43 protein-coding genes and 1 pseudogene are annotated in these 57,671 nt (G+C 60.4%); 34 read left to right on the forward strand and 10 right to left on the reverse strand.

From position 1 onward, the window contains the following. Nucleotides 1-112: 112 nt before the first annotated feature. From recC to yfiB, 6 genes are all read left to right on the forward strand, one after another. A complete protein-coding gene (gene recC, locus F2P67_RS11245) occupies nt 113-3,565 on the forward strand; it encodes an exodeoxyribonuclease V subunit gamma (protein WP_166220309.1) in 3,453 nt (1,150 codons plus the stop codon). Further along, entirely contained in the window at nt 3,562-7,251 is a 3,690-nt protein-coding gene (recB, locus tag F2P67_RS11250; RefSeq protein ID WP_166220311.1) for an exodeoxyribonuclease V subunit beta, read from the forward strand. Before recC ends, recB begins: the two co-directional genes overlap by 4 nt. Continuing rightward, nucleotides 7,248-9,356, forward strand: coding sequence for an exodeoxyribonuclease V subunit alpha (gene recD / locus F2P67_RS11255; RefSeq protein ID WP_166220313.1), 2,109 nt, complete (start codon nt 7,248-7,250; stop codon nt 9,354-9,356). The genes recB and recD overlap by 4 nt, the downstream gene beginning before the upstream one ends. 119 nt (nt 9,357-9,475) lie before the next feature. Further along, nucleotides 9,476-10,051, forward strand: a complete 576-nt coding sequence (gene yfiR, locus F2P67_RS11260) for a regulatory sequestration protein YfiR (RefSeq protein ID WP_166220315.1) — start codon at nt 9,476-9,478, stop codon at nt 10,049-10,051. After that, nucleotides 10,048-11,316 (forward strand): diguanylate cyclase DgcN/YfiN, encoded by a 1,269-nt coding sequence (gene dgcN, locus F2P67_RS11265; protein WP_166220317.1) that lies wholly within the window; start codon nt 10,048-10,050, stop codon nt 11,314-11,316. The genes yfiR and dgcN overlap by 4 nt, the downstream gene beginning before the upstream one ends. Next, nucleotides 11,316-11,816: an outer membrane lipoprotein YfiB gene (gene yfiB / locus F2P67_RS11270; RefSeq protein WP_166220319.1), complete on the forward strand. Its 501-nt coding sequence runs from the start codon at nt 11,316-11,318 to the stop codon at nt 11,814-11,816. The genes dgcN and yfiB overlap by 1 nt, the downstream gene beginning before the upstream one ends. Here the strand turns inward: yfiB and F2P67_RS11275 are convergent. Continuing rightward, nucleotides 11,813-12,760: a LysR family transcriptional regulator gene (locus F2P67_RS11275; RefSeq protein WP_166220321.1), complete on the reverse strand. Its 948-nt coding sequence runs from the start codon at nt 12,758-12,760 to the stop codon at nt 11,813-11,815. The genes yfiB and F2P67_RS11275 overlap by 4 nt on opposite strands. Before the next feature lie 149 nt (nt 12,761-12,909). On the opposite strand from F2P67_RS11275, the gene F2P67_RS11280 reads away from it, so the two are divergent. Then, nucleotides 12,910-14,436: a CoA-acylating methylmalonate-semialdehyde dehydrogenase gene (locus F2P67_RS11280; protein ID WP_166220322.1), complete on the forward strand. Its 1,527-nt coding sequence runs from the start codon at nt 12,910-12,912 to the stop codon at nt 14,434-14,436. 10 nt (nt 14,437-14,446) lie between these two features. Further along, nucleotides 14,447-15,334, forward strand: coding sequence for a 3-hydroxyisobutyrate dehydrogenase (gene mmsB / locus F2P67_RS11285; RefSeq protein WP_166220324.1), 888 nt, complete (start codon nt 14,447-14,449; stop codon nt 15,332-15,334). A 247-nt stretch (nt 15,335-15,581) separates the two neighbouring features. Here mmsB and F2P67_RS11290 read toward each other — a convergent pair whose 3' ends face one another. Beyond that, nucleotides 15,582-15,926: a cupin domain-containing protein gene (locus tag F2P67_RS11290; protein WP_003177747.1), complete on the reverse strand. Its 345-nt coding sequence runs from the start codon at nt 15,924-15,926 to the stop codon at nt 15,582-15,584. 522 nt (nt 15,927-16,448) lie between these two features. Between F2P67_RS11290 and F2P67_RS11295 the strand changes: the two genes are divergently transcribed. Genes F2P67_RS11295 through F2P67_RS11345 form a run of 11 tightly spaced genes read left to right on the forward strand, consistent with a single transcriptional unit; the run spans nt 16,449 to nt 31,137 of the window. Beyond that, nucleotides 16,449-17,018, forward strand: a complete 570-nt coding sequence (locus tag F2P67_RS11295; RefSeq protein WP_166220326.1) for an acyl carrier protein — start codon at nt 16,449-16,451, stop codon at nt 17,016-17,018. A gap of 8 nt (nt 17,019-17,026) precedes the next feature. Next, the gene (locus F2P67_RS11300) at nt 17,027-18,301 is read left to right on the forward strand and encodes a beta-ketoacyl-[acyl-carrier-protein] synthase family protein (RefSeq protein ID WP_166220328.1); all 1,275 of its coding nucleotides are present in this window, start codon (nt 17,027-17,029) and stop codon (nt 18,299-18,301) included. Nucleotide 18,302: 1 nt separating this feature from the next. Beyond that, nucleotides 18,303-19,361 (forward strand): beta-ketoacyl-[acyl-carrier-protein] synthase family protein, encoded by a 1,059-nt coding sequence (locus tag F2P67_RS11305; protein ID WP_166220330.1) that lies wholly within the window; start codon nt 18,303-18,305, stop codon nt 19,359-19,361. Then, nucleotides 19,358-20,653, forward strand: coding sequence for a beta-ketoacyl-[acyl-carrier-protein] synthase family protein (locus tag F2P67_RS11310; protein ID WP_166220332.1), 1,296 nt, complete (start codon nt 19,358-19,360; stop codon nt 20,651-20,653). Before F2P67_RS11305 ends, F2P67_RS11310 begins: the two co-directional genes overlap by 4 nt. Next, entirely contained in the window at nt 20,650-21,858 is a 1,209-nt protein-coding gene (locus tag F2P67_RS11315) for a beta-ketoacyl synthase N-terminal-like domain-containing protein (RefSeq protein WP_166220334.1), read from the forward strand. Before F2P67_RS11310 ends, F2P67_RS11315 begins: the two co-directional genes overlap by 4 nt. A 54-nt stretch (nt 21,859-21,912) precedes the next feature. Next, nucleotides 21,913-24,783 carry an aminotransferase class III-fold pyridoxal phosphate-dependent enzyme gene (locus F2P67_RS11320; RefSeq protein WP_166220336.1) on the forward strand — a complete coding sequence of 957 codons (2,871 nt, stop codon included), beginning with the start codon at nt 21,913-21,915 and terminating at the stop codon, nt 24,781-24,783. Between the two features lie 9 nt (nt 24,784-24,792). Next, the gene (locus F2P67_RS11325; RefSeq protein ID WP_166220339.1) at nt 24,793-25,530 is read left to right on the forward strand and encodes a 3-oxoacyl-ACP reductase family protein; all 738 of its coding nucleotides are present in this window, start codon (nt 24,793-24,795) and stop codon (nt 25,528-25,530) included. Then, complete coding sequence (locus F2P67_RS11330; RefSeq protein WP_166220341.1) at nt 25,527-26,291, forward strand: SDR family NAD(P)-dependent oxidoreductase; 765 nt, start codon at nt 25,527-25,529, stop codon at nt 26,289-26,291. The genes F2P67_RS11325 and F2P67_RS11330 overlap by 4 nt, the downstream gene beginning before the upstream one ends. A gap of 2 nt (nt 26,292-26,293) precedes the next feature. Then, nucleotides 26,294-27,592 carry a DUF1302 family protein gene (locus F2P67_RS11335; protein WP_166220343.1) on the forward strand — a complete coding sequence of 433 codons (1,299 nt, stop codon included), beginning with the start codon at nt 26,294-26,296 and terminating at the stop codon, nt 27,590-27,592. A 59-nt stretch (nt 27,593-27,651) separates the two neighbouring features. Beyond that, a complete protein-coding gene (locus F2P67_RS11340) occupies nt 27,652-28,488 on the forward strand; it encodes an outer membrane lipoprotein-sorting protein (RefSeq protein ID WP_166220345.1) in 837 nt (278 codons plus the stop codon). 33 nt (nt 28,489-28,521) lie between these two features. Next, nucleotides 28,522-31,137, forward strand: coding sequence for an efflux RND transporter permease subunit (locus F2P67_RS11345; protein ID WP_166220347.1), 2,616 nt, complete (start codon nt 28,522-28,524; stop codon nt 31,135-31,137). Nucleotides 31,138-31,206: 69 nt separating this feature from the next. Here F2P67_RS11345 and F2P67_RS11350 read toward each other — a convergent pair whose 3' ends face one another. From F2P67_RS11350 to F2P67_RS11360, 3 genes are all read right to left on the reverse strand, one after another. Then, entirely contained in the window at nt 31,207-31,617 is a 411-nt protein-coding gene (locus tag F2P67_RS11350; RefSeq protein WP_166220349.1) for a MerR family transcriptional regulator, read from the reverse strand. A 200-nt stretch (nt 31,618-31,817) separates the two neighbouring features. Next, nucleotides 31,818-32,393, reverse strand: a complete 576-nt coding sequence (locus tag F2P67_RS11355; protein WP_166220351.1) for an NAD(P)H-dependent oxidoreductase — start codon at nt 32,391-32,393, stop codon at nt 31,818-31,820. 55 nt (nt 32,394-32,448) lie between these two features. Beyond that, nucleotides 32,449-33,330: a LysR substrate-binding domain-containing protein gene (locus F2P67_RS11360; RefSeq protein WP_166220353.1), complete on the reverse strand. Its 882-nt coding sequence runs from the start codon at nt 33,328-33,330 to the stop codon at nt 32,449-32,451. A 100-nt stretch (nt 33,331-33,430) separates the two neighbouring features. Between F2P67_RS11360 and F2P67_RS11365 the strand changes: the two genes are divergently transcribed. Further along, on the forward strand, nt 33,431-34,195 hold the full coding sequence (locus F2P67_RS11365) for a sulfite exporter TauE/SafE family protein (RefSeq protein ID WP_166220355.1): 765 nt from the start codon (nt 33,431-33,433) through the stop codon (nt 34,193-34,195). Here F2P67_RS11365 and F2P67_RS11370 read toward each other — a convergent pair. Then, nucleotides 34,185-34,499 (reverse strand): putative quinol monooxygenase, encoded by a 315-nt coding sequence (locus F2P67_RS11370; protein ID WP_166220357.1) that lies wholly within the window; start codon nt 34,497-34,499, stop codon nt 34,185-34,187. The two genes, F2P67_RS11365 and F2P67_RS11370, sit on opposite strands and share 11 nt — an antisense overlap. Before the next feature lie 184 nt (nt 34,500-34,683). Between F2P67_RS11370 and mdaB the strand changes: the two genes are divergently transcribed. From mdaB to F2P67_RS11410, 8 genes are all read left to right on the forward strand, one after another. After that, the gene (mdaB, locus tag F2P67_RS11375; RefSeq protein WP_166220359.1) at nt 34,684-35,274 is read left to right on the forward strand and encodes an NADPH:quinone oxidoreductase MdaB; all 591 of its coding nucleotides are present in this window, start codon (nt 34,684-34,686) and stop codon (nt 35,272-35,274) included. A 191-nt stretch (nt 35,275-35,465) separates the two neighbouring features. Then, complete coding sequence (locus F2P67_RS11380; RefSeq protein ID WP_166220361.1) at nt 35,466-36,377, forward strand: LysR substrate-binding domain-containing protein; 912 nt, start codon at nt 35,466-35,468, stop codon at nt 36,375-36,377. 103 nt (nt 36,378-36,480) lie between these two features. Further along, nucleotides 36,481-37,374 (forward strand): NAD-dependent epimerase/dehydratase family protein, encoded by an 894-nt coding sequence (locus F2P67_RS11385; protein WP_166220363.1) that lies wholly within the window; start codon nt 36,481-36,483, stop codon nt 37,372-37,374. Between the two features lie 338 nt (nt 37,375-37,712). After that, nucleotides 37,713-39,062: a GntP family permease gene (locus F2P67_RS11390; protein WP_166220365.1), complete on the forward strand. Its 1,350-nt coding sequence runs from the start codon at nt 37,713-37,715 to the stop codon at nt 39,060-39,062. Between the two features lie 15 nt (nt 39,063-39,077). Continuing rightward, entirely contained in the window at nt 39,078-39,938 is an 861-nt protein-coding gene (locus F2P67_RS11395) for a MurR/RpiR family transcriptional regulator (RefSeq protein ID WP_166220367.1), read from the forward strand. 1 nt (nt 39,939) lies between these two features. Further along, nucleotides 39,940-41,397 (forward strand): N-acyl-D-amino-acid deacylase family protein, encoded by a 1,458-nt coding sequence (locus tag F2P67_RS11400; protein WP_166220369.1) that lies wholly within the window; start codon nt 39,940-39,942, stop codon nt 41,395-41,397. A gap of 130 nt (nt 41,398-41,527) precedes the next feature. After that, nucleotides 41,528-42,940, forward strand: a complete 1,413-nt coding sequence (locus tag F2P67_RS11405) for a hypothetical protein (protein WP_166220371.1) — start codon at nt 41,528-41,530, stop codon at nt 42,938-42,940. Between the two features lie 54 nt (nt 42,941-42,994). Further along, nucleotides 42,995-43,363, forward strand: coding sequence for a glyoxalase superfamily protein (locus F2P67_RS11410; RefSeq protein WP_166220373.1), 369 nt, complete (start codon nt 42,995-42,997; stop codon nt 43,361-43,363). 252 nt (nt 43,364-43,615) lie between these two features. Here the strand turns inward: F2P67_RS11410 and F2P67_RS11415 are convergent, their stop codons facing one another. Together F2P67_RS11415 and gliR are read right to left on the reverse strand one after the other, a co-directional pair. Next, complete coding sequence (locus F2P67_RS11415; RefSeq protein WP_166220375.1) at nt 43,616-43,981, reverse strand: DUF6124 family protein; 366 nt, start codon at nt 43,979-43,981, stop codon at nt 43,616-43,618. A 485-nt stretch (nt 43,982-44,466) separates the two neighbouring features. Beyond that, nucleotides 44,467-45,483, reverse strand: a complete 1,017-nt coding sequence (gene gliR / locus F2P67_RS11420; protein WP_166220377.1) for an AraC family transcriptional regulator GliR — start codon at nt 45,481-45,483, stop codon at nt 44,467-44,469. Nucleotides 45,484-45,692: 209 nt separating this feature from the next. On the opposite strand from gliR, the gene F2P67_RS11425 reads away from it, so the two are divergent. The 6 genes from F2P67_RS11425 to F2P67_RS11450 all read left to right on the forward strand — a co-directional run bounded on the left by F2P67_RS11425 (nt 45,693) and on the right by F2P67_RS11450 (nt 55,464). Further along, nucleotides 45,693-47,288 carry an FAD-binding oxidoreductase gene (locus F2P67_RS11425; protein ID WP_166220379.1) on the forward strand — a complete coding sequence of 532 codons (1,596 nt, stop codon included), beginning with the start codon at nt 45,693-45,695 and terminating at the stop codon, nt 47,286-47,288. A gap of 5 nt (nt 47,289-47,293) precedes the next feature. Then, nucleotides 47,294-48,886 (forward strand): glycerol-3-phosphate dehydrogenase/oxidase, encoded by a 1,593-nt coding sequence (locus F2P67_RS11430; RefSeq protein ID WP_166220381.1) that lies wholly within the window; start codon nt 47,294-47,296, stop codon nt 48,884-48,886. A 20-nt stretch (nt 48,887-48,906) separates the two neighbouring features. After that, nucleotides 48,907-50,475, forward strand: coding sequence for an FGGY-family carbohydrate kinase (locus F2P67_RS11435; RefSeq protein WP_166220383.1), 1,569 nt, complete (start codon nt 48,907-48,909; stop codon nt 50,473-50,475). 159 nt (nt 50,476-50,634) lie between these two features. Next, nucleotides 50,635-51,924 carry a phospholipase C/P1 nuclease family protein gene (locus F2P67_RS11440; protein ID WP_166220385.1) on the forward strand — a complete coding sequence of 430 codons (1,290 nt, stop codon included), beginning with the start codon at nt 50,635-50,637 and terminating at the stop codon, nt 51,922-51,924. 50 nt (nt 51,925-51,974) lie between these two features. Continuing rightward, nucleotides 51,975-53,933, forward strand: a complete 1,959-nt coding sequence (locus F2P67_RS11445; RefSeq protein ID WP_166220387.1) for a DUF1302 domain-containing protein — start codon at nt 51,975-51,977, stop codon at nt 53,931-53,933. A 157-nt stretch (nt 53,934-54,090) separates the two neighbouring features. Beyond that, nucleotides 54,091-55,464 (forward strand): DUF1329 domain-containing protein, encoded by a 1,374-nt coding sequence (locus tag F2P67_RS11450; RefSeq protein ID WP_166220389.1) that lies wholly within the window; start codon nt 54,091-54,093, stop codon nt 55,462-55,464. A gap of 177 nt (nt 55,465-55,641) precedes the next feature. Here the strand turns inward: F2P67_RS11450 and F2P67_RS28090 are convergent, their stop codons facing one another. After that, nucleotides 55,642-56,505, reverse strand: coding sequence for a methyl-accepting chemotaxis protein (locus F2P67_RS28090; RefSeq protein ID WP_371748303.1), 864 nt, complete (start codon nt 56,503-56,505; stop codon nt 55,642-55,644). Then, nucleotides 56,500-57,561: pseudogene (locus F2P67_RS28095) on the reverse strand (methyl-accepting chemotaxis protein); the annotation flags it as partial. The pseudogene F2P67_RS28095 and the gene F2P67_RS28090, both read right to left, overlap by 6 nt. Between the last annotated feature and the right edge of the window lie 110 nt (nt 57,562-57,671).

Below are 57,671 nucleotides of genomic sequence, written 5' to 3' on the forward strand. Positions count from 1 at the left end.
GTTTTGCCCGCAGGAAAGTTCGTACAGCATTCTCGGACGCCGTCCGGCTGTCACAACCTGCCGACAATGCTAAGGTTCTGCCCTGGCTTTGTACTTTTCCAAGGAAGCTTTTATGCCGGACGCCCAGTCCCTCAACGCTGCATTCATGGTGGTTCAGAGCAATAGCCTGGACGAACTGCGCAGCCTGGTGATCAGCATAATGCGCCGCTACCCGCTCGCACCCTTGGAGAACGAGATTGCCCTTGTGCAGAGCAACGGCATTGCCCAGTGGCTCAAATTGGCATTGGCCGAAGATCCTGAGGATGACGATCTCGGTGGCTGCGGTATTGCCGCGGCCATTGATGTGCAACTACCAGGCAGTTTCATGTGGCAGCTCTACCGGATGGTCTTGGGACGAGACGAAATTCCAGCCAAATCCTTGCTCGATAAAGCCCCGCTGACCTGGCGTCTGATGCGCCTGCTGCCGCAGGTTATCGACCGTCCGCATTTCGAACCGTTGCAACGGTTTCTCACGCACGACACAGACTTGCGCAAACGCTACCAGTTGTCCGAGCGTCTGGCGGATCTCTTCGACCAGTATCAGGTGTATCGAGCAGACTGGCTTGAGGATTGGGCCGAAGGCCGGCATCAACTGCGTAACGTCAGAGGTGAAGTGAAGCCACTCGCCCCCACCAGTTGCTGGCAGGCCGAATTGTGGCGCGCACTTCTCGATGATGTCGGAGAGCAGGGCATGGCTCAAAGTCGCGCCGGCGTTCATCAGCGTTTCATCGAGCGCATCAATAATCTCCAAGCAGCCCCCGCAGGATTGCCTTCACGAGTGATCGTTTTCGGGATTTCGTCGTTGCCGGCCCAAGTACTTGAAGCGCTGGCCGGGCTTGCGCGGTTCAGTCAGGTTTTACTCTGCGTACACAACCCTTGCCGTCACCACTGGGCTGATATCGTCGCCGACAAGGATCTGTTGCGTCACCAATACAAGCGGCAATCGCGCAAGGGCGGCATGCCGGTCGTGCTGGATCCTGAAACGCTGCATCAACATGCTCACCCGTTACTGGCTGCCTGGGGTAAGCAAGGTCGCGACTACATCAATCTGCTCGACAGCTACGATGATCCCAACAGCTATCGCGCAGCCTTTCGCGACGGGCGAATCGACCTGTTCAGCGAATCCGAGCCCCACAATCTGCTCAACCAGCTACAGAACGACATCCTTGAACTGCGCCCGCTCAATGAGACCCGCGAGCACTGGCCCGCTGTCGATTTGAAGGAAGACCTGTCGATCCGCTTTCACGTTGCCCACAGTGCCCAGCGCGAAGTGGAGATTCTTCACGATCAGCTCCTTGCACGCTTCAGTGCCAATCCGGATCTGCGGCCCCGCGACGTGATCGTAATGGTGCCGGACATCGACAGCTACGCCCCGCACATCCGCGCGGTGTTTGGTCAGCTCGATCGATACGAATCGCGCTTTATTCCCTTCACCTTGGCAGACCAAGGGCAGCGTGGACGCGATCCTTTGCTGATTGCCGTCGAACATCTGCTCAAACTGCCGGACAGCCGTTTTCCTGTCAGTGAAATTCTCGACCTGCTCGACGTGCCCGCTTTACGTGCCCGCTTCGGAGTAGAAGAACGCGACTTGCCGACGCTGCACCGCTGGATCGAAGGCGCCGGTGTGCGTTGGGGAATGAGCGCCGAGCAACGTGCCGGGCTGGGCCTGCCGGACGAGCTTGAACAGAACAGTTGGCATTTCGGCCTTCGCCGGATGCTCCTCGGTTATGCCGTCGGTACCTCGACGAATTGTGCAGGCATCGAACCCTACGACGAGATCGGTGGCCTGGATGCAGCATTGATTGGCCCGCTGGTTGCGCTGCTCGATGCGCTTGAACTCGCCCATCAGGAACTCACTCAACCGGCTCCACCCAAAGAGTGGGGCCTGCGATTGCAGGGGCTCATGCAACTGTTCTTCAAAGCCAGCAACGAGCATGACGATTACTTGTTGACTCAACTTGAAGAGCTTCGCGAGACCTGGCTGGAAACCTGCGAGTCCGTCGGGCTGTTCGACGAACTGCCGTTGACGGTTGTGCGCGAAGCGTGGCTTGCCGGGCTGGATCAAGGACGTTTGTCACAACGCTTTCTGGCAGGCGCGGTGAATTTTTGTACGTTGATGCCGATGCGCGCCATCCCCTTCAAACTCGTCTGTTTGCTGGGGATGAACGACGGCGATTACCCCCGTGCACAACCGCCGCTGGACTTCGATCTGATGGGCAGCGACTACCGGCCGGGTGATCGTTCACGGCGCGAAGACGACCGCTATCTGTTGCTCGAAGCGCTTCTCTCGGCACGCGATCAGTTGTACATCAGCTGGGTGGGTCGCAGCATCCGTGACAACAGCGAACGGCCGGCGTCGGTGCTGATCGGACAATTGCGCGATCACCTCGCCAGCGGATGGCGATCAATCGACGACGGTGAGGAACTGTTGAGCGCGATGACCCAAGAACACCCGCTGCAACCGTTCAGCGCGCGCTATTTCCACGAAGGTAATCAGCTTTTCAGTTATGCCAGCGAATGGCAGGTTCTGCATCAAAACGACCCGCAGCCAAACGAGGCGCGGGTGCTCGCTCCCCATGTTCAGGAAGAGCCGCTGACGCTCGCCTTGCTGCAGGACTTTTTACGCAACCCGGTGCGCCACTTTTTCACCCAGCGGCTCAAGGTGTATTTCGAGGCGGCCGAAGCACCACTGGCTGACGAAGAGCCTTTTGTACTGGACGCACTGCAGCGCTATACGCTCAGCGACAGTCTGCTTGAAGCAGCACTCAGGCAGCCGGACAATGTCGATCAGGCACTCGAGTCTCACGCCCGGCGCCTGCAAAACAGCGGTCTGTTGCCAATGGCTGGTTTCGGCGAGTGTCTGCAACGCGAGCTGATCGAGCCGCTGCCAGACTTGCTGCACCGTTACCAACAACTGCTGACGCTTTGGCCGACACCGCTGACCAGTGCGATCCCGGTCAATCTCGAGCTTCACGGTTTACGTCTTGAAGGCTGGCTCGCAGGTTTGCATCAGCGCGCTGACGGTGGCGTGTTGTCCGTCACGACCATTCCCAACAGCATCGGCTCAGTCAAAAGCCGAAAATGGCATCGGTTGACCAAACCTTGGGTCAATCACCTTGTTGCCTGCGCCAGCGGGCTTTCCCTGACCACGGCATTGGTGGCCAGTGACGATACGCTGCTGCTGGAACCCATGGAGAAAGACCGAGCGGTTCGCTTCCTGAGTGATCTGCTTCTGGCCTGGCAGGCTGGCATGCGTCAACCACTGCCCATTGCAGTCAAGACGGCATTTGCCTGGCTGACTCAGACCGACCCACTCAAGGCAGAATTGGCTGCGCGCAAAGCCTACGAGGGTGACGGACAGACCAGCGAAGGCGAACGTCGTGAGAGCCCGGCGTTATCCAGGCAATACGCGAATTTCGACGCATTGCTCGCTGATGAAACCTTCTCCGGCTGGTGCGATGCCTTGTATCGACCTTTGTACGAAGCGCCCTGGGGTTCATTGTCCAGTGAAGGGGCGCGTTCATGACTACCAAGACACCACTCGCACTCGCGTTCCCGCTACGCGGTAGCCAGTTGATCGAAGCCAGTGCCGGCACCGGTAAAACTTTCACGATTTCTGCGCTCTACCTGCGCCTGATTCTCGGCCATGGTGGCGAGTCCAGCGGATTCAGTCGCGAGCTGTTGCCGCCGCAGATTCTCGTGGTGACGTTTACCGACGCGGCGACCAAGGAGCTGCGCGAGCGGATTCGCACACGTCTTGCCGAAGCCGCGCGTTTCTTCCGCGACGAGACGCCTGCCCCCGATGCACTGATCGCCGAACTGCGCGACCAGTTTGAGCCTCAGCAGTGGCCCGGGTGTGCCAATCGTCTGGATATCGCGGCACAGTGGATGGACGAGGCGGCGGTCTCCACCATCCATAGTTGGTGCCAGCGGATGCTGCGTGAGCACGCGTTCGACAGCGGCAGTTTGTTCACTCAATCGCTGGAAACCGATCACAGCGATTTGCTCGGCGAAGTGTTGCGCGATTACTGGCGGCTGTTCTGCTACCCGATGCAGGGCGATGCCTTGAACTGGGTTCGCAACAATTGGGGCGGGCCGGCGGCGTTGTTGCCACGGGTTCGCGGTCTGTTCGCCAGCGAGCGTGACAGCGATGAAAGCAAAGCCCCGGCAGAACTGATCGAAGAGTGTCTGCAAGAGCGCCGCGCAGCCTTGATTGAGTTAAAAATGCCGTGGAAGCAGTGGGCGGATGAGTTGCTCGCTATCTGTCACCAAGGTGTGGCCGATAAAAGCGTCGACGGTCGCAAGATGCAAGCACGCTACTTTGAGCCGTGGTTCGAAAAGCTCAAAACCTGGGCCGAAGACGAAACCCTGGAGCAGTTGGACATTGGCACCGGGTTCACCCGTTTGACCCCCGATGGCATGGCCGAAGCCTGGAAGGGCCAGGCCCCGAGTCATCCCGGGCTGGACGCCATGCCAGGGCTGAAATCGAGTCTCGATGCGTTGCCGACTCCCGATGCCGCTGTTCTGCAACACGCGGCCAGATGGGTCGGGGCGCGGTTTGAAGAAGAGAAACGTCGTCGCGCCGAAATGGGCTTTGACGACATGCTCTTGCGTCTGGATGCGGCACTGCAGTCCGACGGAAGTGAGCGCCTTGCAACGTTGATCCGCGAGCAGTTTCCGGTGGCGTTGATCGATGAATTTCAGGACACCGATCCGGTTCAGTACCGGATATTCGAGAGCATCTATCGCATCGAAGACGACAATCCGGACACGGGGCTGTTTCTGATCGGTGATCCGAAGCAGGCGATCTACGCGTTCCGCGGCGCCGACATTTACACCTACTTGCGCGCGCGTCAGGCCACCACCGGACGACTGCACACGCTGGGTACCAACTTCCGTTCGAGCCATGGCATGGTCACGGCGGTGAACCATGTATTTGCACGGGCCGAGTCCCGTGAACAGGGGCGCGGCGCGTTTTTGTTCCGGCAGAAAAACGGTGAAAACCCGGTGCCGTTTCAACCCGTCGAATCCCAGGGGCGCAAAGAGCAACTGATGATCGCCGGGCAAGGTGTTGCAGCGTTGAATGTCTGGCACTTGTCCACCGAACAACCACTGTCAGGCGCAGTTTATCGTCAGCAGTTGGCGGCGGCTTGCGCGAGTGAAATCACTTTGTTGCTCAACGGCGGGCAAACCGGCGAGGCGGGATTCGTACAAGACGGCAAGACCTTCAAGGGCCTGCGGCCTTCGGATATCGCCATCCTCGTGCGGGACGGTAAAGAGGCTCAGGCCGTGCGCGGTGAGCTCGCCGCTCGTGGCGTGCGCAGTGTGTATTTGTCCGACAAGGATTCGGTGTTCGCGGCACAAGAGGCCCACGACTTGCTGGCCTGGCTCAAGGCCTGTGCCGAGCCGGACGTCGAACGTTCGCTGAAAGCCGCGCTGGCCTGTATCACCTTGAACCTGCCGCTGGCTGAGCTTGAGCGCCTGAATCAGGACGAACTGGTCTGGGAAACCCGGGTCATGCAGTTCCGTGGCTATCGCGAACTCTGGCGCAAACAAGGTGTGCTGCCGATGTTGCGGCGCCTGCTCCACGACTTCCACTTGCCGCAGACGTTGATCGCACGCAGTGACGGCGAGCGGGTGCTGACCAATTTGTTGCACCTGTCCGAACTGATGCAGCAAGCCGCCGCCGAGCTGGATGGCGAGCAAGCGTTGATCCGTCATCTGGCGGAGTTGTTGGCGTTGTCTGGTCAGGCCGGCGAAGAACAGATTTTGCGTCTGGAAAGCGACGAGCAACTGGTCAAGGTCGTAACCATTCACAAGTCAAAAGGTCTCGAATATCCGTTGGTGTTTTTGCCCTTCATCTGTTCAGCAAAACCGGTGGACGGCAGTCGATTGCCGCTGCATTACCACGATGCTGCAGGTAAGGCTCACGTGAGCCTGAAACCGACCGCCGAGCTGATCGCCCAGGCAGACGATGAGCGTCTGGCCGAAGATCTGCGTTTGCTTTACGTTGCCTTGACCCGCGCGCAGCACGCTTGCTGGCTGGGGGTGACGGATCTGAAACGGGGCAATAACAACAGTTCGGTGCTGCACCTGTCTGCTTTGGGTTATTTGCTCGGCGGCGGGGCATCGCTGGGAGAGTCCGGTCAGCTGAGTCGCTGGCTGCAGGACCTGCAACAGGATTGCCCGGCCATCGGCATCGGTGAAATGCCGCTGGCCACCGAGGCGCACTACCAGCCGCCGCGCAATGAAGCAGTGCTCAGTGCGACGTTGTTGCCCAAGCGCAAGGCCAGCGAAAACTGGTGGATCGCGTCCTACAGTGCGTTGCGTATCAGCGACGTATTGAGCATTGGCAGCGATGAAGCGCCGGACAATCCACAGGCGCAAAAGCTGTTTGACGATGAGCGTCTCGACCCTGAAGCACCGCGAGAAATCATCACTGGCGGCGCCGACATTCATCGCTTTCCCCGTGGCCCCAATCCGGGCACGTTTCTCCACGGATTGCTGGAGTGGGCGGGGGATGAAGGTTTCGCGTTGTCTCGCGAAGCGCTGGAAGATTTGATTGCCCGGCGCTGTAACCTGCGTGGCTGGAAAGGCTGGATCAGCACCCTGACCGACTGGCTGCAACACCTGCTCAAATCTCCGCTGCCGGTCGGGAATACGCAGCCACCGGTCATTCTTGAGCAACTGAAACAGTACCGCGTCGAAATGGAGTTCTGGTTTGCCAGCCATAAAGTCGATGTGCTCAAGCTCGATGAGCTGGTGCGTCAGTACACGCACAATGGCTTGGCGCGAGTGGCGGCAGAACCGGTGCAACTCAATGGCATGTTCAAGGGCTTCATCGACCTGACGTTCGAGCAAGATGGCCGTTATTACGTGGCCGACTACAAATCCAACTGGCTGGGCGTCGATGATCAGGCCTACACCGCGCAGGCCATGGAGCAGTCGATCCTCGACAATCGCTACGACCTGCAATACGTGTTGTACCTGCTGGCTTTGCACCGCCAGCTCAAGGCACGGCTGCCTGACTACGATTACGACCGGCATGTCGGCGGCGCCTTGTACCTGTTCTTGCGCGGAACGCGTGCCGACAGTCGCGGCGTTTACTTTGCTCGCCCGCCCCGTGAGCTGATCGAACGCCTCGACCGGATGTTTCAGGGCAAACCCGAACCCAAAGTCGAACCCGCATGGGAACAGGGAGTCCTGTTATGAGCCGTACCTTCGCCGATCTGCTGCCGACGCCGCTGGCGGACGACAGCCTTTCCAGTCTTGCGCCGCTGACTCGCGCGGATGATCTGTTGCTGTTGCTCACCCGTTGGGTGGAACGCGGCTGGTTGCGTGCGCTGGACAAGGCCTTTGTCGCCTTCCTTCACGAACTCGAGCCTGATACCGATCCGCTGGTGCTGCTCGCCGCCGCACTGACCAGCCATCAACTCGGTCATGGCCACGTTTGTCTGGATCTTTTCGAGACCCTCAAAGCGCCGGATTTTGCTCTGTCGTTGCCGCCCGAAGGGGATGTGCAGGGCGGTGTCTTGTTACTGCCCTCGCAGTTGCTCGAAGCGCTCGATGGCGCACATTGGTGCAAGGCGTTGGCGAGCAGTTCGCTGATTGCGCTGGCAGCCGATACCCGCGACACGGCGCAGCAACGCCCGCTGGTGCTGGCGGGAAAACGCCTGTATTTGCGGCGCTACTGGGCTTACGAGCGGCGTATCGATTCGGCGTTGCGTCAACGTCTTGCCCACATCGAGGCAATGCCGACCGATCTGCCCCAGCGTTTGAATGAACTGTTCGGAGCGGCCAGACCCGGTGACGTGATCGACTGGCAGAAACTTGCCTGTGCACTCGCCACACGTGGTGCGTTCAGCATCGTCACGGGCGGCCCGGGCACCGGCAAGACCACGACGGTGGTGCGCTTGTTGGCATTGCTTCAAGCGCCTGCGGTCGAGTCCGGTCAACCGTTGCGAATTCGTCTGGCGGCACCCACTGGCAAAGCGGCTGCACGGTTGACCGAGTCCATCAGTCAACAGGTGCAATCGCTGAAAGTACCGGAAGAGGTGCGGGCGAAAATTCCCTGCGACGTGACCACCGTGCACCGTTTGCTCGGCAGCCGTCCGGGCACCCGACACTTTCGCCATCATGCCGGCAATCGCTTGCCGCTGGATGTGCTGGTGGTCGATGAAGCCTCGATGATCGATCTGGAAATGATGGCGAATCTGCTCGACGCCTTGCCCTCCCATGCTCGCCTGGTATTGCTTGGCGACAAGGATCAATTGGCCTCGGTGGAGGCGGGGGCGGTGCTGGGGGATTTATGTCGCGATGCCGAGAGTGGCTGGTACAGCCCGCAGACTCGCCAGTGGCTGGAGTCCGTCAGCGGCGAATCCTTGCAAGACAGTGGATTGCACGAAGACCTCGACGGCAGTCACCCGCTGGCGCAACAAGTGGTGATGTTGCGTCATTCGCGACGGTTCGGTGAAAGCAGCGGCATCGGCCAGCTCGCACGACGGGTCAATCAACAGTTGTCGGGTGAAGCGCGTCAGTTGCTGGTCGCCGGGCACTATGCCGATGTGTATTCGCTGCCGCTCAAGGGTGAGCACGATCATCAGCTCGAGCGGTTGCTGCTCGATGGTCATGGCGACGGCCCGCAGGGTTATCGGCATTATCTGAGTGTGCTGCGCAATCAGCGTCCGGCGCCGGGCAGGCCGCTCGAACATCCGGACTGGGTCAACTGGGCACGCGACGTCTTGCAGGCGTTCGACACTTTCCAGTTGCTGTGCGCCGTGCGAAAGGGGCCGTGGGGTGTTGAAGGCCTCAATCAGCGCATCACCGCCGCGTTGCTTAAGGCGCGTCTGATCGAACACGACCAGCAGTGGTACGAGGGCCGCCCGGTGCTGATGACTCGCAACGACTACGGTCTGGGGTTGATGAACGGCGACATCGGCATCGCCCTCAAGCTGCCCGAACGTGAGGGGCCGGATGCCGGCAAACCGGTGTTGCGCGTAGCGTTCCCGCGCAACGATGGTCAGGGCGGTGTGCGGTTTGTCCTGCCGAGCCGGCTCAATGACGTCGAAACCGTGTACGCCATGACCGTACACAAATCCCAGGGCTCGGAGTTCGCCCACACCGCGTTGATCCTGCCGGATGCCTTGAATCCTGTGCTGACCAAAGAGTTGATCTATACCGGCATCACCCGCGCCAAACACTGGTTCACCCTGATCGAGCCGCGTGCCGGGGTGTTCGAGGAGGCCGTGCTGCGCAAGGTCAAACGCCTGAGTGGCTTGATGCTGGAACTGGAAGAGGGGAACGAGCTGCAGGGATGAAAAAAAGCGTGGTGCACGACCGTAACTGACCAACCGGTCAGAGGTCGCTGTCTCGCTGGTGTGCCAGTGCTGTGCTATCGTTGCGGCATCATTTCGGTACGATCCAAGAGAATCCCTGCATGAAGGTGTCTGTCTGGGCGACAGAGCGCGTGGTTGGCTACAAGCACGCGTTGCTTGTCGGTCTGCTCTGGCTGCTGACGGGCGTGGCCATTGCGCAGCCGCAACCGCCGACAGGCATGGCCGAGCAACGGGCGAAAGCTGTCACCCAAGTGGTTCTCGGCATCCTCAGTTACGCACGCTGGCCGGTTGAACCGGCGCAATTGCGTCTGTGTATCGTCGGCCCGACCGAATACACCGATGACCTCGTCAAAGGCACCACGCAAGCGACCGGCCGCCCGGTGACGGTGCGTCGCCTGCTGGCCGACAACCCGGCCATCGTCAGCGAGTGCGACGCGGTGTACATCGGCAAACTCACCGCCGATGAACGCAGCCGGCTGTTCGCCGCATTGATCGGCCATCCGGTGCTGAGCATCAGTGAAGGCGGCGACCAGTGCACCGTTGGCAGCCTGTTCTGCCTGCGGGTCAGCGACGAACAGGTGTCATTCGAAGTCAATCTCGATTCCGTTGCCCGTAGCGGAGTGCGCATTCATCCAAGCGTCTTGCAGTTGTCGCGTCGCAAACCGGCGGCGCCATGAAACGGTTCAGATCGAATACTCGCCCGACGTTGGGCTCGGTTCTCGGCCGTGGACATTTGACAGTGGCGCTGGTGGCAGTGGCGATGGCGAGTATTTCGCTGACGCTGCTGGGAGTGCTGGCGCTGCGCGTGTATGCCGATCACAACTTGCATCTTATCGCTCGTTCGATCAGCTACACCGTGGAAGCTGCGGTGGTGTTCAACGACAAGACCGCTGCTACGGAAGCGCTGGCGCTGATCGCCTCCACTGAAGAGGTCGCGGATGCCCAGGTGCTCGATGCCCAGGGCCAGTTGCTCGCGCGCTGGCAGCGACCGGAGAACGGATTGTTTTCCGAGCTGGAAATGCAGATCACCCGCGCGCTTCTGGAAAAACCGATCAGCCTGCCGATACTGCACCAAGACCACGAAATCGGTCGCATCCTGCTGACGGGTCACGGCGGGAGTCTGATGCGTTTTCTGCTCAGTGGTCTGGCCGGGATCATTCTGTGTACTGCCATCAGCGCTTGCGTGGCGATCTATCTGGCGCGTCGGCAGTTGCGCGAAATCATCGGCCCGTTGCGCAGCCTTGCCAATGTCGCCCACGCGGCGCGCAGCGAACGTGCGCTGGATCGTCGGGTGCCGCCGGCGCAAATCGCTGAACTCGACAACCTCGGCAACGACTTCAATGCCCTGCTCGACGAGCTCGAGTCCTGGCAAACCCATCTGCAAAACGAAAACGAAACCCTGGCTCACCAGGCCACTCACGACAGCCTGACCGGGCTGCCTAACCGCGCCTTTTTCGAAGGCAGACTGATTCGCGCATTGCGTAACGCCGGCAAGCTCAACGAACGAGTGGCCGTGCTGTTCCTCGACAGCGACCGCTTCAAAGGCATTAACGACAACTTCGGCCATGCCGCTGGCGATGCTGTGCTGGTGGCGATCGCCAATCGGGTGCGCGCGCAGTTGCGTGAAGAGGATCTGGTGGCGCGACTGGGCGGCGACGAGTTTGCCGTGCTGCTGAGTCCATTGCACAAAATCGAAGACGCCGAGCGCATCGCCGAGAAGATTCTCGCCAGCATGGACATGCCCGTCGCTCTGCCGGACGACGGCCGGGTCGTGACGTCGCTCAGTATCGGCATTGCGGTTTACCCCGATCATGGCGCCACGCCAGGTGCTTTGCTCAATGCCGCCGATGCGGCGATGTATCAGGCCAAGCGCCTGTCGCGTGGCGCTCAATTCACGGCCGGGTCGGAGCACCCGGCCGATCCCGTTCAAACCAGGAGCTGATGCCCGTGTTTACATTGCCCGTTCGACTGTTTTCCGCTTTTCTGCTGATGGCCGCGTTGACCCTGACCGGTTGCCAAAGCGCCCCGCAAAAAGGCCTGACCCCGGAGCAGATTGCCGTGCTCAAACAACAAGGTTTCGAGTTGACTGACGAAGGCTGGGAGTTTGGCCTGTCGGGCAAAGTGTTGTTCGGCAGCGATGTCGAAAGCCTCAACAGCCAGAGCACCGAAATCGTCGAGCGTATCGGCAAGGCGTTACTCGGCGTGGGTATCGAGCGCGTACGAGTCGATGGCCATACGGACGCCTCGGGCAAGGAAACCTACAACCAGCAACTGTCCCTGCGTCGAGCCAAAAGCGTGGCGAAAGTACTGGGCACGGTCGGCATGAAGCCGGAAAACATTCAACTGCAAGGCCTGGGCAGCAGCGAACCGGTGGCGTCCAACAACACGGCGGCAGGCCGCACGGAAAACCGCCGCGTCGCGATTGTGGTCAGCGCCGACTAGTCGGCAAACAACATCTCCCGGGTCTGCCCCATCAGCAGCCCCTGATTGCGCTCGGTCACCTCACGGATGTAATCCCACAACAGGGTGATCCGTTTCAACTTGCGCAGATCCTCCCGGCAGTACATCCAGAATTGCCGGGTGATGTCGATTTCATCGGGCAGCACCGGCAACAGGCGTGGATCCTGCGCGGCGAGGAAGCACGGCAGGATCGCCAGTGAACGCCCTTGCTGCGCCGCAACGAACTGCGCAATCACGCTGGTGCTGCGCAAATGTGCGCTGGCGCCCGGCAGCACGTTTGCCAGGTAGAGCAGTTCCGAACTGAACGCCAGATCATCCACATAGCTGATGAATTGATGCTTGCTCAAATCAGCCGGGCGGCGGATCGGTGGGTGTTTGTCGAGGTAGTCCTGGGTAGCGTAGAGCTGCAAGCGGTAGTCGCAGAGTTTGCAGCACACATACGGCCCGTGTTCCGGGCGCTCCAGCGCGATGACGATGTCGGCTTCGCGCTTGGACAGGCTGATGAAGTGCGGCAGCGGCAGGATGTCCACCGAGATCGCCGGGTAGGCGTCGACAAAGTGGCTCAATTGCGGCGTGATGAAAAAACTGCCGAAGCCTTCAGTGCAACCCATGCGCACATGCCCCGACAACGCCACGCCGGAGCCGGACACCTGTTCGCAGGCCATGTGCAGTGTACTTTCGATCGACTCGGCATAACCGAGCAAGCGCTGGCCCTCGGCCGTCAGCACAAAACCGCTGGTGCGCGACTTCTCGAACAACAAAGTGCCTAACGCCGCTTCCAGCGAACTGATGCGCCGCGACACGGTGGTGTAGTCCACTGCGAGCCGTTTGGCGGCCGTGCTGGCCTTGCGGGTACGGGCGACTTCGAGGAAAAACTTGAGGTCGTCCCAGTTCAGCGAACCTAGAGAGGTGATGTTTTTTTGCATGATGGACGGGCTTATATGTGCGTTCTTATTAGAAGTTTGCACATCTATACTCCAAAAACAGTCCGACAACCAATTCGTGACACACGCCTCATCTCAAGGCGAACCATTCGCCTTGGCTCCTACGATAAAAACAAGTTTCGGAGACCAGCATGAACGCATCGCTTACGCCCAACGAAACCACGGTCCAGAAGGTCAAGCTGCTGATCGACGGCGAGTGGGTCGAGTCGCAGACCACCGAGTGGCACGACATCGTCAACCCGGCCACCCAGCAAGTGCTGGCGAAAGTGCCGTTTGCCACCGCCGCTGAAGTTGATGCCGCCATCAGTGCCGCACACCGTGCCTTCCAGACCTGGAAACTGACCCCGATCGGCGCACGCATGCGCATCATGCTCAAGCTTCAGGCGCTGATCCGTGAACACTCCAAACGCATCGCCGTGGTGCTCAGCGCCGAGCAGGGCAAAACCATTGCCGACGCCGAGGGCGATATTTTCCGTGGTCTGGAAGTGGTCGAGCACGCGTGCTCCATCGGTACGCTGCAAATGGGCGAGTTTGCCGAAAACGTTGCCGGCGGCGTCGATACCTACACCCTGCGTCAGCCAATCGGCGTGTGCGCCGGCATCACGCCGTTCAACTTCCCGGCGATGATTCCGCTGTGGATGTTCCCGATGGCCATCGCCTGCGGCAACACTTTTGTCCTGAAACCTTCGGAACAGGATCCACTGTCGACCATGCTGCTGGTGGAGCTGGCCATCGAGGCCGGCGTTCCGGCAGGCGTGCTCAACGTGGTTCACGGTGGCAAGGACGTGGTCGACGGCCTGTGCACGCACAAAGACATCAAAGCGGTATCGTTTGTCGGCTCGACGGCGGTCGGCACCCACGTCTATGACTTGGCCGGGAAGCACGGCAAACGCGTGCAATCGATGATGGGCGCGAAGAACCACGCCGTGGTGCTGCCGGACGCCAATCGCGAGCAAGCGTTGAACGCGCTGGTGGGCGCCGGTTTCGGTGCGGCCGGTCAGCGCTGCATGGCCACCTCGGTGGTGGTGCTGGTGGGCGCGGCCAAACAGTGGCTGCCGGATCTGAAAGCGCTGGCGCAGAAGCTCAAGGTGAATGCCGGCAGCGAGCCGGGCACCGATGTCGGCCCGGTCATTTCGAAAAAGGCCAAGGCGCGGATTCTCGATTTGATCGAAAGCGGCATCAAGGAAGGCGCCAAACTCGAACTGGACGGTCGCGAAATCAAGGTGCCGGGTTACGAGCAAGGCAACTTCGTCGGCCCGACCCTGTTCTCGGGCGTGACCACTGACATGCAGATTTACACTCAGGAAATCTTCGGCCCGGTGCTGGTGGTGCTGGAAGTCGACACACTCGATCAGGCCATTGCGCTGGTCAACGCCAACCCGTTCGGCAACGGCACGGGCCTGTTCACCCAGAGCGGTGCGGCGGCGCGTAAATTCCAGACTGAAATCGATGTTGGCCAGGTCGGTATCAACATTCCGATTCCAGTGCCGGTGCCGTTCTTCAGCTTCACCGGTTCGCGCGGTTCGAAACTCGGCGACCTCGGCCCGTACGGCAAGCAAGTGGTGCAGTTCTATACCCAGACCAAAACGGTCACGGCGCGCTGGTTCGACGACGACAGCGTCAACGACGGCGTGAACACCACCATCAACCTGCGCTGAGGAATCGACCATGAAAATCGCATTTATCGGTCTGGGCAACATGGGCGCGCCAATGGCGCGCAACCTGATCAAGGCTGGCCATTCACTGAATCTGGTCGACCTGAACAAAACCGTGCTGGCGGAACTTGAGCAACTGGGCGGCACCATTCGGTCGTCGGCGCGCGAAGCTGCCGAGGACGCCGAACTGGTGATCACCATGCTCCCGGCTGCGGTGCATGTACGCAGCGTCTGGTTCGGTGAGGACGGCGTCCTGGCCGGCATCGGCAAAGGCGTACCTGCTGTGGATTGCAGCACCATTGATCCGCAGACCGCTCGCGATGTCGCAGCAGCGGCGGCAAAACAGAACGTGGCCATGGCCGATGCGCCAGTCTCCGGCGGCACCGGTGGCGCGACGGCTGGCACGCTGACCTTCATGGTCGGCGCCACCGCGGAACTGTTTGCCACCCTGCAACCGGTGCTGGCGCAAATGGGCCGTAACATCGTCCATTGCGGCGAAGTTGGCACCGGGCAGATCGCCAAGATCTGCAACAACTTGCTGCTGGCGATTTCGATGGTCGGTGTCAGTGAAGCGATGGCGCTGGGTGATGCGCTGGGCATCGACACCTCGGTGCTGGCCGGGATCATCAACAGTTCGACCGGGCGTTGCTGGAGTTCGGAAATGTACAACCCGTGGCCGGGCATCGTCGAAACGGCGCCGGCCTCGCGCGGTTACACCGGCGGTTTTGGTGCGGAGCTGATGCTCAAGGATCTGGGGCTGGCGACGGAGGCGGCACGTCAGGCACACCAGCCGGTGATGCTTGGCGCGGTGGCGCAGCAGTTGTATCAGGCAATGAGCCAGCGCGGGGAAGGCGGCAAAGACTTCTCGGCGATTATCAACAGCTATCGCAAGCCGCAGTAACTTTCAAAGCCTGTGATGAAAGAGCTTTTTGTGGTGAGGGGATTTATCCCCGTTGGGCTGCGCAGCAGCCCCCTACATTGAGTCAGGTAAGCCGAGTGTTCAGGTTTTGCGACTGCTGCGCAGCCGAGCGGGGATAAATCCCCTCGCCACAGGTTCTCTATTCCCACAGATATCTCTGGGGAACTGAACAAAATTGCAGTAGGTGTTGCCGGGAAATCACGTCGGGTGATTTCCCGGCTTTTTTGCGTCAGGCGAACACGAAATATTTGCGCACGGTCTCGACCACTTCCCACGTGCCTTTCATCCCCGGCTCAACCACAAAGATATCACCGGCGCGCAGGTGGATCGGCGCCATGCCGTCCGGAGTGATCACGCAGTAGCCTTCCTGGAAATGGCAGTACTCCCACTTCACGTAATCCACGCGCCACTTGCCCGGCGTGCAGATCCACGTGCCCATGATCTTGCTGCCGTCTTCGCTGGTGTAGGCGTTGAGGTTGACGGTGTGCGGGTCGCCTTCGAGTTTTTCCCATTTGCAGGCGTCGAGTACCGGCAGTGGATGGGTGTCACGCAGAACGGTGATAGGGGCGGTCATGTGTCGGCTCCAGGCAGGGCGATCTAAGGAAGCTGCACCCTATAGCGCCGTGTCTTTGCCCGGATGTCTGTGTTCGACATTCAGATACTCATAAACGCTGCCAGGTTTTACGAATCGCAGAGTAAACCTTCCAGCAAAATCAATTAACGGCAGTACTGATCTGAAACAAAGGTTATGAAGTTATAACTATTTTACTTGTCCGGTTTTGGCTTTTTTGTACGTCTGTGCTGCCGTGTCTTAGTTGCGCTCGATATTCAACCTGTTCGATAGCACGGGCGCCACAGCATATCCCGTATTTGTTAAGTAAATAAGTCGAATCCTGTGATGCGCTGCACCAAGTGGGTGCAGTGTGTACAGGGGTTTTCCAGACTTTTTTCGAGTTGTAAAAAAACCTTGAATAGTTCGTTGACTCTCCCCTTAAGGGCAGAGTTTAGATTTCCGCCGCGTGAGAAGTTGCTGTGGGAAAAGTTACTTTTCATAAGCCGAATTGATGAAGTAGTCACGACATATAGGGAGATAGAAATGAACAATCCATTGGACTTGGAACATGTCGTTGCCAGCACTCGCGAAATCCTCGCACAGCTGTTAGTGATGGACGCAAATGACATCGAAGAAAACAGCAGCATCGTCGAAGACCTCGGCGCCGACTCACTGGACATCGTCGACCTGAGCTTCCAGTTGGGTCGCCAATATGGCTGCACACTGCCGAAAACCAGCGTGCTCGACCACGCGGTGGCGGTTTGCGGTGATGCCAGCGAGTTTCTCGCCAACGGTCGCATTACCGAAAACGGCAAGCAATTGCTTGAGCAAAGTCTGAGCGCCTATACCCCGGATCAATTGAAAGCAGGCATGCAACCGGCTCAAGTGTTCGCCGCGACCACCGTGCGTAACTGGGCCAATCAGTGCCGCAATCTCTTCAACTACCTGCCGGCAACGTGCCCTGATTGCAACGCCCACCAAGCGGTTGTGAACGAGCGTCAACAAGTGGTCTGCGGCGCGTGCAGTGCGCGGCTGGTGCCGGCGGATGGCGATGAAGTGTCCCGTCAATTGGTTGAGCAGTTTTTCACCACTCACGCCAAAGAAGCGGTGTAGGAGTTCTCATGCGGGCACGAGAAGTCTTTGTGAGCGGGTTCGGTCTGGTGGCGCCCATGGCGCTGGACGCTGCCACGTTGTTCGAGCGGATTTGCCGGAAGCAATCCTGTGTCCGCGAACATCCAGGGTTCAAGGCGCTGGGATTCAACAACAGCGCCGCCGGATTTATCGATGATACGCAGTGGCAGCGAATCGGGGCCGGTTTCGGTGGCAACGCGGCGCTGCACCCACGGCAATGTGTGCTGGCCGAATACGTTGCCCGGCAGGCGCTGGAGCACGCCGGTCTGACGGCGACGGACTTTGCCCACAGTCGCAGCGGGTTGTTTCTGGGCGCCAACAAATACTGTGCCGACAGCCACGATCTGCAGCAACTGAGCCGTTGCATGGATAAGGCCGGGCGCGTCGACCTCGACCGTCTGCTGGACAGTCCGGCCCCGTCCAGCGCGACGTTTATCCGGCGGGTCGATCAACAGACGCAACACCTGGCCGATCGGCTCGGCATTCGCGATCACATCTCGACCCATTCCGATGCCTGTGCCGCCGGCACCATGGCCATCGGCAGTGCTTACCGGGCCATCGAGCGCGGAGAGATCGACCTGGCTGTCTGCGGCGCCGTCGAACTGATGGCCAACGAACTGCCCTATTACATGTTCAACAGCCTCGGCGCGCTTTGTCAGGCCGACCTGCCGGCGAGCGAACAAAGCCGTCCGTTCATGCCTGACCGTAGCGGTTTTGTACTCAGCGAAGGCTCGGCGATGATCGTCCTCGAATCCGCTGAGCACGCCCAGCGGCGCAAGGCTGCGCCACTGGGCCGGGTGTTGGGTTACGCGAATGTTTGCGAGGCTCAGAAGATGACCTCCAGCAGCCGCGATGGCAGTAAATACGAGGAATGCATGGAAGCAGCAATCGAAGACGCCGGCCTGCTGCGCAGCGCCGTGCAACACGTCAACACCCACGGTACTTCCACGCAGGCCAATGACAGTTGTGAGGCGTTGGCGCTGCAGCGACTGTTCGGTGGCTGCCAGGACTTCATGACCTTCACCGCTAACAAGTCCGCCATCGGTCATTCCCTGGCAGGCAGTGGCGCGATCGAAGCGGTGCTGTCGCTGATGAGCTTGCGTGACGGTGTGCTGTTGCCGACCCTGAATTACGACCCTGAGCGTGCCGAATACCCTTCGCTGAGATTCTTGAGCGAGCCGGTACGACAGCCGATCAGCGTGGTGATGTCCAACTCGTTCGGCTTCGGCGGCATCAACAGCTCGCTGGTTCTGGGGAGGGCGTGACATGAACCGAGCCATCTATCTCAATGCCGCGGCGGTGCTGAATGTGGCGGGCAGTGAATGCGCTGACTTGCTCGGCACACCCTGCGCCGCGCAACCGCTGGCATTTGACGCACAGCGTCAGGCGTTTGCATTGCCGCCGCCGCGACTGGCCAGTGACCTGTTTGATCGCAAGATCCAGCGCAGCGTCGAGCCACAAGGCTTGCGCCTGTTGCATTGCGCCGCACGGCTGGCGCCAGCACTGGCGGCGCTGCAGTTGCCTGCATCACGCATTGCTCTGACAGCCGCTATTCCCGAAGTCGATGCGCCGAGTCCGTGCTGGGATGCGGTGCAGGCGATCATCGAACAGCCACACAAACAACTCAGCCAATTGTTGGCCAACACGCCGCCTCTGCATGCGCTGACCCTGCTCAACAGCAGCGTCATGGCTTATGTCGCCGAGTCATTGAACTGCCACGGGCCGATGGGCGGATTTTGTTCCCAGGACAACGCCGGGCTGGATGCACTGATCGAAGCCTGCCAGCAGATCGGCGAGCGGCATGCCGACGCCGCGTTGGTGGTCAGCAGCAGCCCGAACCTGACCCCGGCCCTGTACCTGCGCGAGCCTGATCAGGCGAGCGAACCGATTTTCGGTGAGGGCGCCGCCGCGCTGTTGCTGGCGTCGACACCACCGCCGGGCGCGGCACACGCCGTGCGCATTGCCGGGTTTGCCCGTGGTTACAGCACGGATCCGCAACGGTCTGCAGCGGTGGGCCGGCGTGTGATCGACCAGGTCCTGAGTGTCGAGAAACTGCGGGTCGGCGACGTCGAACATATCGTCGGCAATTGCGCTGACGGGCAAGTGATGACGTTGCTCGAAGCTTTCCCGCGCGAGATTCGCAGCACCCGCGCCATGACCGGGGAATTGGGCGCCAGCGCCTTGCTGACAGAGGTCGCACTGACCTTACACCTCAGCCGTGATGCGGCGGCGGCGCCGGGCTACACGCTGCTTGTCAGTCACACTCGCGCCGGTCACTGGGGCGCCTTGCTGTTGGCCAGTGAAACCATGGAGAAGCACGCATGAGTGCGACACGGATTGTGATCACCGGCATGGGCGCCGTCACCGGTTTCGGTTTCGAATGGCAGACCCTCTGGGAAAAAATGCTCGGCGCCGAACATTGCGTGCGGCCATGGCAGCCGGACGACTTGCAAGAGGCGTCGTTCGCGGTGCGTTATGCAGCGCCTGTCGATATGCGGCTGTTACCGGAAAAACTGCAAAGCCATCCGGCATGGACGATGCCGCTGGAAAAGCGCAGTCGGTTTGGCTGGGTTGCTGCCACTCAGGCAGTCGGTGACAGCGGCTTGCAGCCAGAACACTTACGGGGCGCGGCGGTGCTGTGTGCCTCGGGAGCACCGCAGCACATGCTCGCTGACATGCTGCTGACCGCAGCCCCAAATGGTGGCACCCCGGGCTGGTCATACCTGATGTCGCGGGCCGGGCAAGTGAATGCCGATGGTTCGCTGCGCCAGAGCAACGACCGTCTGGCACGGATCATCGCTGACGACATGGGTTGTGAAGGGCCGGTGATCAACATCAGCAGTGCCTGCGCCGGTGCTGCGCAGGCCATTGGCAATGCCTTTCAGATGATTCGTCGCGGTGAAGTCAGCGTCGCGCTGGCGGGGGGCGCCGACTCGGTGCTCAATCTCGACACCATGGCCGCGCTATATCTACTCGGCGCCGCGTCGGGCGAGCAGCGCTGGGGCGCTGATCTGTGCCGGCCGTTCGATCGTGATCGCAGCGGTCTGATTGCCGGTGAGGGCGGTGGTTTTGTTGTGCTGGAAAGTCTCGAACATGCCTTGGCCCGTGGCGCAACGCCGTATGCCGAAGTGTTGGGTTTCGGCAGCAGTCTGGACGCTTACAAAGTCACTGCACCGCAACCCGAGGGACGCGGCGCCGCACTGGCGATGCAGACCGCACTGGACGACGCCGGTTTGCGTGCGCAGCAGATTGATCTGATCAACGCGCATGGCACCTCGACGCCGCTCAACGACGTTGCCGAGACGCTTGCGATCAAAAGCGTGTTCGCCGAGCACAAGCATTATCGAACCCTGGCCGTCAGTGCCAACAAATCACAGTTCGGTCATCTGATCGCAGCCGCCGGTGCGCCGGAATGCATCGTCACCGCGTTGGCCTGTCTGAACGATCTGGTCACGCCGACGGTGAATCTGCACAACGCCGACGAACAGTGCGATCTGGATTATTGCGCCGGTCAGGCCGTCAGCCGCCGAGTGGATTACGCGTTGAGTAATTCCTTCGGTTTCGGGGGCCTTAATACCTCGCTCGCCCTTGGCAAATATCGGGAGCACGGACAATGACGGACGCCAGTGTACGTGTCGCTATCGCCGGCAGCGGCTGTGTGTTGCCCACAGGTTGGGGCGTTGAGGGTTTATGGTCAGCGGCCCGCGAAGGGCGCAGCGCGATCTCGCCCCTGAATTCGTCGCTGTTCCACAGCGAGCGTGTCGTTGCGTTCGGGCACATCGCTGATCGAGATCATCAACGTAGCCGTCAGGACGTTGCACAAAACCTGCAGCGTTACTGCCCGCCGGCAGTGATCTGGGGCGTCAGTGCGGTGCGCCAGGCGCTGGCAGAAGCCGGACTGGAGTCGACAACCGAAGGAGTGCGCTTCGGCCTCTATTGCTGTCAGGGGGGGTACACCCATCCGTCGCTGGCTTCCTACGGTGAACTGCTGCACGAATGTCAGACCGACAACGGTGCCGACATGCGCCGTCTCGCGCAACGGGTGTTGCAGGAGCGTGCACTCGACCCGTTCTTGGTGCTCAAGAGCCTGAGCAACGGGTTGCTCGGCGTCGTCAGTCTGGCCTTGAAGCTTGAGTGCGAGTGCAACGCCTACATGCAAGGCGTGGCCGGCAATCTGGCGGCTCTGCGTGAAGCCTGCGCGGCGCTGCACAGCGGCCGGATCGACGCGGCCATCGTGGTGGGCGCGGGCAGTGAACTTGATCCGCTGGCGCTCGCTGCACTGGCCGAGGCGGGGGTGATCAGCACCGACGGTTCGCCAAGCCTGCGTGCCTTTGATCGCCAGGGCCGTGGCGGCATTGCCGGTGAAGGTGCGGCGGCGCTGGTACTGCGCCGTGTCGATGACCTGCCGGCAGGGCCGCAAACCAGCCTGACAGCACTGTTCGCACATCCTCGTCTGGACTCGCTGAGCCTGCCGGACAAACAGGTGAATCTGCTGATCAGCAGCGCGACGGGCGATCCGCAAAAGGATGCCGATCTGTCCCGCACGCTGGCGCGAACCGGCGCTGCGCACATCACCAGCAGTACACCGCTGACCGGCCTGCTCAGTGGTGCACCGAGCCTGGTTGACCTGATCTTTGCCCGGCAGGCCTTGCAGGCGCAAAGCATCCCGCCGGTCAGTGGCCTGGAGCGGCCGGTGGATGGGCATCTGCCGTTTGTGATCGGCGGCCCGCGCGATGCCGTGCTGCACGATTGCCTGGTCATCAACCGCGACGACAACGGCTTCAGCGCCGGTTACCAGCTCGAATTTCACGCGGCCGACTGACCGTCCGCACGCAACGAAACGCATCTGATTTTTTACTCAAGGGAAAGAACTGTCATGGATTACCGCGATTACGTACGGCCGAAATTCGTTGAATTGATGCAGGCTCTGGGTCTGGAGTGCCAGTTCCACAGAGCGCTGGGCAGCAAACTGTTTTACCGCGACCGGCAGGGCAGCGAAGTGACCGTCACCGACTTCCTCGGCGGCTACGGCGCAGCGTTGTATGGCCACAACGATCCGCAATTTGTTGATCAACTCGTCGACCTGTTGCGGGCCGATGTGCCGTTCAACGCGCAGATGTCGGTGCGCGGTGCGGCCGGTCAGTTGGGGCGTGAACTCAGTGAAGCGTTCAACCGTGAACTGAACAACAGCGAACGCTACATTTCGACCTTCTCCAACAGTGGCGCCGAGTCGGTGGAAATCGCCGTCAAACACGCCGAGTACCGTCGTCAGAAAAATCTGCAGAAGCAATTCGACGAGCGCGATTTCGCCCTCGCCAATCTGGTCGCCAGCGACAAGGCGTATGTCGAACTGGACATCGACGACCTCGATTTGCCCGCCGGTCTTCTGCCGCAGAATCTGTCCTGCGTCACCGTACGCCAAGTGGCCGAAGCGGTGCGTCAGCACAACCTGGCGCAGCTGCATGTCGAGCCAGTGTTCCTGGCGGTACGCGGCAGCTTCCACGGCAAACTGGTGAACACCGTGCAACTGACGTACGGCAAGCAGTACCGCAAACCTTTCGCCCGTTTCGGCCTCAACGTCGAGTTCATCGACCCGCAGCAACCCCTGCAATTGCAGGAGCTACCGGCGCGTCATGTTCGTCACTGGCTGAGCCTGGAATGGAGCGGCGAAACCCTGCAGGTGCGCCGCGAGGCGTTCAGTGCAATCACTGCCGTATTGCTTGAGCCGATTCAGGGCGAAGGCGGCATCAACGAGTTCGCCGGTGAGTTCTACCTGGGGCTGCGGCGCCTGTGCAACGAGCAGCAATGCCCGTTGATCATCGACGAAGTGCAATCGGGTTTCGGACGCACCGGCACCTTGCTCGGCGCCAGCCATTTCAACTTGCAGGGTGATTACTACTGCCTGTCGAAAGCCTTGGGCGGTGGTTTGATGAAGATTGCCGCGACGGTGATTCGTGCCAGCCACTACGAAAACGATTTCAGCTACATCCACAGTTCGACCTTTGCCGAAGATGATGCTTCTTGCCATATCGCCCTGTCGGCCTTGCGCCGTCTGTTCGAGAACGACAGCGCAATGCTCAAGGACGTGAACAGAAAGGGCGAGTACCTCAAGTCTTCGCTCCTGGAACTCAAGGCTGCCTATCCGGATGTCATCGCCGATGTACGGGGGCGCGGTTTGCTGCTGGGCTTCGAGCTGCACGACCTGACCGGCACCAGTTCGCTGGTTCAGGCCTCGGCGCAGTACAACGATGCGCTGGGCTACATCATTGCCGGCTACCTGTTGCAATTCGAATCGCTGCGCGTGGCACCGTCGGGCAGCAACGCCAATGTCATTCGTCTGGAACCGCCGGTGTGCATCACATTCGAAGAAATCGACGGACTGATCGGCTCCTTGCAGAAAGTCTGCGACATGCTGCGCCGCCGCGATGCCTTCCCGCTGGCCGCCGGTGTGTGTGCAGATAGCATCGCTGACGTGCCAGCGCGCGAGGTCAGCTTCAAGGAGACTGAAACCCGCCCAAAGTCTGACGAGAACGTACGCGTCGTGGCTCGCGTGGCGTTCATTAACCATCTGATTGATTCGGACATGCTCAGCGATGTCGATCCTTCGCTGTCGACCCTGAGCGCAGCACAAAAACGCGAGTTCATCAAACGCATGGCGCCCGAGCGCCGTGCCGCGCCGATCGGTCCGGTGCAAATTCGCTCGAAGCTCGGCACCGCCGTGGAATTCACCCTGTACCCGCTGTGCATGGATTCCGATGCGATGGCGGCCTACATCGCCAGCGGCGATCTGCAAACCATTCGCGAAGAAGTCGGCAACCGCATCAAGGATGCGCGCGCCGACGGCTACACCGTTGCCGGGCTGGGCATGTACACCTCGATCGTCACCAACAACTGCCAGGCGCTGCAGATCCCCGACATGGCGCTGACGTCCGGCAATGCACTGACCATCGGCATGGGCCTGGAAGCGATCGAGCAGGGTTGCAAGCAGCAAGGCCTGGAACTGAGCGGGCAGACCGCTGCGGTGGTTGGTGCCGCGGGCAATATCGCGTCGACCTACGCCTCGCTGCTGTCGACCAGCGTCGAGCATTTGCTGCTCATCGGCAGCGGCCGCGACGGTTCTCTGCGCCGTTTGGAAAAAACCGCTCAACAGATTTATGCCGAAGCCGCACGGGCGATCCTCAAGGGTGTCGCCGAACACGATCGCCTCGCCCGTCGCTTGCAGCAAATTGACGGCATCGATGCGCTCTTGCAGGCCCACGGCAGCAGTGCAGATCTAGGCCTGCGTGTGGCGAAACTGGTTGAAGAGCGCCTGGGCGCGAACGCCTTTATCACCGTCACAAACGATCTTGAAGTGCTGAAGCAGGCGCGAATCGTGCTCTGCGCGGCGAACGCACCGCAGGCGTTTCTTGGTGCCGGGCACTTCGCCGAAAACAGCGTGATCTGCGACATCGCCGTTCCACTGAACGTTGACCAGAACCTCGCGAGCCAACGCACCGACGTGCTCTACATGCACGGCGGTATCGTGCAGACGCCGCTGGGCGATGGTCTGGTGAAAAACGTTCGAGCCTATCTCAAGCAAGGTCAGTTGTACGCGTGCATGGCCGAGTCGGTGCTGATGGGACTGTCCGGTATGAAGCAGCACTACTCCTATGGCGATATCAGCCGCGAGCAGGTGCAGCAGATTCGTGCACTGGCGGCGACCCACGGCTTCAGTCTCGCGCAGTTCAAAACCGACAACTCGCTCTAAGGAACGGTCATGCCGAATAAAGTAGCAGTGGTGACCGGTGGCAGTCGTGGCATCGGGCGCGCAATTGTCCTGAACCTGGCCGGGGCGGGTTATCAGATCGCGTTCAGTTACGTTCGCGATGAAGTCGCGGCAATGACCTTGCGCGATGAGGTTCGGGCGTCAGGTATCGATTGCCTGGCGTTGCAGTGCGATGTCAGCAGCGGCGATAGCATCAAGGCGTTTTTCGAACGGGTCGAGCGGCATTTCCAGCGTATCGATCTGTTGGTCAACAACGCCGGCATCACCCGTGACGGCTTGCTCGCGACGATGTCGGCGCGCGACCTGGTCGACGTGATCCAGACCAACCTGATCGGCACGATGCTGTGCTGTCAGCAGGTGGTGCCGGGCATGTTGCGCCAGCGCAGCGGTTGCATCGTCAACATCAGCTCGGTGGCGGCGCAGAAGCCCGGCAAAGGCCAAAGCAACTATGCCGCTGCCAAGGGCGGGGTCGAATCGTTGACCCGAGCGTTGGCGGTCGAGTTGGCACCGCGCAACATTCGCGTCAACGCGGTCGCGCCGGGCATCGTCAAGACCGAGATGAGTACGGCACTGATCGGCAGTCAGGAGGAAGACATTCAGTCGCGCCTGCTGATCAAGCGCTATGCCGAACCCGAAGAAATTGCCGAAGCGGTGCTGTACCTCGCCGATCGCGGTTTGTACCTGACCGGGGAGGTCCTGCCGGTCAACGGCGGGTTGAAAATGCCATGAGCCGGACCATTCTGATCACCGGTGCGGCGAAAGGCATCGGTCGTGCGGTGGCCGAGGATTTTGCCGCCGACGCCGACAATCGCCTGATCCTGCTGGATCTCGATCTGGCGGAACTGCAACGCTGGGTCGACGAACGACAGGAGCAGATCAAGGCGCGTGTCGAAACCCATGCGGCAAACATTGCCGACCTGCCGGCCATGGAAGCGTTCTTCAAGACCCTCGGTTCGCAAGTCGAGTACGTCGATGTGCTGGTCAACAGCGCCGGCATCTGCAACGAGAATGAACCGGAAGATCTGCACAACTGGCACAAGGTGATTTCGGTCAACCTCAACGGCACGTTCTACGTGACTTCGCTGTGTCTGGCACTGATGCCCGACCGTGGGCGGATCATCAACATGTCGTCGATCCTCGGCCGTGCCGGCAAGGTGCGCAACACCGCGTACTGCGCTTCCAAGCACGGCATCGTCGGCATGACCAAGGCACTGGCGCTCGACCTCGCTTCGCGGCAGATCACCGTCAACGCGATTCTGCCGGCGTGGATCGATACGCCGATGTTGCAGGGTGAACTGGCGACGCAAGCGGCAATTGCCGGTATGACTCAGGAACAGATCGTGCGCAACGCGAAGAAGAAACTGCCGATGCGCCGTTTCATCCAGAGCGAGGAAGTGGCGGCGATGGTGCGTTACCTGGCCAGCTCCGAGGCTGGCGGAGTGACCGCCCAGAGTCTGGTGATCGATGGCGGTGTCGGGTTGGGAATGTAGCGATGCCTCGATTTCACATCAGCCACATCGCTTGTGCAGTGTGGGCGTGCATGATTGCGCCTACCGCGATGGCCGAATTTACTGTCGATGACCTGAAGCCCGATTACGCCGACGGTGAAGTCGGCGTGGCCACGGCCATGCGCCTGCATGGCGACGATCAGGTCACGCAAAAAGCCGTGTATTTCAAGGCCAACCTGGAAGACAACTGGGACGGCGGTTACTACAAGGCAAAGGGCCGCGTGCGGTACGACGCGCGCTATGACGGCAACAATCCGTACAGCGAACGGGCGCGGGACAAATACCGTTTCGATGCCGATTGGCGGCACCTCTACGTGGGCCATTCGCTGGGTGATGGCGAAGTGACGGTGGGCTGGCAGCAGGTGGTCTGGGGGCGCGCGGATGAATTACGCGTACTCGACCAGATCAACCCGGTGGACTATCGCGATGGTCTGACGCCGCTGCTGGAGGACAGCCGCATCGCCGTGCCCATGGTGCGCTTTGCGCAGCCCGTGGGCGAGTGGGAACTGGAGGCGCTGTGGATCACTGATTTCGTGAAAAACCAGCCACCGGCAGAGGGCAGTGAATTTGCTGCGCCGCTCTATGCTGCGCCGGACCCGGAGTATTTCCTGCTCGACTCCAGGCCAGGCTATGACGGCGAGAAGGGCTATGCCTATGGCTTGAGTGCCAATGGCCGGATCGGCGCGGTGGACACCAGTTTTGTGGCCTTGAGCGCCCGCCAGCAAGACCCGGTGTACGCCGTCGAGGGCCTGGTCGATGACGGCCGTACGCGGCTGGAACGGCAGTTTCCCCGTTACACCATGGGCGGTGCCGGGCTGGCAATCGATGCCGGGCACAGCATCGTGGTGCGCAGCGAAGTGGCGTATTTCGACAACTGGCGAATAACCAATCCGACGCGTGCCTACGGTGCCGACAGCACGCCCATGGTCAAGTCGCTGCTGGGTGTCGACTACCTGTTGCGCGACTGGCTGATCTCCGCGCAATGGCAGGAGCAGGTGTTGCTCGACTGGCAGGACGGCATGTTGCAGGACAAGCGCGAACCGCTGTTTACCCTGTCGGCCGAAGGCACTCACTGGCAGGACCGACTCAAGAGTCGTCTGGTGGCCGCCGCCTCACCACCGTTTCAGGACAATGCGTTGCTGCAAGGCATCTTCACCTACAAACCGGTGGACTACATCAAGCTCGGGCTGGAAGTGGACGTGTTCTTCGGCAGGCCCGACAGGGCTTTCGGTGAGTACAGCAAGCACGATCAAGTGCGGCTGTCGGCCGGTTATCTGTTCTAACCCATCACGCCTGCCGCTCTCGTGTGCAGGTGCACTCATCCAACGAAAAGGAAGTTGTTATGTTGCCGCTTTTGAAAAGTCTGACCACCGCCGCATTGATCTTCGGTAGCGCCTGCGCCTGCGCGGCAGAGGCCGGCAATGCCGATGAGATCATCCGTCAGGTACGCGATCGCAATGACGGGAGCAGCTTCATGTCCCAGGTGTCGCTGATCCTGCATGACAAGAAAGGCAATACCCGTGTTCGCGAGTTCACCTACCTGCAAAAGGATTACCCGGACAGCGACAAGTTCAGCATGTACTTTTCCGCGCCGACTGACGTCCGTGACGTTGCCTTCCATATCGAAAACCCGCACGAAACCCTCGGCCTGGAGGACAGCCAGTGGATGTACCTGCCAGTCAGCCGCCAGACACGCCGCATCTCCACCACCGACAAGCGCGGCTCGTTCATGGGCAGTGAGTACTCGTACGCCGATCTGGACAAGATCCGCGTCAAGGACTACTCGCAGACACTCGTGGGTGAAGAACAGATCAAGGGCCGCGACTGCTACGTGATCGAGCGCGAACCGGCCTCTCCCGAGGTTCTGGCCAAGACGGGTTATAACAAGCTGAAGGTGTGGATCGACAAGCAGAATTTCCTGGTCATGCGTCAGGACTTCTTCGACGTCAAAGGCGTGTTGATCAAGCAGATGCGTACGCAGAAAGTCGAAACAATCGGCTCGATCGACAGCATTGTGCTCAGCGAAACCGAGCACTTCATTGACGGCACGCGCTCGGAAATGCGCTTCAACCAGTTGCAGTACAACGTCTCTCTGGAAGATCGCCTCTTCACCCAGACCGCCATCAAGCGTGGACTGAAAACCGGTGACCTGCCGGACTTTGCCGTGTCTGCCCGCTAAGCGCCGACCCCGACGACCTGGAAACGCATGATCATGGAAAGATATCTGAATTTCGTCGAGCGCCATGCGCGGGCGATTGTTTTCCTGCTGGTGGCGATTACGGCGTATTTCACCTATACGCTGGGCGCGCTGGTGTCCGACACCAACCCTTATCTGCTCAAGGAAAGCCACCCGGCGCGCAAGACCATCATCGATTTGCAGGGTGAGTTCACCGGCACGTTCGACTCGGTGATGGTGGCGTTGAACAACCCGCAGACGGTGTTCAACAAAACGACGCTCAACGCGCTGTTTTCGATGTCGCAGTCGGTGCGCAAGATGATTCTGGCCAACGATGCCGACAAGGATCAGTTGACGCAGATCGTGGCCCGGTATCCAGACGACAGTCGTGCGCAGTTGTTGACCCGGGACATTCTTGAGGGCGGTTTTTCGCAGAACGATTACGCCAATGCCAAGGCATTGCGTGATCATGCCCAGAGTCAGAATTGGGACGCCCATGATCAGTTGTTCCTGACTTTTCTCGCCGAGCGGATCAACCCGATCCGCGAAATGGCCTCGATGGGCGATCTGGAAAACATCGTCCTGACCGACGACGGCGAGCTGTTGATCCACAAAACCCTGAATGCCTATGACATGGACCCGGCGCTGGTCGAGTCGCAGATCATGGGCAATGAGTTGATGGTCGACGGGGTGGTGTCGAAGGACAAGAAAGTCGCGATGCTGGTGGCCGAACTCGGCACCAAGCAGGACGACGCTCAGGCGCAACTGCGGGCCTACCAGATCGTGCGCGGCATCGTTGCGCAGTATCAGGCCGAGCACCCTGAGTACAAGGACGAAATATTCATTGCCGGCATGCCGATCTTCATCGCCGCGCAGCAGGAGATCATCGATCACGACCTGGCCGTGCTGTTCCCGATCGTGTTTTTGCTGATTACCTTGCTGCTGATCTTTTTCTTCCGCAAACCGCTGGGCGTGCTGTTGCCACTGTTCAATATTCTGTTCTGCACCATCTGGACCCTGGGCCTGATGGCGTTGTTACGGGTGCCTTTCGACCTGCTGACCAGTGTGCTGCCGGTGTTCCTGTTCACCATTTGCTGCTCGGACGCCATCCACGTGATGGCTGAATATTACGAGCAGAAAAGTGCCGGCAAGAGCAATCGTGATGCCAACCGCGAAACCCAGCGCCTGATGGTGGTGCCGGTGGTGTTGACGACCGTGACGACCATCGCCACGTTCATGATCTCCACCACCAACAACATTGTCAGCATCCGCAATTTCGGCGTGTTCATGTCGATCGGCCTGACGGCAGCGCTGATTATTTCGCTGTTGCTGATTCCGGCGTGGATCTCGATCTGGGGCAAGGATCAGCCGCAGCAAGCCAGGGCAGTGGTGCACAAGGAGTCGATCATTTCGCGGTATCTGGTCGCGTTCTGTGCGTGGATGATCCGCTTTCGCAAAGCGATTCTGATGGTCATTCTGCCGCTGCTGGCGCTCGCCACCGTGTTCACGTTCCGCGTCGACATCGAAGACTCCGGCATTGCCTACTTCAAGCCCGAGAGCCACATTCGTGTGTCCGATCAGTTCATCAACCACGCCAAAGTGGCGGGGACGGCGCCGGGCTGGATCGCCATCGACAGTAAGGAGCCGCGCGGCGTGCTGACCACGGAAGTGGTGCAGTTCATCGACAAGCTCGACCAGTTCATCAAGCAGCAGCCGAACGTCAGTTATGGCTATTCCCTGGCCACTTACGTCAAACGCATGAACCTGGTGCTCAACGACATGAACCCGGATTATCTGCGGGTGCCGAATGCCGTGGAGAAGGTCACGTCGATCAACGATGACGGGCAGGTCGAACGCTTTGACGTGCCGGGCAATTCGCTGATCGAGCAACATGTGATGCTGTTCGAGAATGGTGGCGGCTCAGATCTGAACAACGTGCTCAACGGCGATTTTTCCAAGGCCTTGACCCTGTACACCATGACTTCGTCAGTCGCCAGCGACTATCAGGGCATGCTCGACCGCCTCGATGCCTGGCTGCTGGTGAACAAACCGGCCAACCTGGAAGTGACGCACGCCGGTACACCGTTGATCTGGACCGGGGTGTTGCAGGAAATCACTCAGGGCCAGGTGCTGAGTTTTTCCCTGGCCTTGCTGGTCGTCACGCTGATGATGATGTACTGGCTCAAATCGGTCCGCCTCGGGGTACTGGGCATGTTGACCTTGCTGACCACGTCGGTGACGGTTTACGGCTTCATGTTCCTGTTTGGCATCGAGCTGAACATCGGCACGACGCTGGTGACGTTCCTGGTGGTCGGGGTGGTGGATTACGCGGTACACCTGCTGTCGCGCATCAAGCTGCTGGTGCAGCAGGGCATAGAGATCGACGCGGCTATTTTGCAGGCCATGCACAGCGTCGGCCGATCTACGGTAATCAACGTGGTGATCTTTTCCGTAGGCTTCATGGCGCTGCTGTTTTCTGACTTCAAGCCGATTGTCGATCTCGGCGCACTGGTGGCAATGGCGCTGTTTTCCAGCGGGGTCATGACCATTGTGCTGGTGACGCTGGTATCGCCGTGGTTCTTTGCGGCGATTGCGCCGGTGCATGCGCCGGCTGCAGCACAGCGCGCAGAGGGGGAACCGGTGCCGGGCTGATTCGCCAACGAGCGGGTGCGCCTGCGCTGAGGCGGCAGGCGAACCCGGTCATGCGGCGCAGCAGGGTTTTCAGTTCAGTGTATTGACCGGGTTTTTTTCGCCATAACGGGCGATTCGTTCGAACTGACATTCCTGGCGGGCGTCGTTGAGGTTGCTTTCAAACGCAGCGAGGCCATCATGCAATTGCTGCAAATCGCCGATCTGGGTCACCAGTTCGGCTTTTTTTTCGGCAATGGCTCGTTGTGCCATATCCCACGGGAATTCGTCACCGCGGTAGTTGTTGAGGATCACCTGCAGCTCTTTGAGCTTGAAGCCCAGTTGCTGGGCGCACTTGATGAACGTCAACACCTCGACGCTTTGCTGGCTGTAGATGCGGTATTTGCCTTCACGCTTGGGCTCGGGCAACAGGCCGATTTCTTCGTAATGGCGAATGCTTTTGACTGTGGTGCCCGACAGCTGGGCGGCTTTGCCGATATACATAAAGGTCCGTCTCGATGATCAAACATAGCGTGGCGCGATCAGGCGTCATGCCGGATCGGCGGCGATTATATGTCCAATACCATCGGAAAATTGCAACTGCGCGTAAATGACGTGCACAGGCGACGGACGGACTCGTGAAACGAGCCCGAAGAGGCACTGACGGCGGCGTGTGCGCCGTCAGCTGAGGCGGCTGTAAAAACTCAGACGGCGGCGCTCACGCGCGCCTGTTCCAGCCAGGCATCGCGCTGGTTTGGCTTGGAGCCAAGGATTGGCCCGAAGGTCAGCGTCTTCAATGGCTTGATGCCGCAGAATTCCAGCGTGGTCTTGCGCATCTGATTCAGCCCCGGCATGCCATAGATCCACTTGTAGTACCAATACGGCGTATCCATGGTCACCAGCAGATGCGCGGTACGGCCCTTGAGCAGCTTGTCGGGGAAGGCTTTGCCTTCGCGATATTTGAAGGCGAAACCCGGCAGGAAAATCCGGTCGACGAAGCCCTTCAGCAGTGCCGGAATCCCGCCCCACCAGATCGGATAAACAAATGTCAGGTGTTCGGCCCAGGTGATATCGGCCTGTGCCTGCAGCAGATCCGGCTCCAGTGGCTGCACCTTGTTGTAGCCTTCGTGCAAGACCGGGTCAAACTCCAGCGCATCCAGGCGCAACAGCCGTACGTCGTGCCCGGCATCTTTGGCGGCCTGAACGTAAGTCTCACTCAATGCCCCGCAAAAACTGTCGGTGGAGGGGTGACCCAGTATCACGAGCATTCGTTTGCTCATTGTGTGTACTCCTGAAATGAAGCCCACAGGATAGAGTCTGCCCCTAGCGGTAGAGTCAAGGCACCAGTGCATCAAACAAGGCCCGGGCGTAACCGGGCAGGTGATCGAAGTCCCGCGCGCACAGTTGCAAGGTGCGATGGGCCCAGACTTCGTCCAGCGGCCGGCACGTTATCGAGTGCACCGACGCCCAGCGCTCGATGACCACCTTGGGCACGATGGCCAGCCCCGCACCTCGCGCCACCATGCGCATGACGCCCTCGAAGCCATCGGCACGGATCCGGATCGACATGCGCTGGCCGATGTGCAGCGCTTGTTCCTCCAGGTGAATCGCCAGCGCACTGTGGGCGCCGAGCGCTACGTAGTCATGCGCCAGGGTTTCACCGAACGTCAGCGATGGTTGACTCGCAAGCGCATGCTCAGGGGGCAGGATCAGTACCAATGGATCGTCGCGAAAGGCTTGGGTTTGCAGGCCGTGGGTGTCGACCGCATCGGAGACGATCCCCAGATCCGCTGCACCCAGACGCAAGGCGTGAGTGATGCGAGCGCTGGGTAGCTCCTGCAGATCGATGTCGAGGTTGGGATGGCTGCGCAGGAAGTCCGCCAACACTTCCGGCAGGTATTCGGTAATCGCCGTGGTGTTGCACAACAGCCGCACCTGACCTTTGACACCTTGGGCATAATCGGCCAGATCCTGCCGCAGACGTTCAGCCTGTTGCAGGAGGATGCGCGCGTGCTGCGCCAGGGCTTTGCCGGCCGGTGTCGGCGTGACGCCACGGCGACCGCGTTCGAGGAAATCGATGCCGAACGAGGCCTCCATCGCACGGATTCTGGCGCTGGCGGCTGCGAGGGACAAGTGGCTGCGGGCGGCGCCGGCGGTGATGTTGCCGGTGTCGAGGATGTGCAGGTAGAGGCGCAGGTCGGTGAGGTCGAAGTGCATGGGGGCAGCCTCCATAAATATTCAAGCCTCTTGTATTGGCAGAGGCTGCCTCAGTATATGGCAGATTTTCGGCCGGCCCGGCCTGGCGCACAGTAGCGCCATGAACACACTCGCAGATTTCTACCAACACCTCGGTCTGGCCTTGTCCCTGCTGGTCATCATGACTTTCGTGCTCGCCGGACTGGTCAAAGGCGTGATCGGTCTGGGCCTGCCCACGGTCGCCATGGGCCTGCTCGGTCTGGCTATGGCACCGTCGCAGGCTGCTGCGTTGCTGATCATTCCGGCGACGCTGACCAATGTCTGGCAACTGGCCTTTGGCGGGCATTTGAAAGGCCTGATCAAACGGCTTTGGCCGATGTTGTTGATGATCTTCCTTGGCACGGGTGTCGGCACTTTGTGGATCGGCATGGCGGGCGGACATTGGGTGGTGCGCGGGTTGGGTGCGGCGTTGTTGCTCTATGCGTTGAGTGGTTTGTTTCTGCCAACGCTGAGCGTAAATCCGCGCCATGAGGGCTGGCTTGGCCCGGCGTGCGGCTTGATCACCGGCGTCATCACCTCAGCCACCGGCGTCTTCGTCATTCCTGCAGTGCCTTACCTGCAAGCGTTGGGCTTGAATCGCGATCAACTGGTTCAGGCGCTGGGTCTGTCATTCACCGTTTCGACGTTGGCACTGGCCGCAGGATTGCTCTGGCGCGGGGCATTGAGCGGTGGCGAATTGGGTGCCTCGCTACTGGCGCTGATCCCGGCAGTGCTCGGCATGTTGCTCGGTCAATGGCTGCGCCAACGCATCAGCGCCGTGCTGTTCAAACGTGTGTTCTTCATCGGAATGGGCGCGCTCGGCGCCCACTTGCTGATCAGCGGTTAGCCGACGACTCGCTGAGCATGTCGATGCGGCGGATATCGAAATCCCGTTGCAGATACTCCATGCGCTGCTCGAAGAATTGCTTCATGTGCGGCAGATTCGAATGTACGTCGAGATGCGCCTGGCTTTCCCAGATCTCGTAGAAGATGAACAGCGTCGGATCTTCCCGGTCTCGCAGCATGTGGTATTCGATGCAACCGGGCTCGGCGCGGCTCGGTTCGACATAGGCGCGGAACAGCGCCTCGAAAGCCTCGGCTTTTTCCGGGCGGGTCTTGGCGTGCAGGATGAAACCGTGGCGTTCACTCATCGGAACAACTCCTCAAGATCGAAGGGTGGCCAATCCTAAGGCAAGAATCCATTCTCTATTCGTGCGCTTTGCTCAAATGTATTTTGCGCAATCAGGCCTTATTCCGCGCGAGGCGCATCGTTAATCTGCCGCCATTCCATTTTCCCTTCTCCATCCAGCCCGATGGCTGCGCCGAGGCTTTCTCATGAAAAAAGTTTTGTTGCTCAACGGCGGTAAAAAATTCGCCCACTCCGACGGTCGCTACAACACCACCCTGCACGAAGCCGCCCTGAGCGTGCTGGATCGCGGCGGTGTCGACGTGAAAACCACGTTCATCGACGAGGGTTACGACGTGGCCGAAGAAGTGGCGAAATTCCTCTGGGCCGACGTGATCATCTATCAGATGCCGGGCTGGTGGATGGGCGCGCCGTGGACGGTGAAAAAGTACCTCGACGAAGTCTTCACCGAAGGCCACGGCAGCCTCTACGCCAGTGATGGCCGCACCCGTTCCGATGCGTCGCAGAAGTACGGCAGCGGCGGGCTGATTCAGGGCAAGCAATACATGCTGTCGCTGACCTGGAACGCCCCGCAGCAAGCCTTCGACGACCCGACCGACTTCTTCGAGGCCAAAGGCGTGGACGCGGTGTACTTCCCGTTTCACAAGGCGAACGAGTTTTTGGGTATGACCGGGTTGCCGACGTTCCTCTGCGTTGATGTGATGAAGCGCCCGAACATCGAGAATGATGTGGCGCGTTACGAGCAGCATCTGAAAGAGGTGTTTGGCCTTAAGGCTTAAAACTGCACACTGTTGGTGAAGGGACTTATCTGTGGCGAGGGGATTTATCCCCGTTGGGTCGCGCAGCGTCCCCTGCTCTTGATCCTGAAACAGAACGGGACTGCTGCGCAGTCCAACGGGGATAAATCCCCTCGCCACAAAGGGATGTATTCACCACAATGCAAACGTGATGACCATCCGAAGGGACACCCGTGAAAGCCAGATCCGATGAGTTGCAGATTTTCGTCTGCGTGATCGAATGCGGTTCCATCTCCGCCGCCGCCGAACAGGTCGGCCAGACGCCATCGGCGGTCAGCCGTACTTTGTCGCGGCTTGAAGCCAAGCTCGACACCACGTTGATCAACCGCACCACGCGGCGTATGGATCTGACCGAAGAGGGCAAGTATTTCTTCGAGCAGGCCAAGCTGATTCTCGACCAAATGGATCAACTCGAAGAACGCCTGTCCTCCCGCCAGCAAACCCCGTCCGGACGCCTGCGGATCAACGCCGCCTCGCCATTCATGCTGCACGCCGTCGTCCCCTACATCGACGAGTTCCGCCGTCTCTACCCGGACATCCAGCTCGAACTCAACAGCAATGACCTGATCATTGACCTGCTGGAACAAAGCACTGACATCGCCATCCGCATCGGCACCCTTGCCGACTCGACGTTGCACGCACGTTCACTCGGTTGCAGTCCGCTGCTGATCGTCGCCAGCCCCGCGTATCTGGAAACGCACGGCACGCCGCTGCAAGTGGCGGACTTGAGTGACCACACTTTGCTCGGCTTCACCCAAAACGAAGGCCTCAACCAGTGGCCATTGCGCTACGTGCACGGTGATCGCTGGCCGATCAACCCGGCCATCAGCGCCTCCAGCGGCGAGACCGTGCGCCATCTGGCGCTGGAAGGTCAGGGCATCGCCTGCCTGTCGCACTTCATGACCATCGACGACATCCGCGCCGGCCGACTGAAGGTGTTACTCGGCGAATTCAACAGCGGTTATCGACAGCCGATCAACGCGGTGTACTACCGTAATTCGCAACTGGCGCTGCGAATTCAGTGCTTCCTCGACTTCATCCAGAGCAAACTCGCCGCTTACGCCAGCGCTGATTTCAAGGGCTGATTCGTGACCTATACGCAAGAGTGAATTGGGCGAGGGCGGGTGTTTCCCTGAGAAGCATCGGTCGATACTCGTCCCATCACCTATCCACGCAGGGAGTTTCTCCATGAACGTATTCGTCACCGGCGCCGCCGGTTTTATCGGCGGCTCGATCGCCACCGGTCTGGTCCAGGCCGGGCATACAGTCACCGGTCTGGTGCGCAGCGCCGAACAGGCAGATGAGCTGAAAGCACTGGGCATCACCCCGGTGATCGGCACCCTCGACGACAAGGCACTGCTCGCCGAACAGGCCCGTGCCGCCGACGCCGTGATCAACGCCGCCAGCAGCGACCATCGCGGCGCGGTTGAAGCTTTGCTCGATGCCTTGCGCGGATCCAACAAAGTGTTCCTGCACACCAGCGGTTCGAGCATCGTTGGCGATGCGTCGGGCGGTAAATCCAGCGACGTCATTTATTTCGAAGACAACTTGCCGGAACCGACCGTCGACAAGGCTGCCCGCGTGGCCATCGACAACCTGATCCTCGCCGCCGCGAAGGATGGCGTGAACTCCGCCGTCATCTGCAACACGCTGATTTACGGCCACAGCGTGGGCGTCAATCGCGACAGCGTGCAATTGCCGCGCCTGCTCAAACAGGCGCGCAAAAATGGTGTTGTGCGACATGTCGGCACGGGCCAGAACATCTGGTCCAACGTGCACATCGAAGACGTCGTCGCCCTGTACCTGCTGGCACTGAGCAAAAACGTACCGGGTACCTTCTACTTCGTCGAAAGCGGCGAAGCCTCGTTCATCGACATGACCACCGCTATGGCCCAGGCCTTGAACCTCGGCGAGCCACAAGACTGGCCACTGAAAGACGCCGAAGCCGAATGGGGCTACGAGATGGCCAACTACGGCCTCGGCTCCAACAGCCGCGTGCGCGGCAAACACGCCCGCGAACTGCTCGGCTGGGCGCCGAAGCGCACGTCAGTGGTTGAATGGATTCGTAACGAAATGGTGTGACGATAGCCATACCGAGTGAAGCCATTCGCGAGCAAGCCCGCTCCCACACAGAGTCCGCATTCCCCTGAAGAAATGCGATCAACCTGGGGGAGCGAGATTGCTCGCGAAAGCGGTGGCTCATTCGACAAAGATATTCAATGTGCTCGCATGTTTATTGGTCAGCAGAAATGCATGTAAATCCCGCCCCTCGATTTTCATTAATCGCGACACGACATATCCATTAGCGACACGCCTTACCTCTCCACGAAAATTACTTTCATGCGGTTTGAAATCTCGATCTCGAAATGATTTATGAGTTTCACAACCCATTCGAACGTGACCCTTTCGAGGAGTACCGCATGACGCCTTCATTCGGCTATTGGCTGCTGGTCTATGCCGCCGTCGCCATCATCGCGCTGATCGTGTTGATCGCCCGTTACCGGCTCAATCCGTTCATTGTCATCACATTGATTTCCATTGGCCTGGCATTGGTGGCAGGGATGCCGCCGTCGGGTGTGGTGGGGGCGTATGAGGCCGGGGTGGGCAAGACACTGGGGCATATTGCGCTGGTGGTGGCGCTGGGGACGATGCTCGGCAAAATGATGGCCGAGTCCGGCGGTGCCGAGCAGATGGCGCGCACCTTGATCGACAAGTTCGGCGAGAAAAACGCCCATTGGGCGATGGTCTGCATTGCGTTTCTGGTCGGGCTGCCGCTGTTTTTTGAAGTCGGTTTTGTCTTGCTGGTACCGATTGCCTTCACCGTGGCGCGGCGCGTCGGTGTGTCGATTCTGATGGTCGGTCTGCCGATGGTCGCCGGTCTGTCGGTGGTGCATGCGCTGGTGCCGCCGCACCCGGCGGCGATGCTGGCGGTGCAGGCTTATCAGGCGTCGGTCGGGCAGACGTTGTTGTACGCGATTGCCATCGGCATTCCGACGGCAATTATCGCCGGTCCCCTGTACGCCAAATTCATCGTGCCGCGCATTCAATTACCGGCGGATAACCCGCTGGAAAAACAATTCCTCGACCGCGAACCGCGCGACAAACTGCCGGGTTTCGGCATCACCATGGCGACCATTCTGCTGCCGGTGGTGCTGATGCTGATCGGCGGCTGGGCCAACCTGATTTCCACGCCGGGCAGCGGTTTCAATCAGTTTCTGTTGTTCATCGGCAACTCGGTCATCGCGCTGTTGCTCGCGACCTTGTTGAGTTTCTGGACGCTGGGCATCGCTCAGGGTTTCAACCGCGAATCGATCCTCAAGTTCACCAACGAATGCCTCGCACCGACCGCCAGCATTACCTTGCTGGTCGGCGCGGGCGGCGGTCTGAACCGGATTCTGGTCGACGCTGGCGTCACCGATCAGATCGTCGGCCTCGCCCACGAATTTCACCTGTCGCCGCTGATCATGGGTTGGTTGTTCGCGGCGTTGATGCGCATCGCCACCGGGTCGGCGACCGTAGCGATGACCACCGCGTCCGGCGTGGTCGCGCCGGTGGCCATTGGTCTGGGATATCCACACCCTGAACTGTTGGTGCTGGCGACCGGCGCTGGCTCGGTTATCTTTTCCCACGTCAACGACGGCGGCTTCTGGTTGATCAAGGAATACTTCAACATGACGGTCGCGCAGACGTTCAAGACCTGGACCGTGCTGGAGACGTTGATCTCGCTGGTCGCTTTCGGTCTGACCGTCGGCCTTTCTTACCTGCTGTAACCGGAGCCATCCGCCATGGACATCCTCTACCAGATCCGCGCCCGCCAGGACTCCTTCAGCGCCGGCGAAGGCCGCATCGCCCGGCTGATGCTCGACGACGTCGGCTTCGCCGCCAGCGCCAGCCTCGAAGATCTGGCGCAACGCGCCGAAGTCAGCACCGCCACGCTGTCGCGGTTTGCCCGCACCGTCGGCTGTCGCGACCTGCGTGATCTGCGTCTGCAACTGGCCCAGGCCAGCGGCGTCGGCAGCCGTTTTCTCGACCCGGCGGGCACGCCTGAACAGTCGGCGTTTTACGGGCAGATCGTCGGCGATATCGAAACCACGTTGCGTCAGCACTTGGCCGGGTTCGACGAATCGCGCTTTGCCGACGCGGTGAAATTGCTCGGCCAGGCGCGGATGATTCACGCCTTCGGCATGGGCGGTTGCTCGACCTTGTGCAGCGACGAATTGCAGGTGCGGCTGGTGCGCCTCGGCTACCCGATTGCGGTGTGTCATGACGCGGTGATGATGCGCGTCACCGCCGCAAGCCTGAATGCCGAGCAAGTGCTCATCGTCTGCTCGCTGACCGGCATCACCCCGGAATTGCTGGAGACCGTCGAACTGGCGCGCAACTACGGCGCACGCATTCTCGCCATCACCCGCGCCCACTCGCCGCTGGCCGAACTGGCCGACATCGTCCTGCCGCTGCAAGGCGCGGAAACCTCGTTCATTTACAAACCGACGGCGGCGCGCTACGGCATGCTGCTCGCCATCGACGTGCTCGCCACCGAACTGGCGCTGGCCAATCCTGAAGACAATCAAGAACGTCTGCGGCGGATCAAACTCGCCCTCGACGAATACCGTGGCGGCGACGATCACCTGCCGCTGGGAGACTGACATGCAGTACGACACGCTGATTCGCAATGCCCTGATCATCGACGGCAGCAACACGCCCGGTTACCGCGCCGATGTGGCGATTCTTGATGGCCGCATCGAACGCATCGGTGACTTGCGCGATGTCACTGCCAGCGAGGAAATCGACGCCGCCGGCCGCGTGCTGGCGCCGGGTTTCATCGATGTGCACACCCACGACGACACCGTGGTCATCCGCCAGCCCGAAATGTTGCCGAAACTCAGCCAGGGCGTGACCACAGTGATCGTCGGCAACTGCGGGATCAGCGCCTCGCCCGTGACGCTGAAAGGCAATCCGCCGGATCCGATGAACCTGCTCGGCACCGCAGCGGCGTTTGTTTATCCACGATTCAGCGATTACCGCGCGGCGGTCGAAGCGGCCAACACCACGTTGAATGTGGCGGCGCTGGTCGGCCACACGGCGCTGCGCAGCAATCACCTGGATGACTTGTTCCGCACCGCGACGCCAGACGAAATCGCCGCGATGCGTGAGCAGTTGCGCGAGAGCCTGGAGTACGGCGCCTTGGGTTTATCCACAGGTCTGGCCTACGCCAGCGCCTTCAACGCCTCCACCGATGAAGTCATGCAACTGGCCGAAGAACTCACGGCGTTTGGTGCGGTGTACACCACCCATTTGCGCAGCGAATTCGCCCCGGTGCTGGAGGCGATGGATGAGGCGTTTCAGATCGGGCGACACGCGAAATCTCCAGTGATCATCTCCCACCTCAAATGTGCTGGCGTCGGTAACTGGGGGCGCAGTCCGCAGTTGCTCGCGTCGCTGGAAAAAGCGGCGAAAACCCACCCGGTCGGTTGCGATTGCTATCCGTACGCGGCGAGTTCTTCGACACTTGATCTGAAGCAAGTCACCGATGCCCATCGCATCACCATCACCTGGTCGACGCCGCATCCGGAAGTCAGCGGCCGCGATTTGATCGACATCGCTGCCGAATGGAGCGTGCCGTTGCTCGAAGCCGCCAAACGCCTGCAACCGGCGGGTGCCGTGTACTACGGAATGGACGAGGCGGATGTGCAAAGAATCCTCGCCCATCCGTTGTCGATGGTGGGCTCTGACGGACTGCCGGAAGACCCGTTCCCGCACCCGCGCCTGTGGGGCGCTTTCCCACGGGTGCTCGGACATTTCAGTCGCGACGTGGGGCTTTTTCCGCTGCACACCGCCGTGCACAAGATGACCGGCCTGTCGGCGGCGCGCTTCGGCTTGAAGGAGCGTGGCGAGATTCGTGAAGGTTATTGGGCGGATCTGGTGTTGTTCGATCCGGAGACGGTACGTGATGTCGCGGATTTCAACGACCCGCAACGCGCCGCACAAGGCATCGACGGCGTGTGGATCAACGGGGTGTTGAGCTATCAGGATGGGCAATCTTCAGGACGTCACGCAGGACGGTTCCTCGCTCGTGAAGACGACCTGCGCAAAGGTTTTATATAACCGCAGTTGTAAGTTTGCGACGTGGTCTGGATTTTTGCGCAGTGATGGCACATTGGAATTAAAGATTCCCTCGAGCAAGCCGAATCGCTGACATTCAGTGGATTTGGCGTCTGTCGCCCCAGGGAGTTTCATGTACCGCGTTAGTTTGTTCGTAGCCGTCACATTACTGGCCGGTTGTGTCAGTCCACAAGCACGCCGGGCGGCGGAATCCGAGAGCTTGTTCAAGGATATCCTCCCGCGTCCATTGGTCAGCGATTCGGTTATGCGCGAAGGCGATATCCTGACGTTCCAGATCAGTCAGTCCGGCAATGCGCAAGCGGCGGCAGGCGTGGTTTTTCAGATGGAAGCCTCCTGTGCGGCCGACCGTGCCAACTTGCTGTATCTGGGCGGCGGCGGTCGGATGTATCCGGGGCCCAATAGTCAGCAATACTCGACTGGTCGAGCGGTGCCGGCCAACGTGCTGGGGACGTTGAAGAACAACCCTGAGTTCATCAAGGCGTGTGCCAGCACGCCGGCGTCGGATTGGCGAGTGGTCAAAGGCAGCGGCGAGGAGCAATGGGTATTGTTTGATCGCAACAGTCTCAAGAAGGACAGTTCCGAACTCAGATTCTGGGCGGCTTACGACAACCCCTTGATTGGATTCGATGCGCCCTACGACGCTCCCTATGCGCAGAAGCGCGAGCGTTATGCAGTCGATTGTGGCAAGCAGACCTACCGTGTGGTGGCAGGCTACGATCTGGATGCCAACAACACTGTCACGGATGGACAAGACGCGGTTGCACTGACCTCCAATGCAATCAGCGGTAGCAACGACGACTACGAGCGGCTGTTCAAACTGGTCTGTGAAAAACCCGAATCTGCAGCGCAACTGCCCAAGTTCGTTGCCCGCGCAAAGAAAAGCGCTCCAGTGACTCTGCCAACGCTTTCTCCGGCGGTGACATCAGCCATCAAACAACTGAATATGCCGGACGCCGTTAAACCGCTCAACTATGTGGAGATCACGGGCCAGTCCAATTACAAGGGCAAGACTTCAGACATGCGCGAAGAGCGCCACTTCGAAATCGATAGCGCCTCGCAGCAACTGAGTCTGCATTTGTCGGGCGCCAATTATGAGAGCGATGCCGTGACTTTTCGCGGGCTGCTGGATCTAGCGAAATTGAGCCGTTTCAGCGTCTCGAAGGGACCCTCAATGAAAGACACCTCCAGTGTCATCAACCTACGCTTCAACGGCGACTGGCAGCATATGCCGGTCAACGGACGCCTGGCCTACAACGCGACGTTCAGTAGCACTAACTCGCTGCTCGGCAAAGTCGACGAGCGCCAGGAAAACACCAACTGCACCGTTGTTCGCGAACTGTCGGCGAGCCAGATCAATACAGCCTTGAGCGGCTCGGCCAAAGAGTTGACGTGCAGTAAAGAGGGCGATGAGTACAATCGGGTCAACACCTACTACTACTTGTCGGATTATGCTTACTTCTTCTTTGCACGCACTGACAAGAACCGTTTTTTCTACAGCGATCTGGTACTCAAGACGCTGCGTTGATCCGGCCATTTGACCCGTCGAGCACGGGCCTTTTCCATAGGCGAGAGCACTCCCATGAGCTTCGGCAAAACCACCCCGATCCTGCGGATCTTCGATGAAACCAAGGCGTTGGAATTTTACGTCGATTTCCTCGGTTTCAAGGTCGATTGGCAGCACCGTTTCGAGGCGAATTTCCCGCTGTATTTGCAGGTGTCGCGTGGCGAGTGTGTGCTGCACCTGTCCGAGCACCATGGCGATGCGACGCCGGGTTCGGCCTTGCGCATCGAGACTGATGAGCTGGAGGCGTTTCAGCAGCAGTTGGCCGCCAAGGATTACAAGTTCTCGCACCCGGCTATTCAGGCGATGCCGTGGGGCAGCCAGGACATGACCATCGCCGATCCGTTCGGCAATCGGTTGGTGTTTACCAACGCGATCAGTCTCTGAAGCGAAAAGCCCCTCACCCTAACCCTCTCCCGGAGGGAGAGGGGACTGATTGGGGGGATGCTTCAGAGTTGCATCGACTTGAACGTGCTGTACCGAATCCATAATCGATAGGGTCTTACAGGTCGGTGCATGGCGCCAGACACCTCGGTCGGCCCCCTCTCCCTCGGGAGAGGGCTGGGGTGAGGGGCAAATGGCATATCGCAAAAAGAAGCCCGCCACCCGACCCTTCCAGTTGGACAGCGGGCTTTTTCGTTACTCGGTCGGCACCAGTTTATCCAGCACTCGATTGACGGCGATTTCCGCGACCATCACCACTTGCGCAATGCCTTGCAGGGTTTTGCGGTGTGAGCCTTCGAGTACGGCGGCGAAGTCGTTGAGCATCACCGTCGCCGAGCCGAGGGTTTCGCAGGCATCGGTCAGCAAGGGTTCGGTGTCGCTGGCCGGGTTGGCCATGTAGAGGCGGTTGGGTTGGTAGGGCGTGGCCATGATGTGCGCGGCGGGAGGGCCGAGATAGTGATCGAGGGCGCGCTCGGCGGCTTCGTGGAATTTCTTTGATTCGGGGGATTCGTAGGGGGAGGCCGCGTCGGTGGGCGGCGGGTTTGGCGTAACTTTGAACATAAGCTGTGTTCCTGTCATTGAGCGCCCGCTTTTTCGCTACTAAACGAAAAGGGAGGCAGCTGTACGCAGGTTAGTAGACCGGGGAACTCAGCTTAAGCCGGCGCGCCGAAGCGCCCTACGTACAGCCACCATCAAGCTCAGGTTCGAGAGCACCTGTGATGAATATACGACCAGCAGAATTACCACGGGCTACTAAACCCGATCACTGGGAATCAGTGACCCGATTGAAGTTACGCAGCAAGACCTGGGCGCACAAGCCGGCGGATTCTGGCTTAGGCGTAGGCAGCGGCGCAAGGATTTGTAGGCTCTTGGGCGTAACACTGAGTGTCCTTAAACATCTACGCTAAACCGTGTTTATCGCACCGTGCTCACTGGCCTCTTCGCGAGCAAGCCCGCTCCCACTCTGGATCTTCAGCGCAGGCGAGTTTTGAATACAACCCGTCACTCATGTGGGAGCGGGCTTGCTCGCGAAGAGGCCCGCACGGTCACCCCCGATGCGTCTGCCGAAACTCCCCCGGCGGCATTCCCCTGCGGCTCTTGAACGTACGATGAAACGAGCGTGGTTCGGTAAACCCCAGATATTGCGCAATGTCCTGAATCGGCAGCGTGCTGTGCAACAGATAATGCTCAGCCAGCTCCTGGCGCAGATCATCCAGAATCTGCTGATACGACGTCCCCGCCTGATGCAATTGCCGCTGCAGCGTACGCACTGACACGCTGAGCTGTTCGGCTACTTGTTCCTTGCGCGGCAAGCCTTCCTTGAGCAACTGTCGCAGGATGTTTTTCACCTGCTGCGCAAGCGACGCGTCTTCCAGCGTCGCCATCAACCCCAGCGCGTGTTCTTCCAGGGTGCGCAGCAACTGCGCATCGGCCTGACGCAACGGCAACTGCAAGTATGGCAGCGGCACGATCAGCGCCGAATACGGCTGATCAAACAACACAGGGCAATCGAAGAACGCCTGGTACTGCGCCGGCGTGGCCTCGGCCGGGCAGGGGTGTTCGAGCCAGACAGCGGCCGGTGACATCTGCGTGTCGGCGATCCAGCGGGCATAGTGCAGCCAGGAGCCGAGCACGTTTTCCACCAGATGCCGACGAATCCGTGGGCGCGGATAACGGCACGTCCAGATCAGGTGCACATGGCCGTCCTGCACTTCGGCGCGGCTGACGCCCATGTCGCCGACCAGTTTTTCGAACGGCATGATCCGGCTCATCGCATCGCCCAGCGTCGCGCAGTTCATGGTGATGTAACCGAGCACGCTCCAGGAATTGGGCAGCACGAAGTTGGCGGCGTTGAGCCCGAACAGCGGATCGCCCGAGTACTCGCAAAAATAGTCGAGCAACTTCTCGTGAGCCTCGCCCGGCAAGCGCAGGGTGTTGTCGCTCAACTGCTGCGCCTGCAACCCGGCCGCCGCCAACGCCGGCTCAATGGCCATGCCCAGTTGTTCGGCATGACGCAGGTATTTGAGCAGCGGCGGAACGGAGGTAAAGCCGAGCGATTGCATGATCGTATTCCCTTGATCAAGGCGGCATGAGCGGATGAATGCCCTGAAAGGTAATTTGAAACCACGGCTAAAGTAAATGGCTGACGCTTGCGCGACGTTTGACTCAATTGGCTACACGAACTGGCCGGATGTGACCGTGACACTTGGCGGCCGGCGGCTAGTATGGGCACCTGAAACATCACTGATCGGAACCGCAAAAGGACACACGCATGCGACGCTGGAACGGCTGGGGAGATGCAACCACGGTGGTCGAACTGCCGGCCCAGGGCGCGAGTTTTCTCGCACAACGGGTGGGTGAGGGGCGAGCGCTGCCCGATGCCACGCTGGAAACGGCGCTGGCCCGGGTGCCCGCCTCACGCTTGTCGGCGCACGCGCTGTACAGCGTGGACGCCCATGACCGGTTGCTGCATGCACGCGGCCAGAGTCTGCCGGACTGGCTGGCGTTGCGCGAAGGCGCGTTGGGCAACTACCCCGATGCGGTGGCGTTCCCCGAGACCGCCGAACAGATTCGCCAATTGCTGGCGCTCGCGCTTGAACAGGACTTGTGCCTGATCCCTTACGGCGGCGGCACGTCGGTGGCCGGGCACATCAATCCGCCGGACTCTGCGCGGCCAGTGCTGACCGTTTCCTTGACGCGCATGAGTCGACTGACCGACCTCGACGAGCAGAGCCTGCTGGCCACTTTTGGCCCCGGCGCGAGTGGCCCGCAAGTCGAGAGTCAGCTGCGCGCGCGCGGCTATACGCTAGGGCATTTTCCGCAGTCCTGGGAGTTGTCGACGCTGGGCGGTTGGGTTGCCAGTCGCTCCAGTGGTCAGCAGTCATTGCGCTATGGGCGCATCGAGCAGTTGTTCGCCGGCGGGACGCTGGAAACCTTCGCCGGGCCATTGGCAATTCCAACGTTTCCAGCCTCGGCCGCCGGCCCTGATCTGCGCGAAGTGGTGCTCGGTAGCGAGGGCCGTTTCGGGATCATTTCGGAAGTCAAAGTGCGGGTCAGCGCACTGCCCGCCGACGAGCGTTTCTACGGCGTATTCCTGCCGAACTGGAGCAAGGCGCTGCAAGCGATTCGCCAATTGGCCCAAGCACGCGTGCCGCTGTCGATGCTGCGCCTGTCCAACGCCGTGGAAACCGAAACACAACTGGCGCTGGCCGGTCATCCGCAGCAAATCGCCTGGCTGGAAAAGTACCTGAGCCTACGCGGGGCGGGCGAGGGCAAATGCCTGCTGACCTTCGGCGTCACCGGCAATCGTCGGCAGAACGCGCTGTCGCTGCGCCAGGCACGCCAGCATCTCAAAGCGTTCGGTGGCGTGTTCACCGGCACCTTGCTCGGCAAGAAATGGGCGCAGAACCGCTTTCGTTTTCCCTACCTGCGCGAGAACCTGTGGAATGCCGGTTACGTGGTCGACACCCTGGAAACCGCCACGGACTGGAGCAACGTCGACAACCTGCTCAACCGCATCGAAAACAGCCTGCGTGATGCTTTGGCCGCAGAAGGTGAACGGGTGCATGTGTTCACGCACCTGTCCCACGTCTACGGCGAAGGGTCGAGCATCTACACCACCTACGTGTTTCGCCCGGCGGCGGATTACCCGGCGACGCTGGCGCGCTGGAAAGCCCTCAAACACGCAGCCAGCCAGACCATCGTCGACCACCACGGCACCATCAGCCACCAGCACGGTGTCGGCAAGGATCACGCGCCGTACCTGCTGCGCGAGAAGGGCGCGTTGGCCATGGACACCTTGCAGGCGCTGAGCCAACACTTCGATCCCGCCGGGCGGCTCAACCCCGGCACGTTGTTGCCGGAGTGACGGCCATGAATCAGGACTGGAACGCCGCGTGGCGCCAGCAGGTTTTGCCGACGCTGGCGGATGAAACCTGGGATCTGATTGTCATCGGTGGCGGCATCAGCGGCGCCGGGATTGTGCGTGAGGCGGCGCGCCGTGGCTGGCGTTGCCTGCTGCTGGAGCAGCGCGATTTCGCCTGGGGCACCTCCAGTCGATCATCGAAAATGGTCCACGGCGGTTTGCGTTACATCGCCAAAGGGCAGTGGCGCCTGACCCGTGATTCGGTGCGCGAGCGTCAACGCTTGCTTGACGAAGCGCCGGGGTTGGTCGAACCAATGAGTTTCATGATGCCGCACTATCGCGGCGGCTTTCCCGGACCGCGTGTTTTGGGCGGTTTGCTCTCGGTGTATGACGCCTTGGCCGGACGCCGCAGCCATCAGTTTCATGATGCGCAACAACTGCGTTATCTGGCGCCGGGCGTGAAAGAAACTGACCTGCTTGGCGGCACCTGTTTCGTCGATGCGCTGACCGATGACGCACGGCTGGTGATGCGTGTGTTGAGCGAAGCGCGGGCTGACGGCGCGGTGGTGCTCAACGGGGTGCGCGTTGAGCACCTGCTGCGGGAAAACGGGCGCGTGTGCGGGGTTCAGGTCGACGACTGTGAAGCGGGCGGGTCGCTGCAATTGCGGTGTGGCGTGCTGGCCGTGGCCACCGGCGCCTGGGCCGAACGCTTGCGGCCGGCCGAGACGCCACGGCAATTGCGCCCTTTGCGCGGCAGCCATTTGTTGCTGCCGGGCTGGCGCCTTCCCGTGGCGCAAGCCTTCACGTTTTTGCATGCGCGGGATCGTCGCCCGGTCTTCGTTTTCCCTTGGGAGGGCGCCACGGTGGTGGGCACCACGGACCTCGATCATCGCGAGGATCTGGATCAGAGCGCGAGCATTGGCGCAGACGAACTCGACTACTTGTTGGCCGCCTGCAGCCAACAGTTTCCCGGCGCTGAAATCGTCGCTGACGATGTGCTCTCGACCTGGTCGGGCGTGCGTCCGGTGGTCGGCGGCGCCGGTGCGCCTCAGGACAAACCGTCGAATGAAACCCGTGAGCACGTGCTGTGGCAGGAGCCGGGTTGCGTGACGCTGGCCGGCGGCAAACTGACCACGTTTCGCCCGCAAGCCATCGAAGTGCTTACGGCGTGCGCGACGATGCTCGGACGTCCCTTTGTCGACGATGCCGAGCCGGTGTTCGCCGCCGTGCCCGCACTGGCGATTGCAGATTTGAGCAGCCATCAGTGGCGCCGTTTGGCCGGTCGACATGGCCGACACCTGCCAAGGCTGGCGCAACTGATCAAAGAAATCGGCCACGACAGTGTCGGCGCCACGGACACCTTGTGGGCAGAACTGGCCTTCGCCTGCGAAGCAGAAATGGTCCTGCACCTTGACGATTTGTTGCTGCGCCGCACGCGTCTCGGCTTGTTGTTGCCGCGTGGTGGCGAAGATTATTTCGCCGCCATTCGCCAGCTCTGTCAGCCACGACTGGGCTGGGACGATGAGCAATGGCAGCAGGAGTTGCAGCGTTATCGGGCGTTGTGGCAACGCCATCACGGTTTGCCGGATGCCACGCCTTGATGCCCCTTGAAGAGAGCTCCATGGATAACCACCCGAACAAGCGTTACCTGCTGGCCATCGATAACGGCACCCAAAGCGTGCGCGCGCTGCTCTTTGATTTGCAGGGCAATCTGCTCGGCAAAGGCAAGGTCGAATTGCAGGCCTATTACTCGACGCAACCGGGTTGGGCCGAGCAGGATCCGGAATATTACTGGGCGAAACTGGGCGAGGCCTGCCAGCAGGTCTGGGCGCAAACCGGCATTGATCGGTCGCAGATCGCCGGTGTTTCCCTGACCACCCAGCGCGGCACGGTGATCAATGTCGATGCCGAGGGCAAAGCGCTGCGCCCGGCGATTCTCTGGCTCGATCAACGCCAGAGTGATGTTGAAGGCGGGATCAAAGGGCCGTGGGGCTGGCTGTTCAAACTGGTCGGGGCGCAAGCCACCGTGGATTATTTTCGTGCCCAGGCCGAGGCCAACTGGATTGCCAGGCATCAGCCTGAATTGTGGGTGGCGACCGACAAGTTTTTACTCCTGTCGGGGTTTCTCACCCATCGCTTGTGCGGGCGTTTTGTCGACTCTGTGGGCTGCTGCGTCGGCTACTTGCCGTTCGATTTCAAACGCCTGAAATGGGCCGCACCCAAGGACTGGAAATGGCAGGCGCTGGCGGTACGCCCCGAGCAGTTGCCGACGTTGCACAAACCCGGTGAAACCCTCGGCCACATCAGCGCTGAAGCCAGCCGCCACACCGGCATTCCCGAGGGATTGCCGCTGATTGCGGCGGGCGCGGACAAGGCCTGCGAAGTGGTCGGATCCGGCGTGGTCGATGCCGACACGGTGTGCCTGTCCTACGGCACCACGGCAACGATCACCAGCACCCGCTCGCGCTATCTGGAAATCGTCCCGCTGATCCCGCCGTATCCGTCGGCGGTGCCGGATCAGTACAACTGCGAAGTGATGATTTATCGCGGCTACTGGATGGTCAGCTGGTTCAAGAACGAATTCGGTTTGCGCGAGATGCAGCAGGCGAAAGAGCAGGGCATCGAGCCGGAGCAACTGTTCGATGCGCTGGTCAACGCAGTGCCACCCGGCTCAATGGGATTGATGCTGCAACCGTACTGGTCACCGGGCATTCGCGAACCGGGCGTGGAGGCCAAAGGCGCGATGATCGGCTTCGGTGACGTGCACACGCGCGCGCATATTTACCGGGCGATTCTGGAGGGGCTGGCGTATGCGTTGCGTCAGGGCATGGAAAACATCGAGAAGCGCTCGAAGGTGTCGATCAAGCGTTTGCGCGTGGCCGGTGGCGGTTCGCAAAGTGATGCGGCGATGCAGCTCACGGCGAATATTTTCGGCCTGCCGGCGGAGCGTCCGCACGTGTATGAGGCGTCGGGTCTGGGCGCGGCGATTTGCTGCGCGGTGGGGCTGGGGTTGTATGCGGATTTCCCCACGGCCATCGCCGCGATGACCCGGGTCGGTGCGGTGTTCAACCCGCAACCCGAAGCGCAAAAGATCTACGAACAACTGTACCGCGACGTTTATTTGCGCATGTATCGCCAACTCAAACCGCTGTACCAGAGCATCCGCAAAATCACCGGCTATCCCGCGTAACACAACACTACGCAGGCTCCGCTCCCACAGGGGAAAGTGGTGTCTTTCGGATGGAGGGTTGGCGCCATTGGAGAACTTTTCTGGTGAGATCGGACAGTGTCAGCGCCGGGGGTGGTTGGTAGGCTCATCCCCCACGGCACTTCCTATAAGAATCAAGCAATGAAGCTGACATTCCTCCTGTTGCTGTTTTGTGCAACGGCCCCGACTGCCTGGGGCTGGTCGAACCATACGGTGGGCAGCTATCTGGCGTTGCAGGATCTGCCGGCGTTGCGCGATGCCCCGGCCGTCGAGGTCGAAGCGCTGGAGCAGTTTCTCAGCCAGCAATATCCCGCCATCGTCGCGCTGCTGGAAGAGCAGGAAGCCTTCGCCCGCGAGCACTTCGCGCACTACCCGCCACGTCCCGACAGTCTGAAAATGCCCGCCACGCCGAGTGACAATCTGCGCCACGATTTCCTCACGGCATTGCGCATCAATCCCGAGATTCATCTGGCGATGGTGATCCAGCCGCTGCCAGGCAAAGACCTGCCCGAGCGCGAGCATCTGCAGGCCGATCAGGTCATGGTCGGGCAAACGCTTTCACCGTGGAATCGCCAGCGCTTCATCGTTGTCGCCGAGTACGAAAAAGTGGCGCCGTTAGCCGTTTTGGCCAGCGCCGCGGATGAGCCGGATTACGGCCACGACATCAATCTGTTCGGCGACAACCCGGGCGAGGTCGCTGCGCGCTACGGCTTTGGCCCGCAGCCATTTGGTGATGCGCGGTTTCAGTACAGCTCGCAGGCGCCGTTCCACATGGGTTTCTTTCATGAGAGCGCGGTGGTGTATGTCGCTGCCGGTTTTCTCCAGCGCAGTTGGCCGGACTGGCGCGCGTATCAGTACATGGGCCTGGCGCGACTGGCGTTTGCCAGCGGCCATCCCTATTGGGGCTATCGCTTTCTCGGCTGGGGCCTGCACCACATTCAGGACCTGACCCAGCCCTATCACGCCAAGCCGTTGCCCGGCGTCGATCTCGCCAGTTTGCTGCTGCTGGAAGGCAAGGCATTGGCGGGGTTTGCGGGCGACAAGCAGGCGTCCATCGAGCGCGTCGCCACCCGGCATATGGAAGTCGAGAAATACCAATCGACCTGGTTGCGCCGCGTGCTGCGCGAGGGGCAGCCGCATCCGATGCTCGACGCTTACGCCGATGTGGCTCAAGACAAAACCTACCCGCCGTACTCGGTGGACTACCTGCGTGGAGTGGTCAGTGCCGAGTCTGTCGATGACTCGGCTGCGTTCGATGAGGCCATCGGGCAGTGGCTTGAGTCCGCGCCGGCGACCAGTGATTTCAGCGGCGGCAATCAGTTGCACCGCGAAGATTTCAACCATCCGGCACTCAACCGGCAGTTGCTCAAACTGCTGGGTCATTTCGGCGCGCACAGCCGGATTTATGTCAACGCGGGGTTAGCACCGTAGCCCGCCGGAACCCAGCACCAAAACAATAAAAAACAGGGAAGGAGGAACCCATGATCAACACTCGATTGCGCCTGTCCGGCGTGGCGCTCCCCGGTGTCGGCCTGGCCGGCCTGCTGCAGTTTTGCGCAGTCGACGGAGCGCAGGCTGCCGAGTTCAGCGTGCTGGACAAACAGGTCACCGGCTCGTTCGATACGACCCTGTCTTACGGCCGTTTGTGGCGCGTGCAGGGCCGCGACAAAAGCAACGATGACGTCAACACCAACGACGGCAATCGCAACTTCGACACCGGGCTGGTTTCCGAGGTGTACAAGATCACCTCCGAGTTTGAGGCCAACTATCAGAACTACGGCTTGTTCGTGCGCGGCACCGCGTTTTACGACACGCAACTGATGGACAAGCGCAACGACTACTACGACAACAACAGCCCGTCGCAGCCGAGCCAGAGCTACCCGCAGGACGACCACTTCACCGGGCAGACCCGCGACATCGCCGGCAGCCGCATCGAAATGCTCGATGCCTATGTGCATGGCAGTTGGGACGTCGCGCAGATGCCGGTGACGGCGCGTGTCGGCCGTCAGGTGTTCAACTGGGGCGAGGGGATTTTCTATCGCGGCGGGATCAACACCACCAACCCGGTGGACGCCGCCAAGTACCGCTTGCCTGGCGCCGAAGTGAAGGAAGTGCTGGTGCCGGTGGAAGCGTTGAGCTTCAACGTCGGCCTGACCGATTCGCTGACCCTGGAGAGTTTCTACCAGACCAACTGGAAGGAAACGCGCATCGACCCGGTCGGCACGTTCTACTCGCAGACTGACCTGTTCGCTGATGGCGGCAACACCGGTTACAACAACTTCAGCGGCACGGCGCTTGATACGCCAGTGCCGGGATTTGGCAACGTGATCGGTCTGTACAGTGCGCTGGGCAACAACCCGTTGCTGAGCCCGGCCCTGCAAACCACCGGCCTGTACGCCAACGGCGTGACGCCGGCCTACGGCAACACGCTCAAAGTGGCGACCATCGGCAAGGACTACAACGCGCGCAACGACGGTCAGTTCGGCTTTGCCTTTCGCTACATCGCCGAACAGCTCAACAGCACCGAGTTCGGTTTGTACATGGTCAATTACCACGCCAAGGAACCGACCATTGCCGCCGATCTTGGTGGCTACAAAGGCATCGACATGAACGCCCTGACCAACCTTTTGGCGGGTGTCGCGGGCAGTCAGGCCGGCGCACTAGCCAACGGTCTGGCCACGGCGGATGTGATGGGCAACATCCAGGCGCATCGGCGCTATGCCGAGGACATCCGCATGTACGGCTTCAGTTTCAACACCACGCTGGGCGACGCCTCAGTGTTTGGTGAAGTCGCCTATCGGCCAAACCTGCCCATCGGCGTAGCGGCCACCAACGACTTGATCGGCGACCTGGCCAACGGCGCCGCGACAGCCGTCACCGGCCAGTCGATCAACGTCGGCGGGCAGAGGGTCAATCTCAACAGTGAGATCAACAACGCCGAGCGCGTGGAGGCGTTCAATACGTCGTTGGGCACGATCTACAACTTCGGCCCGACGGCTTCGTTCGACTCGCTGTTCGGCATCTTCGAGCTGGCCTCCGAACACTTGCGTGGCAGCAGCCTGCAATACACCGCTTACGACGGCAGCACCCGCTACTACGCCGGCACCGGTAACTACTCCTATGTCTCGGGTGGTGATCGCGACGATCAGGTCAATCGCAATTCCTACAGCTACACCGCGATGCTCAACGGCACCTGGAACGACGTGTACGCCGGGGTCAACGTCTCGCCTTACATCGTTTACAAGGACGATTTCGAGGGCAACAGCTATCAGGCCGGCAACACCATCGAAGGTCGCAAGGCTTACACGCTGGGGATCAAGGCCAACTACCAGAACAAACTCGAAGCCGAGTTGCAGTACACCGAGTTCTACGGCGGTGGGCAGAACAACGGCATCCGCGACCGCGACAACGTCGGGTTCAACCTCAAGTATTTCCTTTAAGGACAGCACGCGGAACCAGTGTGGGAGTGGGCTTGCTCACGAATGCGGACTGTCAGTCGCTTCAACTTTCAATGACACATCGCTTTCGCGAGCAAGCCCGCTCCCACAGGGGACTTGCGGTGATTTGCAGACCTCACTCCCAGTTCGGAGATCAATCATGTTTGACACTGCACGACTGACTAAAACATCACTGGCGTTATTGCTGGGGCTGGCCGCCAGCAGCGCCTTCGCCGCCATCACCCCGCAACAAGCCGAGCAACTGAAAACCACTCTGACCCCCATGGGCGCCGAGCGTGCCGGCAACGCGGCGGGCACCATTCCCGCGTGGACCGGCGGTATCACTGATGTCCCGGCCGGCTACAAACCCGGTCAGCATCACCCCGATCCGTATGCGGTGGACAAACCGCTGTTCACCATCACCAAAGCCAACCTCGACCAATACAAGGCTCATCTCAGCCCGGGTCAGATCGCGCTGTTCAACAGTTACCCCGAGACGTTCCAGATGCCGATCTATCCTTCGCGCCGATCGGGTTCGGCGCCGCAGTGGCTGTACGACAACACCTTGAAGAATGCGACCTCGGCAAAGCTGCTCGAGGGTGGCAGTGGTTTCTCTGAAGCCTATGGCGGCGTGCCGTTCCCAGTGCCCAAGGACGGCGTCGAAGTGTTGTGGAATCACATCACCCGTTATCGCGGCATCTACGTCGTGCGCCGCGCTTCCGAGGCCCCGGTGCAACGCAACGGCAGCTTCGCGCTGGTGACTTCGCAGCAGGAAGGCCTGTTCAATTACTACCGTCCGGGCGGGCAATTCGCCGACCTGAAAAACATCCTGTTCTACTATCTCGCCTTCGTGAAAAGTCCGGCGCGGCTGGCCGGTGGTGCCGCACTCGTTCACGAAACGCTTGACCAGCTCAAGGACCCGCGCCAGGCCTGGGTCTACGACGCCGGCCAGCGCCGCGTACGCCGCGCACCAAACCTTGCGTATGACACGCCGATTGCTTCTTCCGATGGCCTGCGCACTGCCGACGACACCGACCTGTTCAACGGCTCGCCGGATCGCTACGACTGGAAGCTCAAAGGCAAACAGGAAATCTATATCCCCTATAACAACTACAAAGTCGGCAGCCCCGACGTGAAGTACGCGCAACTGCTCACCCCTGGCCATCTCAACCCGCAATACACCCGCTACGAGCTGCACCGCGTGTGGGTGGTCGAAGGCAACCTCAAACCGGGCGCGCGACACATCTATTCCAAGCGTGTTTTGTTTCTGGATGAAGACAGCTGGGGCGCGGCACTGGTGGATCAGTACGACGGCCGTGGGGAGTTGTGGCGCGTGTCGATGGCCTACCTGAAAAACTTCTACGACCTGCCAACGACGTGGAGTGCACTGGACGTCTTCCACGACTTGCAGGCCCGCCGTTATTACGTGCAAAACCTCGATAACGAAGAGCCGGAGACTGTGGATTTCGCCCAGCCAGTGCCGGAGGATGCGTACTTCATGCCGTCGGCGTTGCGCCAGCGTGGGACGCGCTAAAGGCAGCGTCTAAATAACGTCGAGCTCTCCGAGAAATCGAGGTGAGAGGTCTGACGCCATCGCGAGCAAGCCCGCTCCCACAGGTTTCGAGTCGAACACAAAATCTGTGAACGACCGAAAAAACTGTGAGAGCGGGCTTGCCCGCGATGGGATCTACGCTATGACGCTGACTGAAGGTCAGACGCGGAAGTGGCTGACCATCTGCTGCAACTGACCACCCAAACGCGCCAGTTCAACGCTGGACGCTGCGGTCTCATCACTGGCCGCTGCGGTCTGTTCCGACACGTCGCGTACGTTGATGATGCTGCGGCTGATCTCTTCGGCCACGGCGCTTTGCTGTTCGGCGGCGGCGGCGATCTGCTGGTTCATCGACTGGATGTTCGACACGGTGCGGGTGATGTTTTCCAGCGAGGCGCCGGCCTTGCGGGTCAGGGCGACGCTGCTGTCGGTCAGGGCGCGGCTGTTGCTCATCACCGCCGAGACTTGCTGGGTGCCGTTTTGCAGACCGGCGACCAGGCCTTCGATTTCTTCGGTGGACTTCTGTGTGCGCTGGGCCAGGCCACGGACTTCGTCGGCGACCACGGCAAAGCCACGACCGGCTTCACCGGCGCGTGCCGCTTCAATCGCGGCGTTGAGCGCCAGCAGGTTGGTTTGCTCGGCGACAGCTTTGATCACGTCCATGACGCTGCCGATCTTGTCGCTTTCCTGTTGCAGCACGCTCATGGCTTCGGTGGAACGCACCACTTCGCTAGCCAGACGTTCGATCTGCGCGATGGCTTCATTTACCACTTTGTCGCCTTCACGGGCTTCGCCGTCGGCGGCCGCGGCGGCTTGCGAGGCTTCTTCGGCGTTGCGCGCGACTTCCTGCACGGTGGCGGTCATCTCGTGCATGGCGGTGGCGACCTGATCGGTCTCGACCTTCTGGCTGTTCACGCCGGCGCTGGTCTGTTCGGTCACGGCCGAGAGTTCTTCGGCAGCGCTGGCGATCTGGGTGACGCCGTCGCGGATGCCGCTGATCAGGTCACGCAGGGTCACGCCCATGCGCGCGATGCCTTGTTGCAGCACACCGAGTTCGTCGCGGCGGGTGACGGTGACGTTCTGGGTCAGGTCGCCGCTGGCGATGCGCTCGACCACGGCCAGGGTTTCCTGCAGCGGACGGGTGATCTGACGGGTGATGATCACTGCGGCAATCACGCCAACCAGCAGGGCCAGCAAAGTGCTGATCAACTGGAAGGTGCGCGCCTGGGCGCTTTCCACATCGCGACGATCAAGCTGAATCTGGTACAGCTGCTCGCTCGTGGTGACGATGGCGGCGCCCTGATCGGTCATTTCCTTGCGAGCCTGCACGGCATCGGTGTTGGCGTTTTTATACGCCATTAACGCGCTGCGGTAGTTGGTCAGCGCGGTTTCCAGCTGACGCAGGGAATCTTGCTGAGTGTCAGCAAAATGCACGTTCAGTTGCTTGAGGCTGGCGATGGCCACGTCGAGCTGGCCGACGGCTTTCTGTTCGGTTTCGGCGTTGGTGGTGGCGGTGTAACCGCGCACTTCGTAGCGCGCCAGGATGAACGCTTCCTTGGCGGTGGTGATCGCCTGGAACTGTTCGAAGCGCTGTTCGCTCATGTCCATCTGCTGCACGCGTTTGCTGATCGCTTCGATCAGGTTGTACGCGGTCTCGGCGTTGATGCTCATGGTGTCGCGGGCGCTGTTGCCGGTGCGATAGGCGTTGCGCATCTTGTTCAGCGAAGTCTGGTATTCGGCGATGGTCGCCGCCTGCTCCTTGAGCAGTTTGAGGTTTTCCGGGCTCTTGAATTTGCTGATCAGCGCCTGTTGCTGGGCAGCGAAACTTTCAAGGGTGGTCTGCACATTCTGCGCGGCGGTTTCGTCGCCGTTGGTCAGCATGTATTGCAGGCGCACCACGCGCAGTTTGGTCAGGCCGGAGTTGAGCTGGGTGATATCGCTCATCCAGTTGCTGCGGTCAATCAGGCCGCCGAGGCTGGTCCAGCCGGTCAGGGCCAGTACGCAGGTCAGGGCCAGCACCAGGCCGAAGCCCAGGCCCAGTTTCATGTTCACGCTGATGTTGCCGAACCAGCTATTCATCACAATTCCTCCAGAAACGTTGGGTTTCTTGATCGTCGGTTAGGCTGGAAGATTGTTGTTTTTTTGAGCCAGCAAGGGTGTTAGCAGGTCTGTATCGGCCGCAAAACCGA

It is taken from the genome of Pseudomonas atagonensis, from assembly GCF_011369485.1.
Lineage (GTDB): Bacteria > Pseudomonadota > Gammaproteobacteria > Pseudomonadales > Pseudomonadaceae > Aquipseudomonas > Aquipseudomonas atagonensis.

What these genes read in the sequence shown, in the direction of transcription:
- recC (WP_166220309.1), top strand. Translation starts at nt 113, where the DNA reads ATGCCGGACGCCCAGTCCCTCAACGCTGCATTCATGGTGGTTCAGAGC.
- recB (WP_166220311.1), top strand. Translation starts at nt 3,562, where the DNA reads ATGACTACCAAGACACCACTCGCACTCGCGTTCCCGCTACGCGGTAGC.
- recD (WP_166220313.1), top strand. Translation starts at nt 7,248, where the DNA reads ATGAGCCGTACCTTCGCCGATCTGCTGCCGACGCCGCTGGCGGACGAC.
- yfiR (WP_166220315.1), top strand. Translation starts at nt 9,476, where the DNA reads ATGAAGGTGTCTGTCTGGGCGACAGAGCGCGTGGTTGGCTACAAGCAC.
- dgcN (WP_166220317.1), top strand. Translation starts at nt 10,048, where the DNA reads ATGAAACGGTTCAGATCGAATACTCGCCCGACGTTGGGCTCGGTTCTC.
- yfiB (WP_166220319.1), top strand. Translation starts at nt 11,316, where the DNA reads ATGCCCGTGTTTACATTGCCCGTTCGACTGTTTTCCGCTTTTCTGCTG.
- F2P67_RS11275 (WP_166220321.1), bottom strand. Translation starts at nt 12,760, where the DNA reads ATGCAAAAAAACATCACCTCTCTAGGTTCGCTGAACTGGGACGACCTC.
- F2P67_RS11280 (WP_166220322.1), top strand. Translation starts at nt 12,910, where the DNA reads ATGAACGCATCGCTTACGCCCAACGAAACCACGGTCCAGAAGGTCAAG.
- mmsB (WP_166220324.1), top strand. Translation starts at nt 14,447, where the DNA reads ATGAAAATCGCATTTATCGGTCTGGGCAACATGGGCGCGCCAATGGCG.
- F2P67_RS11290 (WP_003177747.1), bottom strand. Translation starts at nt 15,926, where the DNA reads ATGACCGCCCCTATCACCGTTCTGCGTGACACCCATCCACTGCCGGTA.
- F2P67_RS11295 (WP_166220326.1), top strand. Translation starts at nt 16,449, where the DNA reads ATGAACAATCCATTGGACTTGGAACATGTCGTTGCCAGCACTCGCGAA.
- F2P67_RS11300 (WP_166220328.1), top strand. Translation starts at nt 17,027, where the DNA reads ATGCGGGCACGAGAAGTCTTTGTGAGCGGGTTCGGTCTGGTGGCGCCC.
- F2P67_RS11305 (WP_166220330.1), top strand. Translation starts at nt 18,303, where the DNA reads ATGAACCGAGCCATCTATCTCAATGCCGCGGCGGTGCTGAATGTGGCG.
- F2P67_RS11310 (WP_166220332.1), top strand. Translation starts at nt 19,358, where the DNA reads ATGAGTGCGACACGGATTGTGATCACCGGCATGGGCGCCGTCACCGGT.
- F2P67_RS11315 (WP_166220334.1), top strand. Translation starts at nt 20,650, where the DNA reads ATGACGGACGCCAGTGTACGTGTCGCTATCGCCGGCAGCGGCTGTGTG.
- F2P67_RS11320 (WP_166220336.1), top strand. Translation starts at nt 21,913, where the DNA reads ATGGATTACCGCGATTACGTACGGCCGAAATTCGTTGAATTGATGCAG.
- F2P67_RS11325 (WP_166220339.1), top strand. Translation starts at nt 24,793, where the DNA reads ATGCCGAATAAAGTAGCAGTGGTGACCGGTGGCAGTCGTGGCATCGGG.
- F2P67_RS11330 (WP_166220341.1), top strand. Translation starts at nt 25,527, where the DNA reads ATGAGCCGGACCATTCTGATCACCGGTGCGGCGAAAGGCATCGGTCGT.
- F2P67_RS11335 (WP_166220343.1), top strand. Translation starts at nt 26,294, where the DNA reads ATGCCTCGATTTCACATCAGCCACATCGCTTGTGCAGTGTGGGCGTGC.
- F2P67_RS11340 (WP_166220345.1), top strand. Translation starts at nt 27,652, where the DNA reads ATGTTGCCGCTTTTGAAAAGTCTGACCACCGCCGCATTGATCTTCGGT.
- F2P67_RS11345 (WP_166220347.1), top strand. Translation starts at nt 28,522, where the DNA reads ATGGAAAGATATCTGAATTTCGTCGAGCGCCATGCGCGGGCGATTGTT.
- F2P67_RS11350 (WP_166220349.1), bottom strand. Translation starts at nt 31,617, where the DNA reads ATGTATATCGGCAAAGCCGCCCAGCTGTCGGGCACCACAGTCAAAAGC.
- F2P67_RS11355 (WP_166220351.1), bottom strand. Translation starts at nt 32,393, where the DNA reads ATGAGCAAACGAATGCTCGTGATACTGGGTCACCCCTCCACCGACAGT.
- F2P67_RS11360 (WP_166220353.1), bottom strand. Translation starts at nt 33,330, where the DNA reads ATGCACTTCGACCTCACCGACCTGCGCCTCTACCTGCACATCCTCGAC.
- F2P67_RS11365 (WP_166220355.1), top strand. Translation starts at nt 33,431, where the DNA reads ATGAACACACTCGCAGATTTCTACCAACACCTCGGTCTGGCCTTGTCC.
- F2P67_RS11370 (WP_166220357.1), bottom strand. Translation starts at nt 34,499, where the DNA reads ATGAGTGAACGCCACGGTTTCATCCTGCACGCCAAGACCCGCCCGGAA.
- mdaB (WP_166220359.1), top strand. Translation starts at nt 34,684, where the DNA reads ATGAAAAAAGTTTTGTTGCTCAACGGCGGTAAAAAATTCGCCCACTCC.
- F2P67_RS11385 (WP_166220363.1), top strand. Translation starts at nt 36,481, where the DNA reads ATGAACGTATTCGTCACCGGCGCCGCCGGTTTTATCGGCGGCTCGATC.
- F2P67_RS11390 (WP_166220365.1), top strand. Translation starts at nt 37,713, where the DNA reads ATGACGCCTTCATTCGGCTATTGGCTGCTGGTCTATGCCGCCGTCGCC.
- F2P67_RS11395 (WP_166220367.1), top strand. Translation starts at nt 39,078, where the DNA reads ATGGACATCCTCTACCAGATCCGCGCCCGCCAGGACTCCTTCAGCGCC.
- F2P67_RS11400 (WP_166220369.1), top strand. Translation starts at nt 39,940, where the DNA reads ATGCAGTACGACACGCTGATTCGCAATGCCCTGATCATCGACGGCAGC.
- F2P67_RS11405 (WP_166220371.1), top strand. Translation starts at nt 41,528, where the DNA reads ATGTACCGCGTTAGTTTGTTCGTAGCCGTCACATTACTGGCCGGTTGT.
- F2P67_RS11410 (WP_166220373.1), top strand. Translation starts at nt 42,995, where the DNA reads ATGAGCTTCGGCAAAACCACCCCGATCCTGCGGATCTTCGATGAAACC.
- F2P67_RS11415 (WP_166220375.1), bottom strand. Translation starts at nt 43,981, where the DNA reads ATGTTCAAAGTTACGCCAAACCCGCCGCCCACCGACGCGGCCTCCCCC.
- gliR (WP_166220377.1), bottom strand. Translation starts at nt 45,483, where the DNA reads ATGCAATCGCTCGGCTTTACCTCCGTTCCGCCGCTGCTCAAATACCTG.
- F2P67_RS11425 (WP_166220379.1), top strand. Translation starts at nt 45,693, where the DNA reads ATGCGACGCTGGAACGGCTGGGGAGATGCAACCACGGTGGTCGAACTG.
- F2P67_RS11430 (WP_166220381.1), top strand. Translation starts at nt 47,294, where the DNA reads ATGAATCAGGACTGGAACGCCGCGTGGCGCCAGCAGGTTTTGCCGACG.
- F2P67_RS11435 (WP_166220383.1), top strand. Translation starts at nt 48,907, where the DNA reads ATGGATAACCACCCGAACAAGCGTTACCTGCTGGCCATCGATAACGGC.
- F2P67_RS11440 (WP_166220385.1), top strand. Translation starts at nt 50,635, where the DNA reads ATGAAGCTGACATTCCTCCTGTTGCTGTTTTGTGCAACGGCCCCGACT.
- F2P67_RS11445 (WP_166220387.1), top strand. Translation starts at nt 51,975, where the DNA reads ATGATCAACACTCGATTGCGCCTGTCCGGCGTGGCGCTCCCCGGTGTC.
- F2P67_RS11450 (WP_166220389.1), top strand. Translation starts at nt 54,091, where the DNA reads ATGTTTGACACTGCACGACTGACTAAAACATCACTGGCGTTATTGCTG.
- F2P67_RS28090 (WP_371748303.1), bottom strand. Translation starts at nt 56,505, where the DNA reads ATGGGCGTGACCCTGCGTGACCTGATCAGCGGCATCCGCGACGGCGTC.